Here is a 56,124-nt window from a genome sequence, read left to right as displayed (position 1 = left end):
CCTATCATGGAATCATAATTCGGCGGCACGAAATAACCAGCGTATGCATGCGAATCCACCCGTATGCCAGGGCCACCCGGTGTATGCCAGGAGGTGATGCGGCCTGGTGATGGTATGAACTTGAACGGGTCTTCGGCATTGATACGGCACTCAATGGCGTGGCCCTTGAGCATGATATCGGTTTGCTTGAAGCGCAGCTTTTCATTGAAAGCTATACGTATCTGTTCTTGCACAATATCGACACCGGTGATCATCTCGGTCACCGGATGCTCAACCTGTACGCGGGTATTCATTTCGATGAAATAGAATTCGCCGTTTTCGTACAGGAATTCAAAAGTACCTGCGCCACGATAATTAATCTTGCGGCATGCAGCGGCGCAACGGTCACCGATTTTTTCTATGATCTTGCGCGGGATGCCAGGTGCTGGCGCCTCTTCAATGACTTTTTGATGGCGGCGTTGCATGGAGCAATCGCGCTCGCCCAGCCAGATGGCACTACCATGCTGATCAGCCAGTATCTGGATTTCCACGTGACGCGGGTTTTCCAGAAACTTTTCCATATACACTTCAGGATTACCAAAGGCAGCACCAGCTTCTGACTTGGTCATGGTGACCGCGTTCAGCAGGGCGGCTTCAGTATGCACCACGCGCATGCCACGTCCACCACCGCCACCGGCAGCTTTGATGATGACAGGGTAACCAACCTTGCGGGCAGTTTGCACGATGACTTTAGGGTCGTCTGGCAATGCACCTTCAGAACCTGGCACACATGGCACCCCAGCCTTGATCATGGCATGCTTGGCCGATACCTTATCACCCATCAGACGGATGGATTCAGCACGCGGGCCGATGAAGACAAAACCGGATTGCTCTACACGTTCAGCAAAGTCGGCATTTTCAGACAAAAAGCCATAGCCTGGATGGATAGCCTGGGCATCAGTCACTTCAGCAGCGCTGATGATGGCTGGCATGCTCAGGTAACTTAAATTCGAGGGTGCCGGGCCTATGCAAACAGATTCGTCGGCCAGCTTCACATACTTTGCTTCGCGGTCGGCTTCAGAGTGCACGACCACGGTTTTGATACCCATTTCGCGGCAGGCGCGCTGTATACGTAGCGCGATTTCACCACGATTGGCGATAAGAATTTTTTCAAACATGATTTAACTTTGCGGTGGCAATGGTTGCAATTGCATGAGCAGAATACCCTGTTCAGCGCTGTTTGCCCTCAACACGGGCAGGCTTGAGCAGTCAGTTCGCGCACGCGCGCCTGGATCAGCCAATCACGAACAGCGGCTGGCCGTATTCTACAGGCTGACCATTTTCAACCAGAATCTGTTTGATCGTACCGCTGAAATCGCTTTCGATTTCATTCAGCAATTTCATTGCTTCAATAATGCAGAGGGTGTCGCCAGCATTGACGCTCTTGCCGATATCAGCAAAAGGAGCAGCGCCAGGGGAGGAGGAGCGGTAGAAAGTACCAACCATAGGGGATTTAACAATATGACCATCTGGCACGACCGGGGCGGCTGCCACAGGCGCGGCGGCTGGAGCTGCTGGCATCATTTGATGCTGGGGTTGCTGCATCATGACTACCTGGTTTTGCGGCATCGCAGAAGATTTGACGATACGGACTTTGCCTTCACCTTCAGTGACTTCCAGTTCAGCGATATCTGATTCTGCTACAAGGTCAATCAGGGTCTTGAGTTTTCTTAAATCCATGTGGAATCCCCTTGAAAAAAGTGGTTCTGAATTAATTGGGACGCGCAATACTGAGCAGGACAACAGCCCGGAAATCGCCGCCGAAGTTTGGATTATATACGAAATAAACTGAAATTATCAGCAAATTACGCGAAGATACGAGAATTTAAATATTTTTTAATGAAAAGTCAATCGCCAGGCGGTAACCGTCAGTGCCAAGGCCGCAAATAACCCCTCTGGCAATAGCAGACAAGTATGAATGATGTCTGAACGCTTCTCTTTGATGTACATTCGATATATGCACTTCAATAAACGGGATAGCAACCCCAGCCAGGGCATCCCGCAAGGCAACGCTGGTATGTGTCAGGCCACCAGGGTTGATGATAATAGCATCGACTTGCTCATTACGGGCGGCATGGATACGATCTATCAATGCGCCTTCATGATTACTTTGAAAAAATGACAAGTCTGCGCCCACTGCTCTGGCCTGTGCTTGTGCCGCTGATTCTATCTCGGCAAGTGTGGTAACACCATAGGTAGCGGGTTCACGCGTGCCTAATAAGTTCAGATTGGGGCCATTCAGCAGCAACAGTTTGCGCGCCATAGTCACATTCAATTTGACGAAGATGGCCGCATTTTGCCGCTAATCGACGCAGATTGGCAAGGAAAACCGAAGCGACTTCTATTTTTCCAAAGAAAATTTGGTGATATCGGCCCGTAATTCTTCCATCTTCAGGCGACCAAGGTAAGATTTCACCACCCTGCCCTCAGGGCTGATCAAAATAGTAAATGGCAAACCACCACCAGCATTCCCTAGCTTCCGCGATAATTCAGAGCCTTCCATGCCGGCAGCAAACAGCGGATAACTTATCTGGTATTTTTTTGCAAATTCAGCAATATTACTTGGACTATCAATGCCTGGCCCCAGAATTTGCACAGACTTGCCCTTGAACTCTTGTTGCAACGCAGACAATTCTGGCATTTCCTGCACGCAAGGTGCGCACCATGTTGCCCAAAAATTAACTACCAGAAACTTGCCCTGCCACTGCGCCAGCGTCTGGCTCTTGCCCTCGCTATCCTTGAACTGCTGAGCCATCAACTGGGCCACGGCCTGGTCTGCGGGTGGTTTGGGTGCCATCTGGCGGTTGCCTACGTAGACACCCAAACCGGCAAACGCCACGCCCAGGACCAGCGCCAGGGCAATAAACTTCTTGTTCATAGATATAGACTCACATATAAGCTGATCACGGCTCAAGGCGAGGATATTAGCCTAGCTGGAAGATTTATGCTGAAATGCTTGCTAACCTAGCGGGATTTCAGGCATGCCCTTGGTATTTTGGTATTATTCTCAGCTTTCACCTGTCGACAGACGCACTTACCAATGCTCTGACGGCCAGCAGTATGTGCCACAACCACCCTCTGGATAGTTTTAATGAATTCAATTTATCATGACGCCATTGCCTGCATCAAACTGCCTGCTAACGGTGACACCGGTGCAGCAAGCAATATTCCAGAGGATCAGGAGATTTATCAACATGCTTCCGGTGCCGGACTGGGACTGGACATCGTGTACGTTCATATAGAAGACGGGCAGCACATCCATCTGAAAAAGTATGATGTGCAGCATGCAGGCTATACAGCAAGAGATCTTTACCGGACTGGCTTGCAGAATTTATGGAAAAAGTCCGTTACCCATTTAAAGATGCACAAGAACGGCCCCATACGCAGCATCACTACGGATGGCCATTTTGAAGCCTGCCTACTACTGATCAGTGAATTATGGGACAAGCGACTCGCCTCGCTGGCCGAGAATGGCTTCATGGTCGCCATCCCCAACCGCAATACACTGGCATTTTGCGACAGCAAGTCTGAAGAAGGGATACAGGCGCTCAAAGACCTCATCAGGCACACCCATGAGAGCGCAGAGCATTTGCTGACTACCTCACTCTATCAGCGCCAGGGCGGCAAATGGACAGAGATCAAGACAGGCATCAATGTCACCAGAGCCGAAACCCTGGAACAAGCCCATGCCCGCTTGCATGAAGGCATGCTGGCCAATGCCGAAGTATTGCGCAATATCGCCAGAGATCATTTCCAGATAGAGATAGACTATGACATCGGCGGCGTGCGCTGGGTCAATCATTTTTTGGAAAACACGTACAAAAACGGTTCCACGCAAGACCACAAAAATATCATCCTCTTCGCCGGGGCCTTTGTTGGTCAGTGCATAGTCCGCAGCATAGGCGGCAATTGGGACTGGCATGGCGATGACTATGTCATCCGTACCGGAGATGACAAACTCTTCTCTCCCTGTAGCAAAGTAGCCAAACAACTGGCATGTGGTCAGGATGGCGAAGATTCAGTGCTGGGCTTGTATAAAGTCATCAAGGACATGTATCCGCCTGTCCTCAGCAAGGCCCAGCGACTGTTGCTGACACTTTACAAACGACATGCAGACTACGAGTTTCACATAGCAAGTGTATTAGACCAGCGATTGCAATGGCTGCGGGTCACTGACATGGATAGCAATCTGGTCCATGTCCAGCACCCAATAGAAGAAAATGGCGAGAACAACGGAAACAGTGCGAACAACGCAGCTACGCCAGCTAGCACCTGTTTTTATCTGCACCAGATGCGCAGTTACTATGTGCGCTCATCCAATGGCAGCTTCGTGCATGCAGAAGGTATCAGCGAATCACTTGCCAGCCTGCTGCCCGACGATGTCAGAAAACACATTGCAGCAGACAAAATCATCAGGACCATGTACCGCGACGCCGAGCTGCGACAAGAGCAATCTTTCGCGACTATCCGCTTGCAGAAATATCAGGGCGACAGTGACACTGACGATGTCTACGTGATTGGTCTGAAAAACATATCAAACGAAAAAATTAGAGTGCAGCAATTCGCCCACTTTCATTTTGAAGCAGACCAATGGCTGCTCGCGACTTCATTGCAGACTTATTATCCATCCTCTGAATTCGTCGACTGGTTTGAACTAAGCTCGGCATGGATAAAGCCAGGGCAGGAAGTGACGGCCATAGGCAGGCTGGGTCCACCACATACACTGTGGGCTTTCATGGGCGAAGCAGAAAATGGTGCATCTTTTACCACCAGCCTGGTCGTCCCTGCAGTAACTGTGCCTGCAGGCAAACGACAATCGGATGCAAAACGCCAGCGCTGCCAGTACTACACCCCTGGCAGGCCAGCAGATACAGAAATGAGCCGGATACTCGCCGAATTGCAACTCAACCTCAGTCGCAACCGAAGCGGCATGGATGCTGAAATACTCGACAGAATAGCCGCAGACAAACCCGACTGGATGGAACATGACGAACCCTTGCTGGAAACCATACTTGAGCAAAGACGTCTGATGAAGGAAGGTCACATCGTCTGGGCGGCACTGGTGCAGGCCAATAGCCTTTTGTTCAAGGAAGGGGAACACGATCATCCAGCCATGCTGGTGTATAGCGACGACACGCACTTTGACAGCCGCCCGCAGGAGTTGCGTGCGATCGCTGACCAGATCTATCAATTGAAAAGAACAGAGCCTGAAGATCATGAAGAAAGGCTGGTGGCAGCCCGTGTGACAAATGAAATGGACCGCAGCATGGGATGGCAGTTACCAGACCTGCTGACAGACAAAAACGTCAGGAGCGCCGCTTTCATGGTATTTCGCAAGCACATCCCGAATGGTATCTTGCAGGCAGCAGTATTCCCTGTCCTGGTCCATCCCGCCACCGCAGCCGTAATGATAGTCCCGGTTGCATTCTGGCCAGTATCACTGACCACCATGTGGCGGCAGGGCAAGCTGACATTTTAAACCCCTCTTTCAATCGCTAGACAGTATCCGCTTCATGGAAACGGATACTGTCTAGCTCTGTCTTCCCCCTTAAGCCTCGATATCCATGAGGAAAATGGCAGCGCTCCAATTGTTTGCGTCCAGGCCTTGCAGTGCTTTGCGTAACTGCCCCTCAAGCATAGCACTCGCCACCGGGTCAGCCGATGCACCCCGTAACTGTTGAACAGACATGCGCTCTGCCGGGCTCTCCTGCAAAACCTTGCTTGGCTCAGTAGATGACAGGAGCATTTCGAGCATTTCATGTTCAGCCATGATACCCAAAAAGAGCCTGGCTACATCCCTGCTACTCAACTTGTCCTTGCAGTCTTCCCAGATTGCCAGCTCCAGCCATTCAATGACGGCTTGCCCCAATTGCATGATCTTGAGCCCTGCAATACTGACCGGCCACAATTGCTCATCAAAGTACCTAAGCAATAATGTCAGGCCCAGAGGTGTCAGCCCTTGATAGTGCATGTCCTCGCGATAGACTCTGGCAGCATCAAAGGCATTCGCATAGTCAAAAAATTCCTGCATTGCTTGTTCATCTATCTCCAGCCGCGCTACGCGCGAATCAGGTTTGCAACTGATATCGAAGGAAATGTAACTATCGCCATCCACTGCATCAGGCGGACTACGCTTCGACAATTTTTTGGATATCGATCTTGTACGGAACACGTCGGGCGCAGAAATACTGGGCATCGCCATTGTAGCTACTGGTGCACATGGAGGACACGCGGCAGCTCCAGCAGCTACAGCAGCCATGCCGCCCCAGCCTGCAGGCAACATATGCGCCACTTCTATCAGGGCAGGCATATCAAGTGCTTTATCTTCTTCCGCCCTTTGTTCCACGATCAGGAAACTGGTTTCTTTAGAGATCAATTGGTATTGCACGGCCAGTTCCTGCACGATCGATTCTTGCCCCGCCACCCCTTGCATGCCAGATAAATAAGTCGCGGCAGCCAGACGTGACAGACTGGTTTCTGATTGCAACAACTGAGTCAACTCCAGATGGCCTATCTCGATTTCCTCTTGGCCCGGTAAGCGGGCAAACAGTTTCATTGAGCCAGAAGGTTTTTCGTGCAAGAGGTAAAACATGTTAAGGGTCTCGCCTTTGAAGACGCTTGCAGGCAATGCCGTTGACCACAAAGGCTGGCAGGAGAAGCCAGTATTGATGCGGATATCTTGCCAGACTGGCGAACGCAATTTCATGAACATGCGCAGGATGGCAGGCACCACGTCTTCACCCGGTGCCACATATTCACAAGAGCCACCACTGGCCCTGGCCAGGCGTTCCAGATGCACTTCCGCCGGGCTGGAACCTATGCCTACGATAAACACTCTTTGCCCGGCAGCGCGGGCGCTTCCTATCAAGCTATCGACACTGTCGATTTCGCCATCAGTAATCATCAGTACGTCACTGCGCCCACTGCAATGGATAGCAAAGGTAGATTCCAGCGCCAGCGCCATTTCTGTGCCGCCAAGACTGGCATCGAGTTCATCTACCCAGCGCAGAGCTGCAGTCTTGCTGGGCTTGGCAAATTTCCACATCGCCGGTGAGCGATGCTGGACTTCGCTGCCAAAACGCGACAAGGAAATATGGTCGCCTGCATTCAATTGCCCAACAATTTCTTTCAGTGCCGTGCGCGCTGCCCTGATGCTGTCACCATTCATGGAGCCAGAACAATCCACCAGCAGTTTCACCGCCACATCACTCATATTTTCAGTTGCAATTTGAGGGCAGAAACTGGCCAGCAAAGCGACATGTTCAGTTTGATGAAAATCACGGCCCAGTATGCTGAAAGCCTGCTGTTTGAACTGGTCGACACACAATACAAAATCACGATCCAGATTGCCCTTGCGCGACAAACTCACCATCACGCTGCCATCCCTGGGCATGACACTGATGGCATGACTGGGTGAGGCAATACGTGCGCCAGCTATCTCCCCTTCCAGGCGCAATGTGATATCGAAAGGATACTCAACCCGCACATCATGTTTTGGTGCTGTCAAGCGCTCGAACAGGTTTTGCTTCCTCCCCCTAACTGCTTCTGTCATTTCATAGCGTGGTGCGATCACGGTGGGCACACAAATGCGCAAGGCGTTCATGCCATCCATTTCGGAAAAACGCAGGCTTTGCGCATAACTCATCATCAACGTGCAAGCTTCGCCGGGGACCAGGTTACCTATGCTGAGGCTGTAACTGCGGTCGCCATTTTCTTGCAGCATGAAAGCCGTATTACCTTCAGAAATTGATTCTTCATAATCGATTTCTGCCTTTTTCCTGGGCACGACAACACCGGATAATTTCTTGCCATCCAGCTCGACTTCTATATCCAGCAAAACTGCATCGATGGGCAAAGGAAAGGTGTACAACACCTCAGCATGTTCTTTGTCCGAGGGATTGGTAAAGCTTTGTGTGAGCTGCATTTCCAGCAGCATGCCCTGAATGACACCCGTCGCATTTACTTTGGTCAATGCCATAGCCTGACCCAGGCTGGATTGTATTGTTGCTGTGTTTTGATTAAACATATTCATTCTCCGCCCTAAACCATCGCACTCATGTGTCCTGGCTGGTTTTCATCCGTTCTGCCAATTCAATTGCCTGTCTGACGAATTCCCTGAGCTGCTCCGGGGTCCAACCTGCCTTGCTGGCATCGATCACCAGCTCTACACCGTGCGCAACAGTCAAATGCGTGCAAACAGAAATCGACCCGATTTGCTGTTGTTTCATCTCCACCGGGGCAGGTGCGCCATGCAGCAATTCACGTATGCGCTCCAGTGATACCCCCGCAGAACTCCACTTCTTGATCAGCAACAATTGTTCGAGATGCTGCGCTCCATAACGCGCCGCCCGCGTCCCGCCCTCAGGTTTGCTGACCAGACCTATCTGCATGTAGTAACGCACCGTGCGTACGGACATCTCCGCCATCAAACAAAGTTCAGGAAGCAGATAGCTGCTGTCTATTTCATCAGAAGAAGTATTCATACAGTTATTTATAACAGTTATACTGTCATTATTCAAGTTTACTTTCTTGATGCGAGTACACACACTTACACTCACATCCCAGTGACAGCGTCACTAATGCATGCAATGCCAGCCGTGCAGTTGTTGGTTTCCACCTGATTTATGGACCTGCCTGTGCGCAAGCAGCTAGCCTTTGAATAACAACTATGCCAAACAGGAGGAAAAGGAAAACGTGGAACTAAAGAAGATGACTATCTCAATCTGTTTTTTTGCCATTCTATCTGTTCAGACGCATCACAATTAGTCATTGAGACCCACATTATTGCATTTGCCCATGAGTATCTGTCCTTATCGCTTTTCGGTGCAAACGAAGGAATTAACCTTGCTCATCAGAAATGCTGTTAAGCATGCTCTGAATTCAAGCAAGTACTGCATAGTGGCAGCGATTTACAGTGCAGCAAGCGTTATACATCAACAAATCTAAAATCAATCCTGAGTCAAACATGTCAGGCGTAGTGCTACAGAAACACCTGCCTTATCCTTGGTTGTTAAATGCGAACATATCCCGTATCGTTGCGGCATTACTTCACATCGCAAACAACCATGACGCTTTCACACCTTGCCACCATCCTCAGCTTTTTTCTGCTCTCCAGCACTGCTATCGCGGCGGATCTGGCTTTTAAAAAAATATCTGCCACTGAGTTCGAACTGACGCTCACCAGCGACATCAGCCTGACTGTGGATCAGGCACAAGTCATGATGTCAGATCCGGCGTCAACCCTGTGCGCAGGCAAGATACCGCAATATGGTAAGTATAAATTTTCGGGATCAGAAAACCTGACAGCGCAAAAATCTGCTGAAGAAACACCGGTTTTCCATATGATACAAATGTTGAACTGTGTAGCTGATTTGCCAACGCGTCCTAAAGGCGCCACTCCCACCGTCAGAAAAATAGACAGCGATCAAGAATTCAAACTCAAGATAGAAGGCAAGAAACTGACCACTGCCTATCTGTCTGCCAAAGAAAACGCTTACTACGAAACCGCCTATAACATGCTTAGTCCAAGCATGAAAGCCACCATTAATCCAGAAGAGTGGCAAGCCCTCGCTACCGCTTACCAGGCAAAAATCGGTAAGCTGGTGTCACGTGATCTGTGGCGCGTCACCGTTTATGACAACCCTGTCAATTCATCACAGCCTGGCACCTATATCGCCGTAGACTATGAAACAAAACACAGCATTGCCCCGGTTACCTGCGGCTATGTGGTCTGGTTTCTGGCACCCGACAGTAAAAATCACTTCAGTCTTATGCGTGAAGAATATGGCCATATTTCTGAAGACATCGTCAAATCAACGTCCGCCAGTGACATGGGAAAATTGCGCAAGCAGATGGGGTGTAAGAAATAGATACACGCCTGAAGATGTAGGTCGGATAAAGTATACCCGGATGAGAATAGTGAATGCCGCTTGTTTTCCCGGCCAACTCCCATGCTATCAAGCACTTACTGCGCTTCTACCTTTTTTATGCAAAATTCAGTTTAGTAATTATCACGCACCAGCCACGGTGACAACCTTGCTGCTATATTGCATTATTGATTAACAAGTAACGCACTCTGAGCTTAGGTGTTCAAGTGCTGGACATGCATGAACAAGAAATTACTGATACTCGATCTTGATGAAACCCTGATCTATGCGACTGAACAACAACTCGGCGATGAAGCTGATTTTCAGTTCTTTTCCTATCACGTCTATCTGCGTCCGCATGTGAGGGAATTCATCGCATTTTGCCTGGAACATTTTGAGTGCGCCGTCTGGACTTCGGCTTCGGAAGATTATGCCGCCATCATCGTCAGGCATTTGTTTGGCGAAGAACCGCCACTGAAATTTATCTGGGCCAGGCAGCGCTGTACGCGCGTGTTCAATCCTGAATATCAGGATTTTGAATGGGTCAAGAACCTGCAAAAAGTCAAACGCCGTGGTTACCGGCTTGAGCATATCATCATGCTGGATGACACCCCAAAAAAACTGCGCCGCAATTATGGCAACCTGGTTCGCATCAATATGTTTGAAGGCGATTTGCAAGACCGTGAACTCAAGCACGTCATGCTCTATCTGCAAGAACTGAAACTGGCAGACAATATCCGCAAGATTGAAAAGCGTAGCTGGCGGCTACGCTTTACTGGAGACCCGCAACAAGCCTGACCAATGCTGATGGCGCCGTGCACACCATAGGACATGATTCACTATCTATGTGCTTTCATCTCCTTTATTCAGATTCGTCAGACTCCCCAGCCTGGCAAGGTTCTCGCCATCCAGTCGATAATGTAATCTTTCAGCGACATGCGCCGCGCCCAGGCTTTCATAGAAATTCCGGGCCTTGTCGTTGTATGCCATGACATGCCAGTCCATGCGCGCGCAGCCATTGTTGAGTGCATACCTGGCAGCCCATTGCATGAGTGCTTCTCCCACGCCTGTGCGCCGGGCGTTTGAGTGCACATACAACTCTTTGATAAATAATTGTCCACTTTCTCCCGCCACAGGATTGACGAATGAATGGAAAATCGTGATCGCGATCAAACCTGTGACCATGCCATCATCACGCATGGCAACAACAATGCGCACGGCTGAATCAGCAGCGAGCAGTTGCGACATAAAATGGGCTTTGACGACTTCACGCGTAGCAGCATGCGCGCCGTTGTAATGCGTGCCTATGTCGTACAACAGATCTATCGTCGACTCGTATTGTGCTGCTTGCAGGAAGTTAATATGCATAATATTTTTCTGGTATTTTTTCAGTGATGGTGCGCATGGCGCACCCTACTGGCTGATGTAAGCACCACCTTCACGGCACGATCGTGGTAAACAAATACACTGCAAAAATCACGCAATGGATAGTGCCCTGCATGATGGTCGTGCGCCCTGTCCCCAGTGAGATGGTGGTAATCATCAGCGACAGTAACAGCAGGATCATGGACTTGGCATCCAGACCCAGTGTCAGTGACCAGCCTGTGCTCAGTGAAATCACGGCCACCACCGGTATCGTCAAGCCTATGCTGGCGAGGGCAGAACCCAGCGCCAGGTTGATACTGGTTTGCAGACGGTTGGCGCGGGCCGCGCGAAATGCCGCTACGCCTTCAGGCAACAACACCACGATGGCGATGATGATACCCACCAGGGCCTGGGGCGCACCAGCCGCAGCGACTGCATGCTCCAGCGTGGGGGCCAGGGACTTGGCCAGCAACACGACTACGCCCAGGCACAGCATCAGCAAACCGGCACTGGTCCAGGCCACGGCATTACTGGGCAGGACTGCATGTACCTCTTCATCAGCGACAGCTTCTTCAGGCAAAAAATAATCGCGGTGACGTACAGTTTGCACCAGTACAAAAGTACCATACAAGACCAGAGAGACAACAGCGATGAAAGCAAGTTGACTTGGGCTGTAGACCGGCCCGTGCACAGTCGAAGTGAAATTTGGCAGAACCAAAGTCAGTACGGCCAGTGCCGCCAGCGTTGCCAGTGAAGTGCTGGCACCTTGCAAGCTGAAACTTTGCTCCTTGTGGAGGCTGGCACCAGCCAGCAAACACAGGCCGATAATGCCATTGAGAATAATCATGATGGCAGCAAACACGGTATCACGCGCCAGGCCGGACGTGGCTTCACCACCTGCTAGCATCAGCGAGACGATCAGGGCAACTTCTATCAGCGTGACGGCCAGAGCCAGCAAGAGCGTGCCAAAGGGTTCGCCTATCTTGTGTGCAACCACCTCAGCATGATAGACAGCGGTCAGCACACCGCCAAACAAGGCAATGGTTAGCAGAACGACATAAAGCTGTGCAGTGATCAACAAGCCGCCACCCAGAACAATCCAGGTAGCAAAAGGCATGATGATGGACCAGCGCGGCAATGTGGCAGACTTAGTCATGCTTGCTCCTCGTTGTTTCTGTCGGAAAGGATGTTAATGTCATCATTGGCAGTTAGCATCGGTGCTACTGGCTTCAGCTACGCCATAACGACTTTGCACCATATACACACCCTGCGCTGTCGGGCGCAACAGCAGCAGATGGCTGAAACTGCTTTCACAAAAGTCTTTCATGGCGGGCGCACCCAGAGCGCTGGCAATGGCAGGCACAGTATTGCTGTGCCCTACTACCAGCACCACGCCAGTGCTGGCACGCACCGCAGCCACAACTTCATTGATATGCTCGGCACCGCGTTTTGCCCCCAGCACTTGCGGTGTGATGCCCCTGGCCTGCGCCAGCGGCAACGCGGTTTCACGCGTGCGTTTGAATTGGGTGGTGAAGATGTTGCTGACAGCACTGTGTTGCAAAGCTATTGCAAGGGCCTGCGCCCGCGCCTGGCCAAGTGCAGACAAGCTGGGGTCAGCCAGATTGTCCGCCGATTTTTCAGCATGGCGCACCAGGATAATCAAATCAGGCTCGGCTTGCACCGTGAAAGGTAACAACAAGGTGCAACACAAGGCAAACAAAACGGCGGTGGATTTTGGCATGGGTGGCTTCAGGCAAGGAAAATAGACAGTGACAATTCAGACCCGTGAATTTTACTACGTCAGCATGTTATGCTTGAGCTATCTGAAACAGGCAAGAATATTTTCATGAAATTACCTGGCAATAAAGCTCTTTTTGCGATCTCCCTACTTGCCGGTGCGCTGACGATTGTTGGCATGGCACTCTATTCGCGTCTGAACACGACTACCGCCGCTGCAGTAGCTCCTGCACCGACAACCCGCCATCTGCATGGGGATATCCGTGTCACGGAACAAATCACGCCGCAAAGTATTGCAGCATTCAAGCAGCAAGGCATACAGTCGATTATCGCCATGCGCCCGGACGGCGAAGTAGCCGGCCAGCCAAGTGCAGCCGCTATCGAAAAAGAGGCGCAGGCTGCCGGGCTGAAGTTTACTTACATCCCCATACCGCATGGCGACATCCCGGATACCAGCGTGACTGCCTTGCAGCAAGCCCTGGCAAAAAACCAGGGCCAGATATTACTCTATTGCCGCAGTGGCAGCCGCGCTGCCCGCACCTGGAGCCTGGTCGAAGCATCGCGTACTGGCGGCCTGGACGCCGCCACCATAATGGCCGCAGTCAAATCCGCCGGACTAAAGGCAGATGACCTCGAGGGCTTGATAAAAAAACGTATCGCTACCCGCGGTGATGGAGGTAAATCATGAGCGACAGCTCAACAATAACACTGGATATTAATCAGCAAACAGTAACACAGCCATCTCTCACATTATGGCAAATTTTGTACAAAGCCCTGCTTGTTTTCGCTGGCCTGCTATTGGGAGCTTTGGCAGGCGTTTTCATTTGTTTATCTGCGGGCTGGATTGAGTTGTGTTGAATCTCATGTTTACTAATTTGCGTCACATATCATCCCTGGCAATTGCCAGCGTATTCCTCTTTTCCAGCCCTGCCCATGCAGACGTACTGGATGAGGCCATACAGGCGGAAATGCAGCGTCAGCAAATACCTGGTCTTGGTCTGGCAGTGGTCAAAGATGGAAAAATCGTGCGTGAGCAAGGATATGGCTGGGCCAATCTGGAGCATCAGGTGGCGGTCAGCGAAAAGACCATCTTCCAGTCAGGCTCCGTCGGCAAACAATTTACTGCTGCACTGGTGCTCTTGCTGGAAAAGGATGGCAAGCTCAAACTCAATGATCCGGTATCCAAGTATTTAAAGAATACACCTGCCAGCTGGAAAAATATCCGCATCCATCATTTGCTGAACCATACCTCGGGCCTGCGCGATGCCGAAGAAAAAATCAATTACCGCAAAGATTACCGCGATCAGGATTTGATCAGGATTGCCGCCTCGGTGCCGCTTCTGTTTCAGCCAGGTGAGAAATGGTCATACAGTAATACCGGCTATCATTTACTGGGCTTTATCTGCAATCAGGTTGGCGGCAAGTTTTATGGTGAGCAGCTAAGGGAAAGAATTTTCCAGCCGCTGGGCATGAGCACACGCATCATCAGTGAACGTGATCTGATCATGCACAGGGCGGCTGGTTACGACGTGGTGGACGGGCAATACAAAAATCAGGACTGGGTATCCCCCAGCCTGAACGCCACGGCTGATGGCAGCTTGTATCTGACTGCACATGACCTGGCCTTGTGGGATATTGGCCTGCAAGGTGGGCAAATCCTCAGCACCAGCATGAAGCAAGCCAGTTGGACACCGGTCAAACTCAACAAGGGCGGCAGCTATCCATATGGCTACGGCTGGGGAATGTCCAAGTTGAAGCAGTACACCATACTTGATCACGATGGCGCATGGCAGGGTTTCACGACACAATTCAGCCGCTTCGTTGAACCAGGTTTGACGATCATCGTCCTGACAAACCGCTCAGGAGCAAGCCTGGGACGTTTCATTGATATCGTCGCTGCCAGTTATCTGCCAGACTTGCAACTGGAACAGGAACAGGAACAGGGCAAGCCGGACGGGAAGAAATAAGAATGTCCGGGCTACCCTGGCGCAATCGTTTAGTCAAATACGAAATGAAAATTATGAACAGAAACACGGCCATCAACAATAACTCAGAACACTAGCCCGCACTCCCCATGATCAAGCTTATGCGCATCACCAATCTGGTACTCATGCTACTTCTGGGTCTCTCGACGTCCTTTACTTTTTCAAAAACCCAGTACAGTAACAGCGCTGAAGCTGTCGGTGCACTTTTTGGCGTTTTCCTGATCCTGTCATTTTATTTTGTTCCATGGCTTGCCCTCTCCAGTCATAGCACTTTGCGCCGCCTGCGTTTTGCCAAGAGATATGGCTTCATCAGCCTGGTGATTGCCCTGCTCTTTGTCGTCGTTTTCGTAGCATCAGGACAGCAGCTTGATATCGTCATGGTTCTAGGACTTGGCCTTATCTATGGCTTACCCTTGATGTTGAATTTCTTTGCTTTTGATAAAAAAATTCAGGACATCAAGCTTAAGGTAGAGCAGGCAGCCGTCAATGCCGGTAGCATGGCAACAGCAAGCTCGCATGATGTCGACGTGACCAGCGTGGCACAGGATGTACGTCAAAAGACTAACTACATGCTGGCACACTGGCGCGGCAATATGTCACTGGCCCAGTCCTACTGGATCAATGGCGTACTCCTGGGTAATATCGTCTTGGGTATAGTCGCCATTGGCATCATCAGTGTACTGGAAAAGTCAGGCATCTCGCTACGTGCACTGGCTAGCGCCATTATTTTCTGTTTTTTTGTCGCCAGCCTGATCTGGCTGTGGTCTATGGTTGGCATCGCCCGTTCTGCCAGCAAGCATATAACCAGAGGCGGCTCTGGCTGGCTTGCCATACTGGCGCAACTATCGGTCGTGCTCGGCATGGTCGCCATGGCGACCACGGCCGTTGATTCTCATCTCCCCAAAATGCAGGAACTTTTCCTGATCGCCAGCGGCAATGACAGCATGCCCAAGGTCACCATCACAGGTTCAGCTCAAGGCGACATGCTGACACTAAGGGGAACGCTGGGTGAAGGTAGCAGTACCAGCTTTGCAGAATTCATCAAAGCCAGCCCGCAGGTCAAAACCATCATTTTGAATTCACCTGGTGGCCGCCTGCTGGAAGCACAGAAAATTGCCGACCTGCTCAAAGCGAGGGGGCTAAATACCTACGTTGAAGAGCAATGCGCAAGTGCCTGCACCTATATTTTCCTGGCAGGCCAGGATCGTGCTGCGACACCCAACGCCAGCATAGGCTTTCATCAACCCAGTTTCCCTGGTATCCATGGAAATGAAAAAGAGTTGGCGACCCAGGCCATGTTGAACAGATATCGACAAGCCAATCTTCCCGAAAAGTTCGTCCAGCGGATCGGCAGAACCAGTTCAGAAGACATGTGGTACCCAAGCCGGGAAGAATTGCTGGACGCCGGCGTCATCACCCGCACCTCACTTGGCGGCGAGGCCGGCTCTACACTCTTCTCTGACATGCACACCCGCGATGACCTCTTGCAAGCACTACGCGATAACAGAATGTGGCGTATCTACGAACAACGTCACCCTGGAAAAATGGAGGAACTCGGCAACCAGATATGGAAGATGAAACTGCAAGGGGCTGACCAGCAAGCTTTGCAAACTGCTTTACAGTTGCCACTCAAAAATGCATACATCAGCGCGCTGAAGTCAGCACCAGATGCCTATGTCGCCGAATATGGCATCCTGCTCCTTGATCAATTGAAGGCAGCCAGAGATGTCAGTCCAGACGCCTGTGCCAAATTCATCAAAGGCCAGCTCAACATTCACCGCACTCTGCCGAGAAGCATTATTATTCGCGACCGCGCCCTCATGGAAAAAGTCTTGAGCGCCACAGAAAATGGCACCAGCTATGCCATGAACTCACCAGAATTTGCCAAGGCCGCAAGCAAGCTGATGAACTTCATGAGCCCGCTGCACCAGCGAGTGACGCAAGATCTGTCAGCCTTCAACAAACAACCTGAATTGCAATGCGAAGCCTCGATCGCCCTGTACCAAAACATCCAGCGCTTGCGCGAGAAAGACCGGCATGTGGTGTTGAGCGGGCTGGTGAATGCGAAGTAGCCTGCGCTAATCTAGCCATTGTACAAATACAGCACCAGCGTCTTTTCCGGGCTGACCACGATCAGGCCTACCCGCCCATAGGCATAATAACTGCCTGGGCTGTTGATGATGGCATTCGCCTCAGCTGCCACTGAGGGCTTGATGGTGAGGCAAAATCCATAGGTGCAAATGTAATCATCAATATCCATGCGCCCGGATTCTTTATTCACTGTCCAGGATTCTGTAGGCGCAATGGGAGTGACAGCCCAGTTTTCATAGCTACCACGCCAGTCGCGGCTTTGCTGGTTCTGGTTCGCTGGCATGTCCTTGAAGAAGTCGATACCACGCTTCTTGATAAGCTGCGCAGTAGCGTCTGGCAAAGGATACAGCCTCATCCCCGACTCATTCCCGCCCGGCCCGAATCCCCAGGATTCTTCATTTTGGTAGGCAATCGAGGTAACCCCCAATGCATCCGGCACAGCCTCCAGCATGAACTGGCGCTCATATAGCTTGTAAGCCAGGTAGGGGCCTCCTGTTACCGTCAACGCTAATAATACAAATGTACGACGTGAGAGTTTTTTGTAGAGATAAACGATACCGGCGATGATGAGCAGCGGGATAATGAGGGTTAGTGCCAGGATGAGGTAATGCATGTAGTCCAGATGATAATTACTTCAAAATACAACAAGGCTTCCGTTTGGCATCAAGCCACAAGGCCAGTATCCACCCTCGTACAGAGTGAGCAAGTCACACCAGCGACCAGGTTTGTTGGCCATGCTTTCCATTGCTGCGATACGCGCACAATACAAGGCTGCATCCTTTGCGGCTTTTGTGAAATTGTGGGGACCGCAGGTGATGGCATCATCGGCAACAATACGCAAGGATTTTATGCAAAGCTGACTGATTTCTTTGAGGACGGGACGATAATCAATCTGATTTTCTTCGAGATAATTACGTAAGGCGCTTCCGTGTATTGGGTCACTATCAGTGATACTGCTTGGCAGCCAATCCATGTTGGCAGCGATGCATGCTTCACGTTCGCCTATGTCGGAATTGAAAATTTTTGTAAGCCACGCTTGCAAATTCGGGACTGCTAGCATGCCATCGCCCGGAAAACAATTTCCTATTTGCGAAAACCATTTTGCTTGGATAATGGATTGCTTGATTATTTCTACATTCATGCTTTTATTTTACTTGTGAAGTGTATTTTCCTTATTATTGGGTGATTCATTCATGATGCCAATTTGAAATGAAATCCACGACTCGGTGCGCTGCAGGTTCTCATCTAAAACTCAGATATGCTCAAATCGTATTCGAAAACGTGCGTAATCTGAGGCCCCGTGTTGGGTTGATGAAACGTAGCCTAGCAAAGCCCGACCCAATCTACAGTCTAGAGAATATCTTTCGGATGAACCGTATTATCAATGTCACTCCTCCAACAATAATCAATATACCGAAAAATACAAACCACAAAATTTCGGGAAACAAGAACATCAGAAAAGAACCTAGGCTCGTGGTCTGCCCACTTGAGCCAACATCGGTCCAAGCCCAATATACGAGCAAACCATAAGCCAAACAAGCAAGTGTCAATTTTACGATGGCGCCTACCGCGTTTTCCTCGTCGCTTTTCGCAGTATCCTTTTCATCTGGTGATTCGCTCATAATACTCATTTGAAATTAAATGCATGATTAAGCCAACTGGATGCCCTAGCATATAAACGTACATACCCATCTGAAGCACACATCTATTGCACTCCGCATTCCGTCACGTCTGTGATTTAAGGTACAGTGTTGGGCTGGTGAAGCGTAGGCTGGCGAGGCCCAGCCCAACGTACGAAAACAAGCAGCACTTCCCCCCCTCAATGCGCTTCTTCCCAATTCCCACCCACACCAACTTCAGCAAGTAAAGGCACATCCAGCTTCGCTACATTTGCCATCAGTTCAGGCAATTTTTGTTTGACCAGTTCCAGCTCGGCTTGCGGCACTTCGAGTACCAGTTCATCGTGTACCTGCATGATCATTCTGGATTGCAGTTTGTCTGTTTCCAGCCAGTTTTGCACTGCAATCATGGCGAGTTTGATGAGGTCGGCGGCGGTGCCTTGCATGGGGGCGTTGATCGCTGCGCGTTCTGCACCGGCGCGGCGGGGGCCGTTGGGGGAATTGATTTCGGCCAGCCACAGGCGGCGGCCGAAGACGGTTTCCACATAGCCGTGGGCCTTGGCCTTGGTGCGGGTGTCGGCCATGTATTGGGCGACGCCGGGGTAGCGCTGGAAGTACTTGTCGATGTAGCTTTGTGCGGCGCTGCGTTCAATGCCGAGGTTACTGGCCAAGCCAAATGCGCTCATGCCATAGATGAGGCCAAAGTTGATGACCTTGGCGTAGCGGCGTTGCTCACTCGTTACTTCTGTCAGTGGCACGGCAAAAATCTCTGAGGCGGTGGCGCGGTGGATATCTTCGCCATTGGCAAAGGCAGCCAGCAGGCTGGCATCACCAGAGATGTGAGCCATGATGCGCAATTCGATTTGCGAATAGTCGGCAGAGATGATGACATTGCCTGGCCCCGCCACAAAGGCCTCACGTATGCGGCGGCCTTCTGCGGTGCGTACGGGGATGTTTTGCAAATTGGGGTCATTCGATGACAGGCGGCCAGTGACGGCCACGGCTTGTGCATAATTGGTGTGGACGCGGCCTGTGCTGGCGTTGACCATCTTGGGCAATTTGTCGGTATAGGTGGACTTGAGTTTTGCCAGGCCACGGTATTCAAGCAAGACCTTGGGCAGAGGATAATCCTCGGCCAGTTTTTGCAAGACTTCTTCATCGGTCGATGGTGCGCCGGAAGGTGTTTTCTTGACGACAGGCAGGCCCAGCTTGCCAAAGAAAATCTCGCCCAGCTGTTTGGGTGAATTCAAATTGAAAGGCTGCTCTGCCAGCTCGTAAGCCTTTTGTTCCAGCTCCAGCAGGCGTATGCCGATTTCATGCGACTGCGTTTCCAGCAAGTCTTTGTTGATGTGCACACCATTGCGTTCTACCTTTTGCAGCACGACCGAGGTGGGTATTTCTATCTCACGATAGACGCGCAGCAGATTGGCATCCGGCTCTATCTCTGGCCACATGGCAAGATGCAGTTGCAGGGTGATGTCGGCGTCTTCAGCCGCGTAGGCGGTGGCACGTTCTATGTCTACCTGGTCAAAGCAGATCTGGCTTGCGCCCTTGCCGCAGACTTCTTCAAAGCTGATGGTTTTCTTGCCAAGGTGGCGCATGGCGAGGCTGTCCATGTCATGCGATTTGTGGGATTCAAAAACATAGGATTCAAGCAGGGTGTCATGCGCTATGCCGCGCAATTGCACGCCCTGGTTGGAGAAGATGTGGCTATCGTATTTCAGGTTTTGGCCGACCTTGGCTTTGCTATCGTCTTCCAGCCAGGGCCTGAGTTTGTCCAGAACCAGGGCCTTGGGCAATTGATCGGGCGCGCCTGGGTAGTTGTGGGCAACAGGTATGTAGGCTGCATGCCCTACTTCACAGCACAACGAGATGCCAACCAGTTGCGCCGTCATCGGTTCCAGCGAGGTGGTTTCTGTATCCACCGATGTCAGCGTCGCAGCGTTGATGCGGGCCAGCCATTCATCCAGTGCGGCTTCGGTCAATACCGTTTCATAATTCTGCTGGACTGGCGCGGCGGGCTTGTCAGCGTCTGCTGCATCATCATTGAACAACCCACCTTGTACAGAATTACCGCCACTGGTGGCCGCTTTGGCCGCGGGCAGCGGTGTCGCGCCTGCGGTAGCATCGCCAGTCAGTTCGCGCAACCAGGTCTTGAAGCCCCAGCGGCCAGCAAAGCCGACCAGTTCGGTCTTGTCTTCTTCTTTCGCGACCAGGCTGTCTTGTATGGACGTGTAGTGCCCGGTCAGGTCACAATCGGTTTTTACGGTGATCAATACGCGGCCTTGTGGCAGCCATTCCAGCGCACTGCGCAGGTTGTCGCCGACCACGCCCTTGATCTTGTCGGCATTGGCGATGACACCATCAAGGCTGTCATATTCTGTCAGCCATTTGACGGCAGTCTTGGGGCCGCATTTGGCGACGCCAGGCACGTTATCGACGGTATCGCCTATTAGTGTCAGGTAATCGATGATGCGGTTCGGTGGCACGCCAAATTTGGTCAGCACGCCGGGCTCGTCGAGCTTTTCATTGCTCATGGTATTGATCAGGGTGACATTGGCATTGACCAGTTGCGCCAGGTCCTTGTCGCCGGTAGAGACGATGGTGTTCATGCCCAGCTTGGTAGCTTCTACTGCCAGCGTGCCTATGACGTCATCAGCCTCTACCCCTTCCACCATCAGGATAGGCCAGCCCATGGCCTTGACGGCGATGTGTATGGGTTCTATCTGCAGCCGCAGGTCGTCGGGCATGGGCGCACGCTGGGCCTTGTATTCTGCATACAGGTCGTCGCGGAAGGTCTTTCCTTTGGCGTCAAACACACAGGCGATGTATGCTGCCGGGTAATCAGTACGCAAACGGCGTAACATATTGATCATGCCGTGTATGGCACCAGTCGGCTCCCCTTGTGCATTACGCAGGTCAGGCAGGGCATGGAAGGCGCGGTACAGATAGCTTGAGCCATCAACTAACAAGAGAGTATTTTGCATATGAACGGAAACAGAAAAGATGTAACGAGGTTGCGCCAGATTATCGATCAGGAAAAAGCAACTTCGCTGAAAGCGCGGGAATCATGGCATATGTTCACGATTATGGCAGAATTTATCGAGTCCACCGAGCGGCTTTCTTCGATCCGCCCCGCAGTGACGATTTTTGGGTCTGCGCGCACCAAGCCCGACCATCCGGATTATCTCAAATGTGTGGATTTGTCGCGCAGGCTGTCGGACGAAGGTTTTGCAGTGATTTCTGGTGGCGGGCCCGGCATCATGGAAGCTGCCAACAAGGGCGCTTTCGAGGGTGCATCGCCCTCAGTCGGCCTGAACATTGAATTGCCACATGAGCAACGCAGTAACCCCTGGCAAAACATCAGCCTGTCCTTCCGCCACTTTTTTGCTCGCAAGGTGGCGTTTGTCAAGTATGCCGATGCCTATGTGGTCTTTCCTGGCGGTTTTGGCACCATGGATGAAGTCAGCGAGGTATTGACACTGATACAGACCGGCAAGACACGCAACATCCCGGTGATTTTGGTCGGCACCAGTTTCTGGCAAGGTTTGCTGGACTGGATCAGGGTACAGATGGTGGGCAATGGCATGATCAACCCGGATGACCTCTACCTGGTACAGCTCATCGATGAACCAGCCAATATCGTCGATGCCATTTTTGCGTTTTATGAGGCCAGGGATATTAATCTGTCTGAGGAAGAACGGCAGAAGATGTTGTATTTGTAGCCAGGTTCCAGGCAGTCAAAAAGCACGGCTGAGCAAGTTAAACATCTATTTTTAAAGTACGCCGTGCACACGGCGTACCAGATACGGCAACGTGCATCAGACGCCTATTTTTTTCAGCACCGTCTGCAATTGAAACAAATCACTCACAGTAAACATGCCCACCGAAGGCAGCAAGCTGCCACGCTCTGGGGTAGTTGTGATGCCACTGGCAATCAGGTGGAATTGATTAGCAGGATCAGGCACATGACGCATGCCGAACACGGCATGCATGGAGATGCGGGTCTGCCCATCGTTAAAGGTTTCCCCCCAGGCTGCACGACCCTGTACATCAGCCATCACCGGCCTGCTGTCAAAGCGCCCGTCATATAATTCTATGATGGGATATTCGTTGAAGCCGCGAATTTCATGCACATAGGCGGCATAGAAATACTGTCCCAGTTGTAGAGCGAGCACATCCTGGGCACGCAGGAAAGTCAGGTTCTCGCGAGTAGACGGGCGTTTCTTTAAGGCCACTGGCGGGCTGGCCAACAAGTCTTTGATGGCATCATTATTCCTGAAGAAAGCATCGCTGAGGGCGACAGCAGCGTTCAAGTTATCTATCGCTTGCACGGCACTCGCTGTCAGCGCAGATTCAGCGATGCCATGCTTGTGCAATTGCAGCGCCATTGCCAGTGCTGTTTTATCCTTGTAGCCAGAACTGACTTCATCTTCTGGCCCTTGCAACACACAATTCCAGCGTGCCAGCAATTGGGGCAGCACATACCCGTCTACCGTCATTTTTTTGTCGTGCTTGGCATAACTCATGGCTTCTGAAACCAGGTTGGCGACATCGTCTTCGATGACTTGCACCAGTTGACGGGCGGCCAGTTTATCCAGGGCTTGCTGATGGCTGATAGTAGTCATGATGATGGTTTTTTATGAGGTGACACTCACGATAGCAGCATGTTAGTGAGCAGCAAACCAGACTTGCATTTGCTCACAATATTGAGGTCTTCGCAAAACAGCTTAATCTGGCAGATATGCGCCCTGGGTCTGGCCATGCCGGGTTTGGGCATCGTATTGCACGCCTTGCGTTTTCGCTTCTTCTGTCAAGGCCAAGCCATTTTCATTTAGTGCGGCTTTGAGTATTTCGCAGCTAGGCAATGCAGGGTGCGCAAGCAAATTGCTCTCTATTTTTTTGGCGGCTTCCTGCGCAATCTGCAAATGCCCCAGCTCATGTTTTTTCAATGCTTGCAGATAATTATTGAATTGTGCAATCACCTTGTCGTCCTTGCTGCTGAGTTCTGGCAGGGTGATGGTCGCTTTCAGCGTGACGTAGAGGGATTTGACTTTGCAAGTCCGGAGATCACTAGTCTTGTCATAGGTGTATCTCCACTGCATATCCCATCTGGTGTGGCTGTAGTATTTCATATGGCCGACACTCACAGGGGTAGCCGAGTTGATTGCCCTGGCCAGTGATGTACCAACTTCATGCCTGACGGGATATTTGATGTAATCCACCGTCTCCAGAATCTCGGCCCTAGTCAGAGGGCTGCCAAACATTAATGCCAGCAACAGGTATCTTTCAATGTACATGGCACTCTCCAGAATAATGATGCCTTTTCGACAAATACACCCAAAAGGCAGCGAAAGCCCTTTGGCGGTCATATCAGATTCTACGACCAAACAGGCGCACTGGCATATCATTAGCCCATTCACAAACTCCAGCCCATACCCAACCCACACAAGAGCAGGCCAGCACCGCAAACTTTTTGCATGCCGTCTTTCTGCAACCAGCTATGCCTGACTCTGCTATGAGCGAACTGTTTTCCAGCCCACCTGAGCGTGCTGCAAAAGAGGATAAAGTACAGCACATTGATGACTTCAAACAAGGCCCCCAATCTGATAAAGCCCTGCACTGCACTGCTTTGAGCCGGTGGAATATACAGAGGAAAGAAAGTGGAAAAGAACAGGATGGGCTTGGGGTTGCTGATAGTAATCAGCAAGCCACGCACAAAGCTGGCGCTGGCTGGCTTTGATTCTTGTTGCTTTGTCAGGTTGCGCTTGCACAGCAAGCCTATACCCAGATACAGCAGATAAGCAGCCCCCAGCATGCGCAAGCCTGGCAGCAACCAGGGCAGGCTTTGCATGAGCACGGCAAACTCTGCTGCGGACAAGGCAATCAGTACGATGTCGCCCATCACGATACCAGCCACCGCCACGGCAGCACGTTGTGTGGAAAACCTGGCCAGTTCTGCCACCAGCAAGGTGGCTGGGCCAGGCACGATGATGACGAAGCAGGATGCCAGGATAAAGCTCAAGAGATTGGCTAGATCAGGCATTTTGAACCTCTGGCTGAGTCGCTTGCAGATGGGCATGTAAATCCATGATCAGCTGATCCAGACTGGCATCCAGCGCAGGAAATACATGGCCCAGGCTGCGTGCGCGTGAGGTGTCCATGAGGTAATCATGGGCATAATCAAAGGGGCTGTGCTCTTGTCCATCATTGCTGGCAACCTGCAACAGGCCTGGCTTACCCAGCAAGCGGGCGATGCGCTGGTGCAGCTGCGGGGCGGACATGTCGCCGTGGCAAGCCAGGTTCACCGGCCCCAGGAAATCTGCCTCCCCAGCCCACAGCATGGCATCGACTATTGCATCCACATTCAAGAATGAAGAGCGGCCAGCCCCAGGTGAGTGCGTCAACACCTGCCCTTGCTGCACCCTGCTGACATAGCTGGCCAGCCTGCCTGTGAAATCATCTTGCGCAGCCAGCACATGAGCAATGCGCAGGGTGGCAACAGGCAGGCGGCCATCCTGCATGAGCACGGCTTCTGCCTGCAACTTGCCAGCCGCATAGCTGGCTTCGGCCAGGGCAGGGTCGCGCCAAGGGTAGTTATAATCCACACTGACCTGGCCCAGATCAATGTCGTCTTCACGCAAAGGTCGCACTATGTCTGCCATCAAATGGCGATAGGTTTCTATGGTGGATGACATGATATAGCGCCCCGTCTTACCAGCGAATACATCGAGGGCAATGGCGGCGTCCAGCGGGCAGTAGCACATCTGGTCATAGATAAGATCGTAGCGTTTGTGCTCAAAGCTGGCATGCATGGCAGCTTTGTCTCGCCTGTCTACACGCAGGCGTTGCACGGCATTGCCAAAGTCATCCGGTGTCTGGCCACGAGTAGCGATAGTGACGCGGTGACCTTGCGCCAACAGCCGCCTGACCAAGTGTTTTCCAAAAAAGCGCGTACCGCCTATAATCAAGATATTCTTATGCATTGTTGCACCTCATTTTTTATAATGAGGCAATCATGAACCACGTAAAGAGCCAGAGCAAACGACTAATACTATCGTCATGAACAAGTAAAACTATCTCAATAATGAAAGAGCCTTTACGAAATCTATCCTTGCTGGTGGACTTTGAATCTGCGGCGCGCTGGTGCAGCTTCAAGCTGGCGGCGCATGAATTACGCAAGACACCAGCGGCTGTCAGTCAGAATATCAAACAGTTGGAACAGCAACTGGGCTTTGCCCTGTTTGAACGTCATGCACGGCATTTGAGTATCACGGAAAAAGGTAGCGAGCTGGCCGCAACCGTCAGGCGGTTACTGGGGGAACTGCATATCAAGGTGGCGGCCCTGCGTGAAGACAGTGCCAATGACAGCCTGCGCATTTCCTGTACTCATTCCTTCGCCATGAAATGGCTGGTGCCGCGCCTGCATCGCTATACGCAATTGCACCCGGATATAGATATCCGCATAGACTCGAATGATACTGTGGTCAACCCTGCGCAGGGTCAGTGCGATATCGCTATCCGCCATCAACAGTTTGTAGAAGGCGATACCAGCAACTTGCTATGGCGCGAGCAATTGCTGCTGGCTTATAGCCCGGCCCTGCTGGATGAAAAGGATAAACGCAGTCCCCAGGCACCAAGGCTGCAACGACTGCTGCGTTATCCACTACTCTATGAGGGTACGCCAGAACACTGGATACGCCTGCTGCAAGACCATGGCATGCTGGGCCAGCCGCATGACTTTGCACAAAACTACAGCCATGCCGGTTTGCTGGTGCAAGCCGCCGTTGCTGCGCAGGGCGTTGCCCTGCTGCCCGCGGCCATCGCCTGCGAAGACTTGCAGCAAGGCCGCCTGCAAAGGCTGGCAGATGCGCAACTAAGTTCACGCTATTGCTATCGCATTGTGACTGCCAACGCCAGGTCAGAAAAGCTCAACAACTTCATAGACTGGCTGCACGCCGAGATGGCGGACATGCAAAATTACCTGCAAGCCGGTTAGGACGCGCCGTACGCCAGCACCGGCTCATCAGACATTTTATGCAGCCACGACCTGGGGTGATTTTTTCCAGAAGCCTTGCCTGAACTGACCACGCTTCCAGGCCAGGTGCAAGAATACAACACCCATCAGCGTGGCCAGCATTACTGCCAGCAGTGATGCCTCTGCACCAAAGGCACCGCCACTCAGCCATTCAGAACCCGTCATATGGGTTTGCATCCAGCCCTTGCTCTCCTGACCAGACACTGCCACGGAAAACACCGCTCCCTGGGTAAAGTTCCAAGAAAAATGCATAGCAATACACAGCGCTAGGCGGCGTGTCAGCATATAGGCAGCACCAAAGGCAATGCCCGCTTCCAGTGCAATGGCGATCGAACTGAACATGGTCGCACCAGGGTTGGAGGCATGGGCAAAACCAAAGGCCAGTGCCGATATCAGGAGCGCAAGCACACTGCCCAGCGATTCTTCCATCATGCGGAATATCATGGCGCGGAAAAATAATTCTTCCATCACTGCCACCACGATAAAGATGGGTAAATACTTGAGCATCAGCCTGGGGTCATTGTAACCATCAATATGAAACACCCCCAGCAAGGACAAGCTGCCCAGCACCAGCACAAACAGCATGGCCCCCAGCACCAGGCCAAGCAGCCATTCTTTCCAGGCTGAGAAGCCAGCCAGTTCAGTGACCTTGCGTTTTTCTATGACGCGCACATAAAAAGCATAGCTCAGCAAGCCTAGCGTCATGGCTGCCATATTGCGAAACACCATCCAGTCTGGCCCCGGCAAAAATTGCGACATTAATTTTCGTGAAACAAACTGCACGCTGCCGACGATGAATAACGCCAGTAAAAACCTGACGATAGTGTATTGCAAAAGTTTTTGATGCCAGACAGCTTTGCTGATGCCAGGCTTGATTTCCATTGTTGTCATATATCCCCTAGGTTGCCAGTTTTCAGTTGTAGAGTTTTTCTGCCACCCTCATCTGTCATGCATTGTGCGGGGTGACTGACAGGCACTATAAACAGGTGGTATTTTCATTGCATCCTCGATCTGACCAAGCGCCAAATGTGGGGACTAAACGGGAAAATACGCAGATAAATAGCTGGGGGCTGACTCCCGCCAAACCGAAGCAAGATCGAGATGCCAGTCTTGATGCATGCATATCTGTACAGGGTATATTTTTGCCAGCAATACAATCACTCAGCCTGTATCTCAGGGGCATCTTTATACAACTTGAGAAATTTAAACATCTTCGGCCACTCTTCCCTGGGCTTGAAAACGATGGCAACCTCACGGTTATCGAGCGCTGATTCGGTCAGCACGACATGGTCTTCCACCAGTTTGGCATTGGCAAATTCTTTGGCGTTGACACGGCATACGGCTTTAAAAAATCGCCCTGCAAGCCAAGCCTTGACTTCAGGCGTATCCTGAAATCGCAAATAGCCAGCCAGAGAGGCATGGGCTACTGCCACCATGGCAAAACCCAAGGGAAGGTCATCTCTGACAAGAATATACATTTTCATATTGATGATTACAAAGTCGATTCTGGCGCGCCATCCAGCTTGGCTTGCGTCGGGAAATCTGTCACCAGATACCTTTCAGGATAACCCTCTACCAGTTGCATGAGCTCACCCGCGATGCCTTGCAAATCTTGCCAGCTGAGGATTTTGCTATTGTAGTCACCTTCCTGGATGCCCGGCATGACCATGGCGACCAGGTCAGTCTTGGGCAGCAGGGATACCACGCCCTGGGTCCAGGTCGAGAGTGAAGTCAGTTTGTCGGTATCATTATTCTTGAGTACGGTATAGCTGGCAACAAAAATGTCTTCGCCATTTTTTTCATGCAAGGCCTCCAGCAATTCCTTTTGTGAACCATAGTCCTCTGCTCTTTGCGTGGTTTGCAGGTTCAGCAAACGCTCCAGTACATCGGCATTGGCCGGAGTATGGCTGGCGAGCGTGCCATCCCTGAACTTATACATACCTGCTGACACCACCCGGCCTTCTTGCTCCATGCAGTCTTGCGCATGTTCCAGCATTTTTAATTGCGCGCTGATGCTATTGGCAGTACACAGCAAGAGGCGGCCACGGGTGGGCACCATCATGACCGGGTCGCTGCCGCAACCGGCGCGATAGATCAGGTCAGACAGCAGGATGCGTGAAGAGTCATAGGCATCTTCCCACACACCGGCAATGACACCATCACCCAGGTCAGTGAAGTGATCACCGGTACGGTCGCGCAGGTTATACAGCGCGACTTTGAGCGCTTCTTCCAGGCTGATGTTCCAGGTCTCGTAATTGCTTTGATTGACCAGGGCCATGGAGTGCTCGGTGTCATAGGCCAGCATCAGCAGGGCATCTTCACCGAAGGGCAACGCAGCTTGCTGATACGACATGGGCTGGTCTTGCAACAGCGAAGTCAGGCGCAGGTACTCGCCCTGGCCACGGGGCTTGAGGCTAGGCATGAGGTGTTCTTTGGCGCTGGCGAAATCGTCAGGTATGCCATTGATCTGCAAACCCGCGGTATATTTCAACAGTACGGTGTCACGCTGGCTTCTGGCGGCAGCGCAATAATCGCGGTAAGCATTGTGCAGGTTGAGGACATGCGAGCCATTTTCACCCACCACCAGGCGGAACTCAGCCTCATCAAAATGCATGGTCTGGGCCAGCCCTTGCGTTCGTGCATACTTGATGACGATCTGGGCAAATTTGTGCGTCGATGGTTTGGACTTGAAAAAATCAAAAAAACCCATGTCTCTCCCTTGCTGCAAACTATCGTAAGATCAGAACAGCCCAGGCCCGTAGGCGCAGCGCTGTTTCCGTATGATAGCCGCAGTGGCGGGATTTGTGTTTGTTGTATTTGCTGTCCTTCTTAATCGCTTTTCTCCTCATCAGCAATAAAGCGAGGGCGGCAGCTATCAGCTTTCATTCGAGATCAGTCTTTGACTGATTTGCCTGGACAAGCTATTTCTGGCAGCTTTGTAGGTTTTCATTTCAGTTGTGACCACTCTTGCCACCGGTGAGTGTCCACTACTTCTCACAAGGGTGAAGGAGTCGACTAATTCACTCAGGCTGACTGCCTGATTCTTGAGGCTTTCTGCTGAGGCGGCAGCTTGTTCCACCAGGGCGGCATTCTGTTGTGTCATGTCATCCATTTGCGTAATCGCCTGATTTACCTGCTCTATGCCAGAACTTTGTTCCTGGCTTGCCATGGTAATGTCGCGCATGATTTCGGCTGCACGTTGTACGCCTGTAACAATTTCCTGCATGGTCTTCCCGGCCTCGGCGACGAGCTTGTCCCCGATATCCACCTGCTCGACAGAATCATGAATCAGCGTCTTTATCTCCTTGGCTGCACCGGCACTGCGCTGGGCCAGGTTGCGCACTTCACTTGCAACAACAGCGAAGCCCCGCCCCTGCTCACCAGCACGCGCAGCTTCTACTGCTGCATTAAGGGCGAGAATATTGGTCTGGAAGGCGATTCCGTCAATGACTCCTATGATGTCAGAGATCTTTGACGAGCTGTGCTTGATTGCCCCCATGGTCTCTACTACCTTGGCCACCGCGTGCCCGCCTTTTTCGGCCGTTTTCGCAGTTGTCACCACGATCTGGCTCGCCTCACGAGAGTTTTCTGCGTTTTGCTTAACAGTCGAGGTGAGTTCCTCCATTGACGATGCTGTTTCTTCCAGTGAGCTTGCTTGCGATTCAGTGCGACCTGACAAGTCAGCATTGCCTGCAGAAATTTCACTTGCACCATTATTGAGGTGCGTAGTGGTCTGACGTATTTGACCGACCAGCAACTTGACATTGGTTTGCAAAACCTTAAGCGCCTGCGCCAGATTGACGACTTCCTTGCTGCCTTGTGTTTTAATGGGATGCGAAAGATCACCCGAACTCATGACCTGTATGTCGTCACTCATGCGCTTTAGTGGCAACAGCAATTCTTGATACAAATGTGCGCTGAAAGCTGCAGACAGCACTGCCACCGAAATTGCCAGCACGTTGACCAGCTGCGCACTGCTTGTGTTCGCGGCATAAGTGATCGCCAGCATCAACAATAGTATCAAGCCAGCAAAGCTAATCAACTTGTTCGCCGCAGTCATTTTCGAATAGAAATTCAGCCATGAAAACGCGCTTCGCTTAACAGCAACACCTTCGCGGATGATCAATGACTTATCCCCATTCTTTAAGGCGCGGTAGGCAGCCTCTGCCGCCCTTACCTGTTCACGACCCGGTTTGACACGAATCGATGTATATCCAATCATTTGACCATTTTTAATAAGTGGCGCGGCATGCGCCTCTACCCAATAGTGGTCACCATTCTTGCATCGATTTTTGACAAGTCCAGTCCATGACTTTCCGCTCTTGATGGTTTGCCAGAAGTCGGCAAATGCTTCAACCGGCATATCTGGGTGGCGCACTATGTTCTGTGGAGCACCTAACAATTCTTCTTCGCTAAACCCGCTTATGCGCACAAAATCATCATTGATATAGGTGATATTACCTTGCAGGTCGGTCTTGGAAACAATGGTTTCCGTGTCCTGCATGATGTATTCTTTATTGGTAACTGGCATGTTGTTCCGCACGATAAAACTCCTTGATATGACCAACTCTACAATTAGTGATTTTGCATTTATTCACATTAAAAACTGCGGCCCTGCAAAACCGATAGTGCCTTGATTGAGTGCTTTTTCAATAACCGTTCTCAATTCTTGCTCATCGACTGGTTTTTGCAATACAGCTACCGCGCTAGACAGACAAGTTTTTTTGAAATCATCCATGAGCTCGTGCTTAGTGAGGACGATCACCGGTATTTTTTCCCCAAACTGCTCCAGTTTCGACATCACTGCAAAACCTGACATGTAAGGCATGTGCAAATCCAACAGGATGCATGTGGGCTGTTTTAAGCGCAGGCTTTGAATAAACAAGCTGCCCGAACTAAAACTCATTGCATCAAACCCCAACGAACGCAGTAAGCAAACCATTGCCTGCCGCGTTTGTGCGTCGTGATCGACGACTGCTATCCATGTAGATTTATTTCCCATAGGCACCATCTTAAAGCTCTGGCTTTGTGTGCGGTATTGGACCTTGGTCCAATATCGGGCCAGAATTTGTGAAGCTGTGTTAAACGGCGGCAAAAAAAAGGGACTGCAGATTTCTCTATGCAGTCCCATCAAATGCGATACAACTGACGCGTCTTGCTGCATCGCACCACTTGCTCTTCCATCTTACAGCCTGGATAACGCCCTTCTATTCAGAATTCTTCCCAGTTGCCTTCAGCCGCAGCAAGTCTTTGCATGGGAGCCGCTTTGGTCACCGCACTTTTGATACTACGCATGCTGGCAATTGACGGGGCCTTGATAGCACTGCTGCGCTTGTGAACGACGGGCGCTGTCACCGCCAGCTTCGTTGTATCAATCTTGAATTGCTGGACCAGGTTGGCAAGAGTAACGGCCTGCTCTTGCAATGAACCCGCTGCCGCTGCGGCCTGCTCCACCAGTGCTGCATTTTGCTGTGTCACTTCATCCATTTGTATGACGGCAGTATTGATTTGCTCTATGCCCGATGTCTGTTCTGCACTGGCTGCGGTTATCTCACCCATGATGTCAGTCACATTGCTAATACTGTTGACCACTTTGTTCATGGTGATACCAGCTTCATCAACCAGGCGACTACCCACTCCAACCTTTTCAACGGAATCGTCTATCAGTGTCTTGATTTCCTTGGCGGCAGATGCACTACGCTGTGCCAGGTTGCGTACTTCGCTGGCCACTACAGCAAAGCCACGGCCTTGTTCTCCAGCGCGTGCTGCTTCAACTGCTGCATTGAGCGCCAGTATATTGGTCTGGAAAGCTATTCCGTCAATGACGCTAATAATATCGACGATTTTTTTCGATGAAGTATTGATATCGCCCATCGTGCTGACAACCTGGGCAACTACCGCACCCCCCTGTAAGGCGACTTCACTGGCCGCGATGGCCAACTGGTTTGCCTGGCGGGCATTGTCAGCATTTTGTTTGACAGTAGAAGTCAATTCTTCCATGGATGAGGCTGTTTCCTCCAGTGCCCCCGCCTGTGACTCGGTGCGGGATGACAAGTCCATATTGCCAGTGGCGATTTCAGACGATGCCGTCGATATCGTTTCTGTCCCCTGACGCACCTGCCCAACGAGATGCGCCAGGCTGTCATTCATTTGTTTTAATGCTTGCATCAACTGACCTGCCTCATTTTGCGCATGCACCTCAATCTGGCTAGTGAGATCGCCCTCTGCCACGCTCTGCGCCACCTGTATCGCTTTTTTCAAGGGTGTAGTAATGGCGCGAGTGCTGCTCCAGGCAATTCCTACACCGACGACCATGGCTGCCACCGTCGCAATCATCATGAACATCAAGCTCGCCTGATAGGCATCCTTTGCTTCGACTTCATCCTGCTTGTTTTCTGCCTCTTCGTGCTGGATGAATTCATGCAAGGCGTCCTGCCACTTTGCGTTGACCGGGACAACTTCTTTCAGAAGAAAATCAATTGCTGCGTCTCTGTCGGTTTTCACCATCTCAAGAAATTTATCATTAAGTGGCCGCACTACCTGTTGGTTTTCTTTTATTTTTTGCATGAAGCCTTTACCCGCTTCGTCTTGCGGCATCTTTTCAAGTTCTGCAAATGCCTTGTTATACTGTGTACGTGCTTCGTCGATTTTCTTGTGTTGCTCGTTCGCGAGGCTCTCATCTTTCAACAAGGCTATCGTTGTCATCACCCTCGCAACGACATGTACAGAGCTGGCCATGCTATCCAGATGATGTATTTTAGCAACATTGACATCGACAACATGATGTAATGCTTCGTTGGATTTGTGCATGCCACGAATACCCAGCAGCGCGACGATCGCCAGTATGCCAAGCAACAGGCCAAAGCCTATGCCAAGTTGCTGGCCTATCTTCAGGTTGGATAATTTCATTTAACGCCTCCGGCTAAGTGTGTACTGCTAGATTGCAGTTTGGATTAAGTATTTGTTTGTCAAATTGTATTAAGGCTGTGGCTATTACAGAGAACAGTTCCTGGTCGTGTACGGGTTTTTGCAACACAGCTATGACGTGGGCGAGATCGCTATTTCTTTGCCTCTCTCCAACATCCTGCCCCGTCAGGATGATGACGGGCAGCTCAGGCTGCAATTGCGCCAGCTTTTCTATAACAGCAAAACCAGACATGTCAGGCATGTTCAGATCAAGTAATACACAAGCTGGACTACGCAAACGCAGGCTATCAAGAAAAGCTTTGCCTGATATGAAGGCGTGTGCTTCCAGTCCAGCCGAACGCAATAAGCGCAGCAGTGCGCGACGTATTGCTTCTTCGTCATCGACCACTGCTATCCATGTAGTTGTATTTCCCATGAGCATCATCTTAGTAGAGCAAAGACGATGACACTATTGGACCTTGGTCCAATATGAAGTGTGCAATTGTTAAACAGCGTTAGACAACCGGGAGTAGCTGATTGGAGGTTGCTGGCCTTAGCCCTTGAGTTTTTCCAGCATATGGATCAGCGCAGCCACGGACGTCACGTCCATCTTGCTCATCACTTTGCCGCGATGCACCTTGATGGTTTTTTCGACGGTGCCAAGTTCGGCGGCAACCTGTTTGTTGAGTTTGCCCTCAACCAGCAAGTACAACACTTCAAGTTCACGTGGCGTCAAGCTGTTAAGTCGGGCTTGTATTACTTGCTTCTCTGCGCTGGCAAGTCTCGCTAAGCGGTTGCGTTCAAAGGCGGTCTGTACCGCAGCCAACAGTTTGTCGGCATCCACGGGTTTGGTCAAAAAGTCTTGCGCGCCCAGCTTCATGGCAAGCACGCCTGTGTCGATACTGCCATGCCCCGTCAAAAAGATAATGGGCAGGTCGCTCCCCATTGCTGTGAGCTTGCCTTGCAATGCCATGCCGTCCATATCTGGCATGGCCAGGTCCAGCACCAGGCAGCCAGCTTTGCTGGCATTGCCGCTGTCCAGAAAAGCTTGTGCCGATTCGAACGTGACAGCACTTACACCAGCAGATTGCAAAAGGCGCGCCATTGCCTTGAGTACTGCGGGCTGGTCATCGACAAGGAACACGTTGGCAACTTCTGTCATGTTGCAGCCTCTTGTGCGGCAGGCAGATGAAAACGAAAACTGGCTCCTGAACCTGCATGACTATCATGGTTTTCGCACCAAAGCTGGCCACCACTCGCTTCAACAATGTTTTTGCAAATCGACAAGCCCAGCCCCATGCCATTTGCCTTGGTGGTGTAAAAAGCCTCAAATACCTTGTTGCCCAGGTGTTCAGGCACACCAGGTCCATGATCATTGACACTGACCTCCACCCTGTTTTCTGGTGTCAAGCGGGTGCTGATTTCTATGATGCGCTGGCTGGCATCCAGATCCGCAACAACCTCACTGGCATTCATGATCAGGTTGATCAATACTTGCTGCAATTGCACAGTGTCAGCACAGACGGGCGGTAAGTTGTCGTGCAGCTCAGTCAATAAGGTGATGCCCTGGTTGATCATATCGTTGCGCAGGATGTGCAGGGCTTCCAGCACCAGTTTATTGATATCAACGCTGTGCTGTTCATGACTGCGCTTGTCAAACAATCGGCGCAAGCGCCGGATAATTTCGCCAGCGCGCTTGTCTTCATCAACAATATCCTGCAGGATTTCGCCCAGCTCTTGCATATCCACATTGGGACTGGCCAAAAACCGCTGCGCTGCCTGGGCATTGCTGAGTATCGCGGTCAGTGGCTGGTTCAACTCATGGGCCAGGGCGCCTGACAATTCACCCATGGTCGCAACACGGGCCAGGTGCATGACTTCCATACGTTTTTGCCCCAGTTCCAGTTCAGCTTCCCTGCGGGCAGAAATATCCACTGTCACACCACGGGTCAGTAATGGTTTTTGCTGCTCGTCAAACTCCACCTGCCAGACTACCGCCAACCATCGCTCTGCCTCGCCAGGTGGTATGACCCTGAACTCGGCCTGATATCGCGGCGCTTGAGCTTCCCTGTAATCGCCAGTAGCAATTTCTATCTGGCGACGGTCTGCAGGATGGATGCGTTGAATCGCCATTTCCAGACTTAATGGCTCGTCCTGACTAAATCCAAATTGTCTGCGCCATTCAAGAGAAGCCCACAATTCACCCGTCCTGAGATCGCGTATCCAGGTGCCGATATTGGTAATATCGCTCGCCATGGTCAGACTTAACTGGATGGCGCGCACATCATTTTCCCGCACTTGCAAGCGCTCTGACAATTGTAATTCATGGGCACGTCGCTGGCGTTCGGTTTCGGTAATGTCACGGATGATGGCAATCGCGGTATCCTGACTGCAAGGCACGACCCTGACTTCAAACTGCATGTCTCCCCTGCCCGTCACTGGCAAATGATGGCTGAACTCTTGCAGCTTCCCGCTCTCCAGTGCCTGTTCTATCGCATTCATATACTGACTGGCGACGTGCGCTGGCAACACGTCAGCAACTTTCGACTGCAAGAGCTGCTCCCTGCTTTGTAGCATCATCCCAGGGTCAGGCGCATGCACATCAAGGTAACGGCCATCGCGGTGGATAGTGAAAATCAGGTCTGGGATGGCACGCACCAGCGCGCGGTTTTTGGCTTCACTATCGACCAGTGCATGTTGCGCCCGCTTTAACAAAGTGACATCGGTCACCAGAACAAAAAAGCCTTTTACAACATCGTCGACTTTATGCGCTATATACTGCGCCCAGGTATATCCACTCTCTCCGTTAGCTTTGATAAGGGTGCGTTCAAATTGCTGGTCAACCCCAGTCAAGACAGCCTTAATATAGGCGATATTCTTCAAGAACAACTCTTCGCCCAGTAAATCCTGCATGCGTATGCCCTGCATTTGTTCGGGCGTGCGGCCAAACCAGCTTAAGTATTGATGGTTGGCATAGGTACAGCGCAAGTCAGAATTCCAGTAAGCCACCAGGCCCGGTACATTCTCCGCGACCACGTTGGCAAAATACTCGCCCTCGGCCTGAGTCATCAGCTGCCCCTGCCGCCCAGTGATATCCTTCATTTGCATGCCAAGACAGGATTGTTGGCCATTTACTTGCAGTAAAACCATCTCCAGGCGCAAAATGATCAGTCTGCGATCTGCCCTTATCGCTCTTAGTTCGCAAGCAGATGGCCCTCCCAGTGCTTGTAATTCAGCGAACTGAGTATCAAGGATCGCATGATCCTCAAAGACAAATTTCTGCAATTGCATACCATTGAGATCTTCTGGTGTAGTACCCAGCAAATCCGCTGCTGCCTGGTTTGCATACATCACCATGCCATACACGCTGGTGATCATGCAGGGCGTTGGCAGATGCAGCAAGAAATGCTGGTAAAGATCTTGTCCGGTCGACTGAGACTGCAAGGCGAGTTTAAGGGCAAGATTTTCTTGTTCAAGTTGCTCAAGTCGCGCAAGCAAGCCTTGCACCACGGCATCGTCAACATGCGAATCTGAATTTGTATTTATTTGCATCAGCACCGGGTAGAGTGTGTCGTTCAGCTTTGCATCAAAGAAATTTGCGCGACTTGCCTTACATCAAACTGCAGTACAAACTTGTTGTCAGACAAGTATGCAGCAATAGTATGCTTACCCTACAGCTTTTGCAATATATGACAATTACCGACCTCGCCCACTGGTCTCTACAATAATCTCGTTATCGCACCTGTCCACCTGACGGTTAAAGCCTTCTGCATCACCTATCAGTTTAGCCAGGCCCTTTCCTGTCTCAAAACTGGTCGGCAGCTTCAGACGTATCTCTTGCAGGTATTTGCCATTGGCGCAACTGAGCATAAAGTTCTGAGCCAGCTTTTCACCTTCCTGCTTTTTGATCATTTCGAAGAACTCTTTCACAGAAAATGACTTGCCGGCATGCTCAAGAATAAATTTGCCAACCGCAGAATTATTCACCTCCTCCACAGCCGCAGCAGCGGTTTTGAAATAGCTATCTGCATCGCGCGCCTGGCAGGTTCCATGCTTGTTCCACTCGTACTCACCAAACTTGCTTTCAAACTGAAAATTTGGCATCCACTTGGCGATGCGCTTGACTGTGTCTGCAGTGAGCTTCATAGGTTCCTTCGAGCAGTTGCCGTAATTGATGCCACACTCCTTTTTATTCGGCCACAGACCATGCAGAGTCAGATTATTGATCTTCAGTTTTCCGCTATTGATGGCATCACATTCCGGCTTCTTGCCGCGATAGGCAAAGTGTTCGCAAAAGCCTGGTTGCCAGGTGATGGCCAGCACATAACTGTCTTCCTGGTTTGGCGTGCTGCACATGGTCTGCCGGTCTGCTTCCCTGGTTGCCTTGGCCCGACCGGCTGGCGCATTTTCTTGTGGCACCTGATCGAGCTGCGCCGTACCACAGTCACGCGCCACCCAGCGCAAACTGGGGTTGGCGCCGTCCACATCCACCCGCAACCAGCTAAAGTCACCCGGCTTGTTGATCTCTTTTACCGCATAGCTCTTGCCCACTGTCGTGCGTACTGTACCGGGATTAGTTTGCTTGTTGAACGAGGCATACAATTCACAAGACTGGTTGGCAATAAAACTGCCATTGACCGGCTCGCTCGCCAGAGCAGTGCATGCAAAAACGCTAGTGACAATCAACAGGCTAAGGTGCGGGTAAGAAAGTTTCATGAAGATCTGGTGCTTGTATGGGGTAATGGTGAATCAGGCATTATTTGCGGGGAATGCGGTTCGCGTCAAATCCACACCATTCAGATGCCTTCAGAAACAGCGCCGTAAAACCCGCCAGTGAGAACTTATACACTAGCGCGGGTGTGCGGCTGGCCGGTGTTCTACGCAACACGCTCACCGTCGTGGCGCTGCGCATGAGGTTGATGGCATCAGCCGAAGAAGCCTCATTCAATACTGCCCAGGGGCGATAGGTCTGCCCCTTTCTCGACTCTATCATGGTCCGTACATCGTCAAAGCTGGTTTGCTGCCCATCGTCAAACTGAAAAATAAATTCATCCGTGGTCGTCGTGACATACTTGCCACCCGAAGGATTGAATTCTTCAAAAAACACCGTGCTATACCCGCCAGGATAACTATCCACAAAAAATGCCTCCTTGATGCCATTGCCCCCTGCCATCAAGATGCAATGCTTGACGCCTTTGGCATCACGCTCACTGAACATATACCAATCCTTGTAACTGGCCGTTTGCTCAGCAGCAGCCAAGGCTGGCAAGGCAGCCAGGCCCAGACAATTAGCCAGCCAACAGTTCAGGATCAGGCGAAGATAGTTTTTTGTTTTCATACAGTTGGCTTTCAATGGCGTGGGATCAAGGAGAAGCGACAGTATACCGCCGCCCCCTCAAGGAAATGGAAAACCTGACTCAAGACTGCGTCGGACTCGTTTTAATTCGTCTATGTGTGCTTGACGGCGAAACTACAGGGCAGCAGAGATACCGGGGAATTTAACTTAAATACACCAATCAATTGGAGCGGGTGAAGGGAATCGAACCCTCGTATGAAGCTTGGGAAGCTGCCGTTCTACCATTAAACTACACCCGCGAGAGCCTTATTCTACGGGGGTTTTAGCAGAATTGGCAACCCCCGTTTTTCCCGCAATTATTACAACTTTCCCGCAATTATCGGGTTGGCACTACTATTTTACCTCTGCGCAGATAGTGCCTGCGAGTGGTTTTTACGTCGTCATGGCCGAGCAAATCAGCGGCCTTCTGTTCGCCCAACAAATCAGACGTATCGTCGGCAGCCTTTGCGCGCAGATCATAAAACCAAAAATTGATGATAGAGCTTTCAAGTTCTGGGTTTTCAGCGATGGCCAGGTCCCTTGCTTCATGAAAATGATTTCTCAGTACCGCTTGCGTCAGCCGTTTGCCTTGCGTATTAACGAGCAAAGCGCCACTGGCGATACTGTATTCATCCTTACGGCGATGTATCCTGTTAATCACCTCCTTTAGTTGCCCCTGAACAATAACTCGCAAGGGCTGTTTGGTCTTCGCTTGCTTGATGATCAGATGCCCAGAGACAATATCGTCCTCCGACATAGACAAGGCATCTGCGGGGCGCTGTCCAGTCAGATAGGCGAGTTCCATTGCGTCCTTTAATGGCTCGCTGGCATGCTTATAGACCAGGTTAAACAGGTCGTCAGAGATATACACCGTCCGCTTGTCTAATTTGTGCCCTCGGATGCCCTCACAGGGGTTTTGAGCGTCTGTATAGCCCCAGCCACGCGCATTGTTAAAGATGGTGGAGAAAAGCCGCTTACACCTGTTCGCAGTCGTTGGCGTGGATCTATGTTTATCAAGAAATTTGCGGATATGCACCGGCTTAATTTCATCAAGTGGCGCTGTGCCGAAATAGATCTCGACATGCTTTATATCGTACTTGAAAATTTTCTGGGTATTGTCTGCCTGTTTTGGCAGCTCTTCATTCCTGTAGCGATCAATTGCCGCTTGCATAGTCGGCCGCTCAATGTTTGCTTGAATACGAAGTTCACTATACTTTTTTAAGGCAAGGAAATAGTCCTTGCCGAGCGGGATTTCCTTCCGAGGCTTGCCGCCCATATCAAGCGTGTAATAGATATGCGGCCCCTTTACACGCCGCAACATACCGATTGGAAGATCAAAATTTTTTGTGCGAATTCTAGCCATAATTAGTCAGGTGGTTGCCAGGTTGGTTTTCTAATTTCTTCTTTTTTTCCATCTATGGCCGACATGGGAACTACTGGCCTGCCACACGCGTTGATGAAAAAACGAATTCCCATTTTTTGCAATGCCAGAATCTGTTGCGACTTCCACTTTTTCCCGGTCAATTCTGCGAGTTCTTTAGAAGGTAGAAATGTGCTCATGTACTATTCTACTTTCCTCATTTAGGTAAAAAACCGTTGTCAGCCAATGCGCGGGCAAGCTGATTGCCTGCACTTGCGGTAAGTTCCGCATCAGCGGCGCTTGGCAAGGTTAAGCAATAATTTGTCATACAATCAGAACGCACAAAAATAGCCAAGGCTCGCGCCTCGGCCTCGCTCAAATACGATATCAGTTTAATTATTTTCATATATCACCTGCGATTTCTGGGACCTTTAGGTCGGCTATTCTTGGTTTTATGGTTGAATTAAAAAATTCCTGAGCGCCTAGCAAGCAGGACAAGTGCCGTTGCAGCGCAGAGCGCCACGACGCCGTTTCCAACGCACCGGAGGCGTGCGGCTCTGCTATCGTCCATGTGATAGGCCAGCCCATTAACCAGGTCGCAAAAAGTGGATTCAAGTGCCGGCGCAAGTTCTGGTCTTTGTTCAAGGATTTCTCCCCATCTGGCGTCCGCTGGCCCTGGTGCGAATAATTCAAGGTAGCCCGGTACAGCGTCAGATGGCCTGCTTTCGCGCTGCCAGATTTTTCGGAATCCTGCGCCGTTGGTGTCGGCCACGTGTGAGTAACGAAGTTGGGTAATTGCTGCCCACGTCGCGTCCCAGCATTCCTCTTGCGTTGGCTTTCCGGGCTGTTTGCTGTCCTGTGATCTCTTCCTGTAGGCGTCGGCCAGGATGACGCCACCTGAATCAGTGCGGGGCTGTTTCTTGCTGCCTCTGCAGCGCACACACTGCGGTTCATCTCGCTTCCCTTGGGCGTCGGCCATTGACTCGTTTGCTGCCTGAGATTTGGACCGAATTTCCCGCTGCTGTAGGATGACCGATTGCAATCCGACGTTGCCCAATTTGCCGCCTGTGAATTCAGGTCGATTGTGTAGCCCACATTCAACTTGCGTTGATAGTTCCCGCTTGTTACCAGGTCCGGGTTCTTGCTGTCCCGTGCTTGCGGTGTCGGCCAGTTGTCGCCAGGCAAAACAGAACCATCTTGCCCGGCCATGGCTGGCGCCCACGTCTGACGCTGAAAGAGTGATCCATTCCGCATTCCACCCACGGTCGGCCAGTTCTCCCAGGACTCTGGCGGCCGCTCTTTCTTCAAGCTCTCCTTCTTCTTCGTCCATAACGGTGGCGGTGGCAGAAGCGATAGCTGCGACGTTCTCCAGAAAGAGGAACCACGCACCGCAAGCATCTGCAATTTTGGGGATTTCAAAAAACAGTCCGCTTCTGTCGCCGTCAAGACCTTCTCTTGCGCCGGCAATAGATAAGTCCTGGCACGGGAACCCGGCAAGGATGCCGTCCACTTTTCCAGCAAACTGGCTTGCATTGAAGGTGGTAATGTCGGACCAGACAGGTGCCTGGGCCAGCGATCCTTCTTGCATGCGCGCAACCAGGACGCTGGCCGCGTATGCTTCCCGCTCAACGTAGCAAACGGGGCGATGTTGCATGCCCATGTACGCAAGTCCTGCTCCGACTCCTTCGCCAAGCATGCCGACGCCTGCAAATAATTCGATGGTAGATAAAGCCATGTCATACGTTCCCCACGTTCTCGGCCACGATTGCGGCCACGGTTTCAACATCGATACCCAGCTTTTCTGCTACTTCTTGATATCGTGCGGTATTGGTTTTCTCAGGTGCGTATGTAATGGCATACGCCTGCAAAATCCGATGTTTAGCAACAATCATTTGTCACCTCTCACAGGGTTCACAGTCACGCCACATGCGCCAAAATAATCATAGGCAGCGTCAAACACTGCACCGGCCTCCTGGGCAATGGCGAAGTATTGAAACTCGCCCAGCTCTGTTTTTACTTTGACTCGAAAGCTCATATTCGGTCCTCTCAATGGTTATTTGTCGCGCTGGAAAATCCAGCATTTAACGGATGTTGATGGTGTAGCGATGGGTGATAGAGTGCTGCGCACAACACTGTTCACCGTCTTGTTTGCTTCGATAAACTTGCGTCGGGCGCTGGTCTTCAGCACCTTTTTTAGGTCGCGCAGCGGTGGTACTTGCTGACGCTTCTCTGTTGCCACCTGCAGAAAATGGTTTAGATTGACTGCAATCAAAGACGGGTCACGCGAATGATTCAAGATCGACATATCCCCGTTATCCAGATAATCAAACGCCTCCCAGAATTCCTGCACCAGCACATGGTCACTGTTGATAACCTGCTGACGTTCCTCTGCCATGGTCACGATCTGGGCTTTTAATGCGGCCTGCTGCGATTCAGGCAGCTTCACCACCAGTGCCAGGGCATCGGCCAGGGCCAGCATTTGCGCGTGGGTTTCCACCAGGCGCGGCATCTTGATATTCTTGTTTTGGCGTAGCTCTTTCAGGTACAAGGGCGTTTTTGTGCCCACCAGCTCCATGATGGTCTTCTCGCGCTTGGTGGCAGCCAGGATGAAGCCTGAAACCTGTTCTACAGACATATACTTCAGCTTGTCCGCAGCCTCTCCGGACGCGGCCGTCTGCGTCGAACGGTCAAAATACAAATGCACAATCCGCGACAAAATCGCCTCAGACGCATTTACAGGGTTGTTTTGAGAAATCACGATAGAACCCCGGAAAGGCGGCTCGTAAGTCTCGTTGCCACCAGTCGCCATCCCACGCGCCCGCATGCTGCGGCCGTTATAAGCCGTCTTCAGCTCGTCCCAATCAAATGACTTCACATGGCTTTTGTCTTCCCCCATGCGTTCGCGGTCAGATTCAATCAGCACCACCGGCAGACAAGACACTTGCCCAAAATTGCGCGCCCGTGCAGCCAGGCTAGACTTTGCCGGGTCAAAGCCCTCATAACCATTGCGGCCGAACAGCTTCCACAAGAATTCAATCAAGGTCGATTTACCGGCCCCGGCTTCGCCTACCACCTCAAGGAAAGGGTAAGACGATTGTTTAGACCTGATCTGCTCCGCAAACAGCGAGCCAAACCAGAAAGTCAGCGCCACCAGGCCTTTGGCACCAAAGGCCGTCCAGATCAGGTCTAGCCAGTCTGTACGGTAATCATGGCGGTCGCGGTTAATCGTCAGGTGTACAGATTTATTCAAAGACTTGATCGACAGTTTGCCGATATCAAAAAAATCCTCACCGTTCACCTCATTGATGACACCGTCTTTTATAGCCACATCACCCAGCACATAACAGCCATGCTCAAGGCTGTAGCCGATGTAATCTATGGTATCCACGCGCTTGATGTTATAAAGCTGGTCCGCAAGAATGCGGTCTAACTGCTGGCTGCTGCCGCTAAACATCGCACCGGCACCCATACCCAGCAAACGCTTTTTGAACTCCGCAGAGCTGGCAATCTGGGCCGCCGTGAAAGTGTTTTTCACCGGCTTGCCGTCATGCGGGAATGAAACCCGGAAGTAATACCAGCTCTCGTTAGTGATCAGGTTTTCCTGAAAATACAAAGCCTTCGGCAAGCAATTGGCAATTTCATAGACCGTGCTTGATGTAATCAAAGCCTGGTCGCGCAAGGCATACTCAGACAAGGTTTTTGAATCCTCGCTGTTGTCCTGCTGGTCCCTGGCCTTGTTGTAGCGTTCCAGATCCAGACGGAACCAAAACAGCCGGTTCCCAAAATCAAAATAAAACTCAGTCTGGCCACCGTCATGCTTGTAGCGCAGCAAAGCCTTTTCGGTCGGGGATTTCGCCAGCAGCAAATCACCGTGATAACGGTATTCCTCTATGTCTTCATCAGACAATGCATCCCGCTGGTGCGCATCATTCCAGTCCAGCTTATTTTTGCCGTGCTGCGGTATCTGCGCCGCCACACACTCCCAGCCTGCAGCCTTGGCTTTCTCTACATGCTTCTTGGTATAGCTGCGCCCGGCATGGTCACCATCCAGCGCCCATACCAGTCTGCAATCCATGTTCCCACGCGAGGCAGCCAGGTTGCGCAATGCCTCCTCTGGGTAGTTATTGCAACTACCCAGGGCAACTGCCGGGATATCATGGTGCATCAGCGCCAGCGCATCAAAAACGCCTTCTACCAGCCATATTTCCGCTTTATCCTGAATCACAACCGGGTCAGGCTTCCACCACAGGCCGTAATACTTGGAGCCATACTTAAAGTGCGCCTTCTTTTTGCCAAAACGGTAAGGCTGATCAATGATCCTTTCCCAATAGCCATTCCCAAAAGGAAAGCGCACCGTGGCACTGCCTATCTTCAGCTCCTGGTCAAAGTAATACTCCTGCGTATACATGCCCTGAACCTTCGCCAGCGCGAAGCCCCGGCCATGTTGCATATACGCATCTGCCGCCGCGTTTGGGTTCGGCTTTTCAGGTGTGGACTTGTAGCGTTCAGACCAGTTATCAAACAGATCCGGGTACAGCTCTTTGACATGCTTGGTTTCACCGCAATTATTCAGACGGCCGCAGCGAATCACCCACGGATGTTCCGCATTGGTGTACAGCTCTTTTTTCTGGCAGGCCGGGCAGATGCCGCCGCGCAGCATCCCGTTTTGCTCTGGCTTGAATTTGAATTCAGCCAGGCGCTGCAGGATTTCATGTTGAAGCGATGCATCCATTACGCGCCTGCCTTGCTGCTGGCCGCTGCTTCTATATCAATGATTGCGTGTTTGATACTGTGCTTGAGCATGCACAAGCCGCCCCAGATTTCTTCATATCCGGGCTTGCTTGAATCAAGTTCCTTTGACGCGGTGTCAAGGTAGTCTTTTAGCGCGTACAACTCGCTGGGATACAGCATCGTCATCATCTTGATGATGGGCTGGCGGTCACGCTCAGGCAGGTTTAAGGTGTTGGATGTAGTGTTCATTTCATTCAATCAAAGTCACCGCTTGCACGGCGTTTAAAGTCGTTTACTGGCCGCTTGCCTGGCTGCGCCTGGTCTTTTTGTTTTGCTGCAGGCCTGCCAAACAAATGCGCTGGAATTTGCCCGCACCAGCAGTGCGCAACCATTTCTAAGTAGTGACGAATAAATGGCGACATCTGTTCAAACGGCACTGAAACATGCAAAGCGGTGTGCACCTGGCGTAACTCGTCATCTGTAGGTTTGGGTATAGGCATGATTTTTAGTGACGCGTCACGTTAATTTGTGCTGTTCTTCAATCAGCAACTGGCGGCCTTCCTGCAGCAGCCGCACATTGCGGGAATACTCTTGCTCGGCTTCCACGTCTCCCAAACGCTCTGCAATGCCCTGCAGGCGTTCGTTTTCTGTGACACCCAGACTGATAGCGCCCATCAGGGCGACGTACACTTGATTAGGCAATCTCATTACGCTGCCCCCTTAGAAAGTTGAATTTCTGTTCCCGCTGGCGGTTGCGGTATTCCTTGGCACGTTGCGCAGCAGACTTGGCATGTGCCTTGCGTGGGCGGCCTCGACCAGGCTTGTTAAAAATGTCGCGGGTAAAATCATCACCAGGCTGTTTCATGTTCACCACTCCCCAGCCATACCGCCAAGGTCGTGAATCATTTCGCCGATAAGCGCCTGGCTATACAGGCGGCAAATCTGCGGGCCGTTGTTCAAGGCCTTCAGCTCCTTGCGTATGGCTCTGGCAAGGACAAAACGGGATGCAAATGTCAAACGCATGATCACCTCCAAAAGTAAAGGGCAAAAAAAGTCCCTCACGCCTGAAAACAGGCATGTTGGCTACTGCAATAGTTGTTAAATTGGTTCTGCTAGACCAGCGTCACCCGACGCATAAATTCAGCGATAGCTGATTCAAGGCTGCCTGTCGTGCATGCCTTGAAATTGGTATCCTGACCTTGTAGTCAGGCGTGGCAGACAGGGACAGCGTGCGCAACACCTCAAGGCCAGCCACAAACACATGGCCGCAATCCACGTTATTGCAGCGGTATGTGATTTCTTTAAACATGGGTGACATCGTGCGGCTTTTAATGGCGCGCACACCTTGCGTGCAATGAGGGCATGGCAAACCGATAACTCTCATTCCGTTGTCCTTTCTAAATCTTCAAATGAAACTAAACTCATTGCACGGCCACGTCCGGTCAAGCTCTGCATGCCCTGGCGTAAATGCCGTTTGGCCAAAAATTGGGCCGTTTCTTCAAGATCACTAAGTCCCCATTGGACGCGCACCATCTCAAGCATTTCTAATTCATCGTCCGTGAAATCGGCATTTAATGAGGGCATGTTCTTGTTTTCGTCAACTTAAGAGTGCTTAAGAGTGGCTAATCAGTGTCTGTCAAAGTTTTTACTTTGCCGATAACATTTGCTTGCAATTTTGGTTAAGCAAAGCAGCTTCGCGTAACACCAGCTCACGCAAAAAAACAGATGGCTGTTCGCCCTGATAAGCCGCCATGGCGTTGATCAGCTCGAACTCATAATCATCAAAACGAAGCATCAGCTTGTTGGCCTTGACGCGTTTTTTGTCTGCATACATGGTCGTATCCTGTCTGGGCTGGTTACTTGGACGTGAGCTGGCGTTCATATTCCTTCAAGCCGAGAAGGTATGTAACGCGAAGGAAAGAAGCAACGGAGCGTTGCTCGGCCAGGGCGTAAGCTGCAGCCTGGTCGTATTCCTCTTTAGAAAGACTGATAGGGGTGCGGATTGCCCCTTTTATTTGGGCGGCGCGACGGAATGATGTGTTAGTGTCAAGTGACATGATGTATCATTGTGTTACGTTAGTGGTAACGTGAATATAGTCCTCAAATGAGGACTTGTCAACTATTTTGAGATCTAAATGAGTGATTTAGGGAATAGGCTGCGAGACGAGCGCAAACGCCTGGGGCTGAACCAACTTGAGTTTGCGGTTTTGGGGGGCGTTAAAAAAAATGCCCAAATGAATTATGAAAGTGGCGAAAGAAGCCCAGATGCCGACTATTTATCCGCACTGCTAAAAGCAGATGTCGATGTTATGTATGTACTCACAGGGGCAAGAGCAGCCGCCGGATTACAAGGAAATGAAAATGATTTGCTGTCTGGTTTTAGAAAATTAGATCAGCGATTCCAAGATGTTGTCGTTACTTTGGTGAATGGATTGGGACATGAACCTGTCAATTCTGCACCAACAAATAACATTAAAGGTAATGTCGGACAAGTAATTCATGGCAATCAAAATAATGAATCGCCTTTGCGTTTTAGCTTCGGTAAGAAAGAGAAATAGCTACGATGAGAGCTATTCGATTTTTTTTACTTCCCTTCCTTCTGGTTGCTTGCACAGCGAGCGAAAAAGAACAGAATGTCATTAACAACGAAGGCATCTCCCCTGCAGCCAAGTCAGCGAATGTTTTACCCATCAAGCTAACTCACGGCTTTGTTACCAACATGCTTCAAGGTCAAAAAACGAAGGCAACAATCGTTGCTACCGTTGATGCCGGAAACAAAGATGATTGGACTACCACAGCAATAGTATTGGCAGAACAAGTAGCAAAGCTAGGCATCGACATGGTTGAGGTGACATTGGATCGCAATGACCTGGGCGAACTCGCCACCGAGAACAGATATAAACATTACGTGCGCGTTTCATACGCTCCTGACCTTAACCGCAGCACTGCATTTGAGCGAAATTGGGAAATAGCGGTCGCGGAGGATGTGGTATCAAAAAAAATGATTTTGGCGACAAATCAATATCACGATCTTTACGGCAAGTATGTACAGGCCGGAATGAATGGCGATAAAGCAGACAAAAAGGCCGGTGCAGCAGTAGCAAAGGATTTTGATCTCGCGCCCGATTGGCGATTGCCATTAGGTAATTTGGCAGATACCAAACTTAGCCGTGCTGATTTTTTTATTAAAAGTGAACCTCAAAATTTCTCTGCTATCGAAAAAATTATAGGCTGCTTGAAAAACAAAATGAATTTCACAATCAAGTCGTGTGAATAGCAATAGGAAATTAATGTAGGCGCAGTATGGCAAATAAAAACGATATCGAAGGTGATGTTGGGCAAATAGTGGCGGGTGATTCAGTTGTAGGACCAACACTCAATAACGTTATGCACTTGAACATAGGTGAGAAAGAAGAAAAATATCTCACCAAAATGCAACGAACAGAGATCAATAAAAAGGTAAAAGAATTAGAAGCGATTTCTGGTATCAACTGGCGCGTACTTTATCGTGAGTTGCTGAATAAATTTGGTGCTGAAGTGATGGATGTTTTCCCACGTAGCAAATTCAATGATGCCTGTGATCACATTGATGTGAGGCTTTCAGAGTATGTAGATGCTAATGTGAAAAAGGATAAAACAGAGACATCAGAACCAACGCCAGCGCCAATGCCAGCACGAGCACCATCACATGCACATGCAGCGCAGATTCAAGTAAAAGAAATTCCATGTAGAACCTGCCAAGAGAATACGCAGTCGCTGAAGAAAGTTCATTTTAAAATACTGGTCCTGTTTGTTTTGATGGTGCTGATGATCATTACTGAAGGCGCTTTCCTTATCTTTTTGTCACCTGACAAAGCAAGCCAAGAAAAACTAATCATGGATCGGCCTGCAGACGAAAACTGCCACTTTGATGGCAAGGTGCAGTCAATAGGAAGTACGGTAAGAATGGCTGACGGTATTGTCAGACGATGCATGGATGCGTCAGGTGATGCGCCGTCATACTGGGATTTGCCAATTAAATCAAAATACTGAATATTTGCTAAAATTTTTTCTCATATATTCTAAGTTTTAACGAGAAAAATGATTCTTAAAAATGAATTTTTATTCCTCGGTTTTAATCCCGTATAGGTACATACGACTATCTTTTTGTAACTGCAAACCTTTTGTTACACATTCGAATTCCACTAATGGCAAATCGAAACCACGAAAGAGTATTGAAGGATCGTATTTCAAAATATTTAGTGGATTTGCGGGAGTTTTATTTTGTTGCATTAAAACATAATGTTCATTTGCTTGTTTATCGCAAGTACTAATTATTTTGTTAAGTACTTCTTGCTTTAAATCTGCACTTGCATAGTGAATTGAAAATCCACGTGGTAGGAATATGTTTTGAAAAATTGGTATTTCTCGTGCTGATATTTTTTCATGAAGGCTAATTGCTGAATCATTAATAATTGCTCTATTTTTACTCGGGCGTCTATCCCAGTATCCATCTTGAACAATGCACTCATTGGCAATCAATAAAATACTAAGCAATTCAGCATTTCCTTGAACGTTATAGAATTCAAGTAAGCGAACTTTTCTTTCTTTGCAGCTAATTCGTATCGCTTCACCTTCTTGACGAAACTGTAAAATCATTGCGCAACATATACTTAACTTACCATTTGCTGTCTCCTTTGAATTTGTATCAATTACGATTACATCATCATATTGGGTAAGTTCATATAAGCCGTTTATAGATGAGTTGTTTAATTTTGTGGTGATTCTTGTTTGTATTTTCGGATCTTTATTTTCTCGATCATAACTTACTGAGCGTTCGATATTTTGTGGTAATACTTCGTTTCCATATCTATCAAAAAAATGTAAAACTCCATTTATGGTTCGAAAAGTTGAAGCTTTGTGATTATTCTCAAATTGAATCAAAAAATTAACATTTCGTGGATTTGGGGTATTCATTAACATTTGCTCCTTTTTAAATTACGGCGGCGCTGGCATTATTCGAATACTCACAAGATAGTGAAATCTACAGATTTATTTGAGCATGCCTTTAGCAGCACGCGTTATGCTGTTAGCGATGATTTGAATACGATCAGGTAATTCACCAACTTGATCTAAGCTAGCAAATTGCAACGGTGATTCTCTATCTATTGCTTGCACCATATTTGCCCCCAATAATTCGGAAATTTTTGCTTCTTCCACGTAATTTCCTCTTAGAAGTCGCCTGATACCTCCCGCAAGCAAATCTGCAATTTGTACGCCAGGGTCTTTTGCAGAATCTACATATTGAAAATTTTCCCAAATAATTTTTCTAAGATCTGGTCCTCCGATATTTTCAATGCCATAAATCTCTTTCAGATAATTTGGTTGCTTGCCTGGAGGGTACTCAAATCGTGAAAAATGCCTGTAATCGGCGCTTTCCAACACGAGTAATTTTTCCCTTAAAGATCGCGATTGGATTGCTGGCGCTAACATTCGTAGAAAAATATTTTCGTAAGAATTTGGCAGGTCTTTTTTTGTATTTTTTTGATCAACACGCCATCTAAAATTGCCTAAAGCAGGCGGATGCCTTTGCGCATAGTAAAGCGTTGCCTGTGTCAATATCCTATGGAATAGTGAAACTTGTAGCGATGTTTGCATGTACAACGGGATCGATAGCTGATTCACTTGCATTGAAAATTTTGTGAGACTATCGCGCCCTTCTTCATAATTCATTTTGTCTCGGTGTTCAATAATGTTTTTTGCTTGCAGATCACGATGGTGTTCAATAGCATGAGGACGATTCATTCCCACATCAGTTGCTATAGCAAATACTAATCCGTCTAATTTCTTTAGCTCTGTTAGAAACCATATATATTGTGCTTCACTAAGATCTTTACACTTAGTTTCAGATCCTGCACCTTTCCCCATTTTATGAATCTCGGAAATCAGACGACGAACACTTTGACGTCTATGTTCAGGCACTACATATGCTGCGACAACGCACCAAGAATTAGCTTGATTTGCAAGGGTAAAATTTCCTGATTCATCTACAAATATAAACATATTTATTTAAAATGCTCCGGAATTACTTGAGGTAAATTTCCCTAAAAGGCCGCTTCTGTAAAGTGGCCCCCCAGGTAATGCCAATAAGTTGTCACTGATTTTTCCATCTGCATGCGTCTTAATAAAAGATCTCTGAGCAGGATTGCCAGAGTTCACAACATCCACCCGAGCAACATTTCCGAATGAGTCCTTGACGTAGAAAAAAACTCCTTTACCTATCAAATCAATGACTTCCTGAACAGTCCACCAAGTTAGACCATCTGTCACTGATTCTATATGCTCAAAAGTTTGTGGAAGGCTGCCTAGCAAACCGCCAGTGGACATTCTTACGCCAGCCAATTGTATTGATAGCAACATGATTCGTTTCCCTTTCAAATGGAAAATAAGAAAACATGCCGATAGCGTGTAGAGGTGTTAAAGCTCAAGCACTTGGACAAAACCTTGCTCAATCTTAAGGTAGGGCTAAAGTTGCTGTTTTCACGTAAAAAATATACTACTAAATGTAGTGTCAAAACTAATTTACGCACTAATTGTAGGACTAACTCTTAGCGAATACAAATTATTCTTATTTTAAATAAAGTGAATTACATAGATGATTTTTGGCAATAATTTCTAGTCCGTAACTTGCAAGCTTTCACGATTCTCCTTGATCATATTTTCTTTGTTGTCGCTATTCCTATTTTCCATCTCCAATTGCGTAGTAAATCCCTGCGCCATGACGCTGTGTGTGGTTTTAAGGATGACCCAGTCAGTATCCCCGATAGGTGCCTTTAAGCTGGGGATGCGCACGCCCATCATGGGCGTAATGTCTGGCCTGCCCAGGGCCAGGGTAAATTGCAAGGTTGCCTTTCCGCGTTTTACCCGGTTCATTTCTGCTTTTGCTGCTTGCTCTGCCGCCTCTTGATTCGGGTAGGTGTGGCGCAGGCGTTTTGGGTTGTCGTCTTCGCCTATCAGTTCGCTTTTTTCCTTGGCGTCGTTGGGGTCATGCCATTGGGCGCGCACGCCGCTGTAGGCGTCACGGCTGGCGGTGTGGTAGCGGTGTTTGTCGCCGTCGCGGCGCTCCAGTGTGATGGTGGGCAGGCTTTCGCCTTTGCTGTTGCTGCCCTCATCGATGGGCAAGAACAGCAGGGCGTCTTTTTTGACGGTGGCCACCGCATCAAACCGCTTGCCCAGCCGGTTTAAAAAATTGATGTCTGACTCATTGGTCTGGTCTATGTGGTCGATGACTTTGCTTTGCAGGCTTTGGCTTACCTTGGGTGCCAGGCCGTTGTCTTTGGCAATTTGGCCCACGATATCGGCCACGGTCTTTTGGTCAAAGCTGCGGTCTTTGCGGGTGCGTACTGGCTTTGCCATCTCTGCACTGCGGGCGCGCAGGACCAGCATATCTGGCGCGCCTTCATGTTCTACTTCATCTACCACGAAAGTGCCTTTGTCCACCATTCCAGTATGCTGCCAGCCAAGCTGCAAGGTGATCTTGACGCCTTTGCGCGGTATTGCTACGCGGCCGTCGCTGTCGTCTATGGTGATATTGAGTTCGTCGACGGCGTTTTCTCTGGCCTCGGTCAGTGTCAGGCTCACCAGGCGCGGGTAGATTTTGCTGGTAATGTCCTGGCCGTCCAGTGTGATGGCAAAGGCTGGTTTGTTGTGGCTCATTCTAAATCTACCTCTTCCCATTCAATGACATCATCGTCCAGATCCGGGCCGCCCGTGTGCGGGTCCACCTGGTCGCCTAAATCTACTCGTTTCAAGCTGATAGAGAAATCTATTCTCTGCGGCATGCCATCATCCAGAAAGGTGTTTTTGCCCTTGGTCAAGTTGGTGATCAGAAATTGCCCGTATATGCGCCCGGTGCCTTCCACCAGCACATAGGCGTCCCCAGCGTCCCCAATTTCTTCCAGATCATCTAAAGACGCCGGGTCACCGGCAAAGGCCGGGGCCATCCAGCCGCTTAGGGTGATAGTGTTATCACCTGGGCCTAAAAACTGGTGCGCGTCGCGCTCGCCCACGCGGCTGGTGTTGGGGTGCTTCCATTCAATTTGTTGCTGGAACTCCTGATACGCGGCCGTGGACAGGCTGAATACAAACTGGCCTAAACTCATCATCATCTTGGGTTGTCCTCTCTATGATTCATCATAGTCATGCATGGCAGACCGGCGCTGCTGGCTTTGCTGGCGTTCACGCCTGTCCAGCTCGGCCGCCACGGCTTTGGCAATAGCTTGCGGGTCCATGCCTGCAGGTGGGTTAATCACAATCTGGATATTGCTGGGGGCGGGTGCCGGGTTATTGCCTACGCTGACCGCGCTGCTGCCTTGCGCCTGCACTGGTGGGCGGCGGTCAAACTTGATCGGCTCGGCCAGGCGTGGCGGTTCTTGCCTTTGCGCAGCAAACTGCACCAGGACTGCTTGCTGTGGGTTGAATGGCACTGGTGGCAGTTGTGCAAATGCCGGGTTAATTGCCGCGCTAAAGGCCATGCCAGCACCCATGGCCGTCATTTGCCTGGTAACGCCGTTAAGCTTGTCCAGCGGCAGCGCCTGGGCCTTTTCTATGCCGATAGACAAGCCTTGCATGGTGAATTGCCCCAGCTCTGCAAAGACCACGCTGGGCGAATGAATGCCTAGTTTTTCTTTAAACCAGCTCACAACATTGTCCGCCATGCTGCTGATGGTATCGCGCACAGTGCCAGCGGCGCTGGTAATGCCGTTCACCAGGCCTTGCATCATGTTGCTGCCAAACTCGCTAAACTTGGCGGGCAAGTCGATGGTGAAATAGCCGTACACTGCCGCCATCATGCTGCGGAATTTCTCTACCGGGTGCCAGCCTTGTATAAACGCGCTCAACGCCGCAATGCCGCTGTTAAAGCTGGTTTTGATCGATGCCCACAAACTGCTAAAGAAGGCACTCACCTGCGCCCAATTGCGGTAGATCAGGTAAGCCGCTGCAGCAATAGCCGTAATCGCCAGGCCAATAGGGTTCATGAGCAAGAAGCGGCCCGCAACCAGAAAGGCCCGGCCCAGCCACATCACCGCCGTGCCTACCAGGCGCAGGGCTGGCAGCAAGCCACGCAGCCAGACGCCTATCCGGGCAATAAAGGGGCCGATACGCGCAAATGCCGCACCCAGCCGGGCAAAGGTGCCAGCCAGCAAAGCGCCGCGTATCCCCAGCATGGCAAAGCCAAAGCGCAGCAAGGCCAGCGGGCCAATGATGGAGGCCAGCACGATGGTGATACCCCCCATCACCACCATGGTTGCCGCCAGCGCGGTAAAGCCCACCACCACGACCTTGGCAGTCGTGGAGTGTTCTTTCATAAAGGTGGTGACACTTTGCAGGGCGCTTGCCAGCTTTTGTAAGGCGGCCGCATAGATGGGCAAGACTTGTTCACCGATTTCTTTTTCTGTGTTGCGTATCCTGGCCAGGGTTTCCAGCTCTTTGCCTTTGGCGGTGGTCTTGGCAACTTTGTCCAGGGTGTCGATATTGGCCGCGCCTGCATTTAACTTGGCGTTCTTGTGGATTTGTGCGCGTTGTAAATACATTTGCGTGAACAGGTTAGACGCCGTCCGGTTCGTCATGATAGTGGCGATGGTGTCCTTGATTTGTTCCTGGTCTGTAATGCCCTTGGCCGCCAGTTTGGGCAGCAAGACCGTTTCCAGCCAGGCCATGGGGTCAGACTTCAGCAAGTCACCGCCTGCCAGTGCGCCCGGCTTGATTTGCTTGATCATGCCTATTTTGTTGTACTGCACCTTGCTGGTATCAAGCAAATCCAGCCTGCCCATTTCTTGCGCGGCGCGTACCGTGGTCCTGCCCTGGTATAGATTGGAATAGGCAGACATCAGGCCCGTACCCACGCGATGGCCGCCCATTTCTTGGATGAGTGGTTCCATTTTGTAGAAAAAGGCTTCATCTTTCATGGACTTGGCTGCTACGCCGCCCGTCTTGATAAAGTTCAGCCATTCATTGGGACCCACGCGGCCACCAGTGGCGGTGATGACCTTTTGCACCAGGTTGGCTTCATGGATAAACCGCTCTTTGCTGGCAAGGCCGCCGCGCAGCTCGATCACCTTCAACATGTTCATAAAGGTCTGCCCGCGTTCCGCCCCGGCTTCTTCGCCAAACATGGCAGCATTGGCAAACTTCATCTTGGCCAGGGTGGGTAAGACCATTTCGGCATGGTGCAGGTCTGCAAACACGGTCAGCGAATCGCGCATCAGTTCCATGCTTTCCAGGCTGCTGACGCCATAGGTTTTCATACCCTGGCTAAACTTGATGGCGTCGGCTGAGATTTTATCGCCCATGCCCAGCGCCACAATGCGGTTCATTTCCGTTTCAAAATGCTTGGATTCGTTCAAGGACTTGATCATGGGCATACCCATGACCGCACCTGTCATCGCCATATCAAAGCCCGTCATCTTGGCATTGCTGGCCGCATTGCGGGTACTGTCCATGCGCTGCCTGGCTGCGGCAACCTGTTGCTGCCGCCTTGCCAGGCCAGCTAACTGCTGTTGCTGGGCCGCTATCTGGGCATTGGTGGCCGCCATGTTATTGCGCAAAGTGCGTTCATGGGCGCTCAGTTGCTGGGTGCTGATGCCTGCCGCATGCAAGCTGCTGCGCAAGACTTGTAGCTGTTGGCTCTCGCGCTGTAACTGTTCCTTGATCAGCCTGGCTGCCCTGGTGGCGCGGTCAAACTCCCGCGTCATGGCGCGGGTGGGGTGTTGGGTGGCGCGCATTTGTTCAGCCAGGGCTTTGACCTTTTGCTGGGCGGCACCCAGCCGCCCGGATGTTTCGCGCAAACTGGCAGACATGCGCCTGAAGCCGGTAATGTTTTTCTGTTGCGCGTCCATTTCCTTGAGGCGGTCGCGCAAGGCTTTGAGGGCTTTGCCGCTGGCCGACGACTGGGCCATGATGCGCTTCAAGGGCGCGGTGACGCGCTCTATCATGTTAAAGATTACCTGCAGCTTCAGGTCACGTGCTGACATAATTACTCCGCTGAGTTTCTCACTCTGGCGCGTTCACGCC

General features: G+C 50.6%; 59 protein-coding genes and 1 tRNA gene (1 of these 60 only partly in view). 12 read left to right on the top strand and 48 right to left on the bottom strand.

Features of this window, described 5'->3' with window-relative positions:
* The 4 genes from accC to Q8K39_RS01555 form a co-directional block, all read right to left on the bottom strand.
* Positions 1-1,157, bottom strand: partial view of an acetyl-CoA carboxylase biotin carboxylase subunit gene (gene accC, locus Q8K39_RS01570; RefSeq protein ID WP_186956222.1) — the 5' portion only. Its footprint begins 211 nt before the window's first position; the window shows 1,157 of its 1,368 coding nt (coding positions 1-1,157); the start codon lies at positions 1,155-1,157; the stop codon falls past the left edge of the window.
* A 115-nt stretch (positions 1,158-1,272) separates the two neighbouring features.
* Entirely contained in the window at positions 1,273-1,719 is a 447-nt protein-coding gene (accB, locus tag Q8K39_RS01565) for an acetyl-CoA carboxylase biotin carboxyl carrier protein (protein WP_186956224.1), read from the bottom strand.
* Between the two features lie 145 nt (positions 1,720-1,864).
* Complete coding sequence (aroQ, locus tag Q8K39_RS01560) at positions 1,865-2,302, bottom strand: type II 3-dehydroquinate dehydratase (protein WP_186956226.1); 438 nt, start codon at positions 2,300-2,302, stop codon at positions 1,865-1,867.
* Positions 2,303-2,380: 78 nt separating this feature from the next.
* Complete coding sequence (locus Q8K39_RS01555; protein WP_186956228.1) at positions 2,381-2,917, bottom strand: TlpA disulfide reductase family protein; 537 nt, start codon at positions 2,915-2,917, stop codon at positions 2,381-2,383.
* 213 nt (positions 2,918-3,130) lie between these two features.
* Between Q8K39_RS01555 and Q8K39_RS01550 the strand changes: the two genes are divergently transcribed.
* A complete protein-coding gene (locus Q8K39_RS01550; RefSeq protein ID WP_305258028.1) occupies positions 3,131-5,518 on the top strand; it encodes a hypothetical protein in 2,388 nt (795 codons plus the stop codon).
* Positions 5,519-5,587: 69 nt separating this feature from the next.
* Here Q8K39_RS01550 and Q8K39_RS01545 read toward each other — a convergent pair whose 3' ends face one another.
* The gene (locus tag Q8K39_RS01545; protein ID WP_305258027.1) at positions 5,588-8,065 is read right to left on the bottom strand and encodes a VIT and VWA domain-containing protein; all 2,478 of its coding nucleotides are present in this window, start codon (positions 8,063-8,065) and stop codon (positions 5,588-5,590) included.
* 28 nt (positions 8,066-8,093) lie between these two features.
* Complete coding sequence (locus Q8K39_RS01540) at positions 8,094-8,522, bottom strand: MerR family transcriptional regulator (protein ID WP_305258026.1); 429 nt, start codon at positions 8,520-8,522, stop codon at positions 8,094-8,096.
* Between the two features lie 582 nt (positions 8,523-9,104).
* Here Q8K39_RS01540 and Q8K39_RS01535 point away from each other — a divergent pair.
* Together Q8K39_RS01535 and Q8K39_RS01530 are read left to right on the top strand one after the other, a co-directional pair.
* Positions 9,105-9,908: a DUF4019 domain-containing protein gene (locus Q8K39_RS01535; RefSeq protein ID WP_305258025.1), complete on the top strand. Its 804-nt coding sequence runs from the start codon at positions 9,105-9,107 to the stop codon at positions 9,906-9,908.
* A 237-nt stretch (positions 9,909-10,145) separates the two neighbouring features.
* Positions 10,146-10,703: an HAD family hydrolase gene (locus Q8K39_RS01530; RefSeq protein WP_305258024.1), complete on the top strand. Its 558-nt coding sequence runs from the start codon at positions 10,146-10,148 to the stop codon at positions 10,701-10,703.
* 45 nt (positions 10,704-10,748) lie between these two features.
* Here the strand turns inward: Q8K39_RS01530 and Q8K39_RS01525 are convergent, their stop codons facing one another.
* From Q8K39_RS01525 to Q8K39_RS01515, 3 genes are all read right to left on the bottom strand, one after another.
* Positions 10,749-11,273 (bottom strand): N-acetyltransferase, encoded by a 525-nt coding sequence (locus tag Q8K39_RS01525; protein WP_305258023.1) that lies wholly within the window; start codon positions 11,271-11,273, stop codon positions 10,749-10,751.
* Between the two features lie 70 nt (positions 11,274-11,343).
* Positions 11,344-12,426: a calcium:proton antiporter gene (locus Q8K39_RS01520; protein WP_305258022.1), complete on the bottom strand. Its 1,083-nt coding sequence runs from the start codon at positions 12,424-12,426 to the stop codon at positions 11,344-11,346.
* Positions 12,427-12,468: 42 nt separating this feature from the next.
* Positions 12,469-13,011, bottom strand: a complete 543-nt coding sequence (locus Q8K39_RS01515; protein WP_305258021.1) for a phosphoglycerate mutase family protein — start codon at positions 13,009-13,011, stop codon at positions 12,469-12,471.
* 105 nt (positions 13,012-13,116) lie between these two features.
* On the opposite strand from Q8K39_RS01515, the gene Q8K39_RS01510 reads away from it, so the two are divergent.
* The 4 genes from Q8K39_RS01510 to Q8K39_RS01495 all read left to right on the top strand — a co-directional run bounded on the left by Q8K39_RS01510 (position 13,117) and on the right by Q8K39_RS01495 (position 17,064).
* Positions 13,117-13,695 (top strand): TIGR01244 family sulfur transferase, encoded by a 579-nt coding sequence (locus tag Q8K39_RS01510; protein WP_186956245.1) that lies wholly within the window; start codon positions 13,117-13,119, stop codon positions 13,693-13,695.
* A complete protein-coding gene (locus tag Q8K39_RS01505) occupies positions 13,692-13,865 on the top strand; it encodes a hypothetical protein (protein WP_305258020.1) in 174 nt (57 codons plus the stop codon). The genes Q8K39_RS01510 and Q8K39_RS01505 overlap by 4 nt, the downstream gene beginning before the upstream one ends.
* A 5-nt stretch (positions 13,866-13,870) precedes the next feature.
* Positions 13,871-14,974, top strand: a complete 1,104-nt coding sequence (locus Q8K39_RS01500; protein ID WP_305258019.1) for a serine hydrolase — start codon at positions 13,871-13,873, stop codon at positions 14,972-14,974.
* A gap of 107 nt (positions 14,975-15,081) precedes the next feature.
* Positions 15,082-17,064 (top strand): ATP-dependent Clp protease proteolytic subunit, encoded by a 1,983-nt coding sequence (locus Q8K39_RS01495; protein ID WP_305258018.1) that lies wholly within the window; start codon positions 15,082-15,084, stop codon positions 17,062-17,064.
* 11 nt (positions 17,065-17,075) lie between these two features.
* On the opposite strand, the gene Q8K39_RS01490 is transcribed toward Q8K39_RS01495, so the two are convergent.
* The 3 genes from Q8K39_RS01490 to polA all read right to left on the bottom strand — a co-directional run bounded on the left by Q8K39_RS01490 (position 17,076) and on the right by polA (position 21,689).
* Positions 17,076-17,696: a hypothetical protein gene (locus Q8K39_RS01490; RefSeq protein WP_305258017.1), complete on the bottom strand. Its 621-nt coding sequence runs from the start codon at positions 17,694-17,696 to the stop codon at positions 17,076-17,078.
* A 21-nt stretch (positions 17,697-17,717) separates the two neighbouring features.
* Complete coding sequence (locus tag Q8K39_RS01485) at positions 17,718-18,224, bottom strand: hypothetical protein (protein ID WP_305258016.1); 507 nt, start codon at positions 18,222-18,224, stop codon at positions 17,718-17,720.
* Positions 18,225-18,902: 678 nt separating this feature from the next.
* Positions 18,903-21,689: a DNA polymerase I gene (gene polA / locus Q8K39_RS01480; RefSeq protein WP_305258015.1), complete on the bottom strand. Its 2,787-nt coding sequence runs from the start codon at positions 21,687-21,689 to the stop codon at positions 18,903-18,905.
* Between polA and Q8K39_RS01475 the strand changes: the two genes are divergently transcribed.
* Positions 21,690-22,427 carry a TIGR00730 family Rossman fold protein gene (locus tag Q8K39_RS01475; RefSeq protein WP_186956254.1) on the top strand — a complete coding sequence of 246 codons (738 nt, stop codon included), beginning with the start codon at positions 21,690-21,692 and terminating at the stop codon, positions 22,425-22,427.
* Positions 22,428-22,523: 96 nt separating this feature from the next.
* Here the strand turns inward: Q8K39_RS01475 and Q8K39_RS01470 are convergent, their stop codons facing one another.
* The 4 genes from Q8K39_RS01470 to Q8K39_RS01455 all read right to left on the bottom strand — a co-directional run bounded on the left by Q8K39_RS01470 (position 22,524) and on the right by Q8K39_RS01455 (position 25,688).
* A complete protein-coding gene (locus Q8K39_RS01470) occupies positions 22,524-23,330 on the bottom strand; it encodes a hypothetical protein (RefSeq protein ID WP_305258014.1) in 807 nt (268 codons plus the stop codon).
* A gap of 102 nt (positions 23,331-23,432) precedes the next feature.
* The gene (locus Q8K39_RS01465) at positions 23,433-24,002 is read right to left on the bottom strand and encodes a DUF922 domain-containing protein (protein WP_305258013.1); all 570 of its coding nucleotides are present in this window, start codon (positions 24,000-24,002) and stop codon (positions 23,433-23,435) included.
* A gap of 119 nt (positions 24,003-24,121) precedes the next feature.
* Positions 24,122-24,748: a LysE family translocator gene (locus Q8K39_RS01460; RefSeq protein ID WP_305258012.1), complete on the bottom strand. Its 627-nt coding sequence runs from the start codon at positions 24,746-24,748 to the stop codon at positions 24,122-24,124.
* Positions 24,741-25,688 carry an NAD-dependent epimerase/dehydratase family protein gene (locus Q8K39_RS01455; protein WP_305258011.1) on the bottom strand — a complete coding sequence of 316 codons (948 nt, stop codon included), beginning with the start codon at positions 25,686-25,688 and terminating at the stop codon, positions 24,741-24,743. Before Q8K39_RS01455 ends, Q8K39_RS01460 begins: the two co-directional genes overlap by 8 nt.
* A 101-nt stretch (positions 25,689-25,789) precedes the next feature.
* Between Q8K39_RS01455 and Q8K39_RS01450 the strand changes: the two genes are divergently transcribed.
* Positions 25,790-26,701, top strand: a complete 912-nt coding sequence (locus Q8K39_RS01450; protein ID WP_305258010.1) for a LysR substrate-binding domain-containing protein — start codon at positions 25,790-25,792, stop codon at positions 26,699-26,701.
* Between the two features lie 36 nt (positions 26,702-26,737).
* On the opposite strand, the gene Q8K39_RS01445 is transcribed toward Q8K39_RS01450, so the two are convergent.
* From Q8K39_RS01445 to Q8K39_RS01320, 26 genes are all read right to left on the bottom strand, one after another.
* A complete protein-coding gene (locus tag Q8K39_RS01445) occupies positions 26,738-27,631 on the bottom strand; it encodes a CPBP family intramembrane glutamic endopeptidase (protein ID WP_305258009.1) in 894 nt (297 codons plus the stop codon).
* A gap of 266 nt (positions 27,632-27,897) precedes the next feature.
* The gene (locus Q8K39_RS01440) at positions 27,898-28,224 is read right to left on the bottom strand and encodes a peptidyl-tRNA hydrolase (RefSeq protein ID WP_305258008.1); all 327 of its coding nucleotides are present in this window, start codon (positions 28,222-28,224) and stop codon (positions 27,898-27,900) included.
* An 8-nt stretch (positions 28,225-28,232) separates the two neighbouring features.
* Positions 28,233-29,450 (bottom strand): hypothetical protein, encoded by a 1,218-nt coding sequence (locus tag Q8K39_RS01435; RefSeq protein WP_305258007.1) that lies wholly within the window; start codon positions 29,448-29,450, stop codon positions 28,233-28,235.
* A gap of 165 nt (positions 29,451-29,615) precedes the next feature.
* The gene (locus Q8K39_RS01430; protein ID WP_305258006.1) at positions 29,616-31,271 is read right to left on the bottom strand and encodes a PAS domain-containing methyl-accepting chemotaxis protein; all 1,656 of its coding nucleotides are present in this window, start codon (positions 31,269-31,271) and stop codon (positions 29,616-29,618) included.
* A 63-nt stretch (positions 31,272-31,334) separates the two neighbouring features.
* On the bottom strand, positions 31,335-31,904 hold the full coding sequence (locus Q8K39_RS01425) for a response regulator (protein ID WP_305258005.1): 570 nt from the start codon (positions 31,902-31,904) through the stop codon (positions 31,335-31,337).
* Between the two features lie 47 nt (positions 31,905-31,951).
* Positions 31,952-33,649: a methyl-accepting chemotaxis protein gene (locus tag Q8K39_RS01420; protein ID WP_305258004.1), complete on the bottom strand. Its 1,698-nt coding sequence runs from the start codon at positions 33,647-33,649 to the stop codon at positions 31,952-31,954.
* Positions 33,650-33,662: 13 nt separating this feature from the next.
* Entirely contained in the window at positions 33,663-34,082 is a 420-nt protein-coding gene (locus Q8K39_RS01415; protein WP_305258003.1) for a response regulator transcription factor, read from the bottom strand.
* 117 nt (positions 34,083-34,199) lie between these two features.
* Positions 34,200-34,808 (bottom strand): response regulator transcription factor, encoded by a 609-nt coding sequence (locus Q8K39_RS01410; protein ID WP_305258002.1) that lies wholly within the window; start codon positions 34,806-34,808, stop codon positions 34,200-34,202.
* Entirely contained in the window at positions 34,805-37,198 is a 2,394-nt protein-coding gene (locus Q8K39_RS01405) for a PAS domain-containing protein (protein ID WP_305258001.1), read from the bottom strand. The genes Q8K39_RS01410 and Q8K39_RS01405 overlap by 4 nt, the downstream gene beginning before the upstream one ends.
* A 144-nt stretch (positions 37,199-37,342) precedes the next feature.
* The gene (locus Q8K39_RS01400) at positions 37,343-38,362 is read right to left on the bottom strand and encodes a ribonuclease I (RefSeq protein WP_186956271.1); all 1,020 of its coding nucleotides are present in this window, start codon (positions 38,360-38,362) and stop codon (positions 37,343-37,345) included.
* A 40-nt stretch (positions 38,363-38,402) separates the two neighbouring features.
* The gene (locus Q8K39_RS01395) at positions 38,403-38,984 is read right to left on the bottom strand and encodes a hypothetical protein (RefSeq protein WP_305258000.1); all 582 of its coding nucleotides are present in this window, start codon (positions 38,982-38,984) and stop codon (positions 38,403-38,405) included.
* Between the two features lie 183 nt (positions 38,985-39,167).
* Positions 39,168-39,241, bottom strand: a tRNA-Gly gene (locus Q8K39_RS01390).
* A gap of 77 nt (positions 39,242-39,318) precedes the next feature.
* Positions 39,319-40,344, bottom strand: coding sequence for a tyrosine-type recombinase/integrase (locus Q8K39_RS01385; protein WP_305257999.1), 1,026 nt, complete (start codon positions 40,342-40,344; stop codon positions 39,319-39,321).
* A gap of 2 nt (positions 40,345-40,346) precedes the next feature.
* Positions 40,347-40,541: a DUF4224 domain-containing protein gene (locus tag Q8K39_RS01380; RefSeq protein WP_305257998.1), complete on the bottom strand. Its 195-nt coding sequence runs from the start codon at positions 40,539-40,541 to the stop codon at positions 40,347-40,349.
* Positions 40,542-40,558: 17 nt separating this feature from the next.
* Positions 40,559-40,747, bottom strand: a complete 189-nt coding sequence (locus Q8K39_RS01375; protein ID WP_305257997.1) for a hypothetical protein — start codon at positions 40,745-40,747, stop codon at positions 40,559-40,561.
* 57 nt (positions 40,748-40,804) lie between these two features.
* Positions 40,805-42,076 carry a DNA cytosine methyltransferase gene (locus Q8K39_RS01370; protein WP_305257996.1) on the bottom strand — a complete coding sequence of 424 codons (1,272 nt, stop codon included), beginning with the start codon at positions 42,074-42,076 and terminating at the stop codon, positions 40,805-40,807.
* Between the two features lies 1 nt (position 42,077).
* On the bottom strand, positions 42,078-42,233 hold the full coding sequence (locus tag Q8K39_RS01365; protein WP_305257995.1) for a hypothetical protein: 156 nt from the start codon (positions 42,231-42,233) through the stop codon (positions 42,078-42,080).
* Positions 42,230-42,376: a hypothetical protein gene (locus Q8K39_RS01360; RefSeq protein ID WP_305257994.1), complete on the bottom strand. Its 147-nt coding sequence runs from the start codon at positions 42,374-42,376 to the stop codon at positions 42,230-42,232. The genes Q8K39_RS01365 and Q8K39_RS01360 overlap by 4 nt, the downstream gene beginning before the upstream one ends.
* 18 nt (positions 42,377-42,394) lie before the next feature.
* Positions 42,395-45,073: a toprim domain-containing protein gene (locus tag Q8K39_RS01355; RefSeq protein ID WP_305257993.1), complete on the bottom strand. Its 2,679-nt coding sequence runs from the start codon at positions 45,071-45,073 to the stop codon at positions 42,395-42,397.
* The gene (locus Q8K39_RS01350; protein ID WP_305257992.1) at positions 45,073-45,321 is read right to left on the bottom strand and encodes a hypothetical protein; all 249 of its coding nucleotides are present in this window, start codon (positions 45,319-45,321) and stop codon (positions 45,073-45,075) included. Before Q8K39_RS01350 ends, Q8K39_RS01355 begins: the two co-directional genes overlap by 1 nt.
* Before the next feature lie 267 nt (positions 45,322-45,588).
* Complete coding sequence (locus tag Q8K39_RS01345) at positions 45,589-45,780, bottom strand: hypothetical protein (protein WP_305257991.1); 192 nt, start codon at positions 45,778-45,780, stop codon at positions 45,589-45,591.
* Positions 45,767-45,937, bottom strand: a complete 171-nt coding sequence (locus Q8K39_RS01340) for a hypothetical protein (protein ID WP_305257990.1) — start codon at positions 45,935-45,937, stop codon at positions 45,767-45,769. Before Q8K39_RS01340 ends, Q8K39_RS01345 begins: the two co-directional genes overlap by 14 nt.
* Before the next feature lie 2 nt (positions 45,938-45,939).
* Positions 45,940-46,095, bottom strand: a complete 156-nt coding sequence (locus Q8K39_RS01335) for a hypothetical protein (RefSeq protein ID WP_186957116.1) — start codon at positions 46,093-46,095, stop codon at positions 45,940-45,942.
* A gap of 100 nt (positions 46,096-46,195) precedes the next feature.
* A complete protein-coding gene (locus Q8K39_RS01330) occupies positions 46,196-46,456 on the bottom strand; it encodes an ogr/Delta-like zinc finger family protein (protein ID WP_305257989.1) in 261 nt (86 codons plus the stop codon).
* A complete protein-coding gene (locus Q8K39_RS01325; protein ID WP_305257988.1) occupies positions 46,453-46,656 on the bottom strand; it encodes a hypothetical protein in 204 nt (67 codons plus the stop codon). The genes Q8K39_RS01330 and Q8K39_RS01325 overlap by 4 nt, the downstream gene beginning before the upstream one ends.
* Before the next feature lie 61 nt (positions 46,657-46,717).
* On the bottom strand, positions 46,718-46,954 hold the full coding sequence (locus Q8K39_RS01320) for a hypothetical protein (protein ID WP_370868537.1): 237 nt from the start codon (positions 46,952-46,954) through the stop codon (positions 46,718-46,720).
* A 253-nt stretch (positions 46,955-47,207) separates the two neighbouring features.
* Between Q8K39_RS01320 and Q8K39_RS01315 the strand changes: the two genes are divergently transcribed.
* The 3 genes from Q8K39_RS01315 to Q8K39_RS01305 are packed head-to-tail and all read left to right on the top strand — an operon-like array spanning position 47,208 to position 49,104.
* Positions 47,208-47,630: a helix-turn-helix domain-containing protein gene (locus tag Q8K39_RS01315; protein WP_305257987.1), complete on the top strand. Its 423-nt coding sequence runs from the start codon at positions 47,208-47,210 to the stop codon at positions 47,628-47,630.
* 5 nt (positions 47,631-47,635) lie between these two features.
* Positions 47,636-48,349 (top strand): hypothetical protein, encoded by a 714-nt coding sequence (locus Q8K39_RS01310; RefSeq protein WP_305257986.1) that lies wholly within the window; start codon positions 47,636-47,638, stop codon positions 48,347-48,349.
* A 26-nt stretch (positions 48,350-48,375) separates the two neighbouring features.
* Positions 48,376-49,104 (top strand): hypothetical protein, encoded by a 729-nt coding sequence (locus Q8K39_RS01305; RefSeq protein WP_305257985.1) that lies wholly within the window; start codon positions 48,376-48,378, stop codon positions 49,102-49,104.
* Between the two features lie 69 nt (positions 49,105-49,173).
* On the opposite strand, the gene Q8K39_RS01300 is transcribed toward Q8K39_RS01305, so the two are convergent.
* The 6 genes from Q8K39_RS01300 to Q8K39_RS01275 all read right to left on the bottom strand — a co-directional run bounded on the left by Q8K39_RS01300 (position 49,174) and on the right by Q8K39_RS01275 (position 56,084).
* Positions 49,174-50,028, bottom strand: a complete 855-nt coding sequence (locus Q8K39_RS01300) for a hypothetical protein (protein WP_305257984.1) — start codon at positions 50,026-50,028, stop codon at positions 49,174-49,176.
* A gap of 75 nt (positions 50,029-50,103) precedes the next feature.
* Positions 50,104-51,114 carry a DUF3800 domain-containing protein gene (locus Q8K39_RS01295; protein ID WP_305257983.1) on the bottom strand — a complete coding sequence of 337 codons (1,011 nt, stop codon included), beginning with the start codon at positions 51,112-51,114 and terminating at the stop codon, positions 50,104-50,106.
* A gap of 6 nt (positions 51,115-51,120) precedes the next feature.
* Positions 51,121-51,471 carry a DUF3892 domain-containing protein gene (locus Q8K39_RS01290; protein ID WP_305257982.1) on the bottom strand — a complete coding sequence of 117 codons (351 nt, stop codon included), beginning with the start codon at positions 51,469-51,471 and terminating at the stop codon, positions 51,121-51,123.
* Between the two features lie 255 nt (positions 51,472-51,726).
* Positions 51,727-52,767 carry a contractile injection system protein, VgrG/Pvc8 family gene (locus tag Q8K39_RS01285; protein WP_305257981.1) on the bottom strand — a complete coding sequence of 347 codons (1,041 nt, stop codon included), beginning with the start codon at positions 52,765-52,767 and terminating at the stop codon, positions 51,727-51,729.
* A complete protein-coding gene (locus Q8K39_RS01280) occupies positions 52,764-53,219 on the bottom strand; it encodes a phage tail protein (RefSeq protein WP_305257980.1) in 456 nt (151 codons plus the stop codon). Before Q8K39_RS01280 ends, Q8K39_RS01285 begins: the two co-directional genes overlap by 4 nt.
* A gap of 15 nt (positions 53,220-53,234) precedes the next feature.
* Entirely contained in the window at positions 53,235-56,084 is a 2,850-nt protein-coding gene (locus Q8K39_RS01275) for a phage tail protein (RefSeq protein WP_305257979.1), read from the bottom strand.
* Positions 56,085-56,124: the final 40 nt, after the last annotated feature.

Source organism: Undibacterium sp. (assembly GCF_030683615.1).
Lineage (GTDB): Bacteria > Pseudomonadota > Gammaproteobacteria > Burkholderiales > Burkholderiaceae_D > Undibacterium > Undibacterium umbellatum.
This window is presented reverse-complemented; position numbering and strand designations above follow the sequence as displayed.

Bases quoted from the DNA above. Each gene is read 5' to 3' on its own strand.
- accB (WP_186956224.1), bottom strand. From the start codon at position 1,719: ATGGATTTAAGAAAACTCAAGACCCTGATTGACCTTGTAGCAGAATCA.
- aroQ (WP_186956226.1), bottom strand. From the start codon at position 2,302: ATGGCGCGCAAACTGTTGCTGCTGAATGGCCCCAATCTGAACTTATTA.
- Q8K39_RS01555 (WP_186956228.1), bottom strand. From the start codon at position 2,917: ATGAACAAGAAGTTTATTGCCCTGGCGCTGGTCCTGGGCGTGGCGTTT.
- Q8K39_RS01550 (WP_305258028.1), top strand. From the start codon at position 3,131: ATGAATTCAATTTATCATGACGCCATTGCCTGCATCAAACTGCCTGCT.
- Q8K39_RS01545 (WP_305258027.1), bottom strand. From the start codon at position 8,065: ATGTTTAATCAAAACACAGCAACAATACAATCCAGCCTGGGTCAGGCT.
- Q8K39_RS01540 (WP_305258026.1), bottom strand. From the start codon at position 8,522: ATGAATACTTCTTCTGATGAAATAGACAGCAGCTATCTGCTTCCTGAA.
- Q8K39_RS01535 (WP_305258025.1), top strand. From the start codon at position 9,105: ATGACGCTTTCACACCTTGCCACCATCCTCAGCTTTTTTCTGCTCTCC.
- Q8K39_RS01530 (WP_305258024.1), top strand. From the start codon at position 10,146: ATGAACAAGAAATTACTGATACTCGATCTTGATGAAACCCTGATCTAT.
- Q8K39_RS01525 (WP_305258023.1), bottom strand. From the start codon at position 11,273: ATGCATATTAACTTCCTGCAAGCAGCACAATACGAGTCGACGATAGAT.
- Q8K39_RS01520 (WP_305258022.1), bottom strand. From the start codon at position 12,426: ATGACTAAGTCTGCCACATTGCCGCGCTGGTCCATCATCATGCCTTTT.
- Q8K39_RS01515 (WP_305258021.1), bottom strand. From the start codon at position 13,011: ATGCCAAAATCCACCGCCGTTTTGTTTGCCTTGTGTTGCACCTTGTTG.
- Q8K39_RS01510 (WP_186956245.1), top strand. From the start codon at position 13,117: ATGAAATTACCTGGCAATAAAGCTCTTTTTGCGATCTCCCTACTTGCC.
- Q8K39_RS01505 (WP_305258020.1), top strand. From the start codon at position 13,692: ATGAGCGACAGCTCAACAATAACACTGGATATTAATCAGCAAACAGTA.
- Q8K39_RS01500 (WP_305258019.1), top strand. From the start codon at position 13,871: ATGTTTACTAATTTGCGTCACATATCATCCCTGGCAATTGCCAGCGTA.
- Q8K39_RS01495 (WP_305258018.1), top strand. From the start codon at position 15,082: ATGATCAAGCTTATGCGCATCACCAATCTGGTACTCATGCTACTTCTG.
- Q8K39_RS01490 (WP_305258017.1), bottom strand. From the start codon at position 17,696: ATGCATTACCTCATCCTGGCACTAACCCTCATTATCCCGCTGCTCATC.
- Q8K39_RS01485 (WP_305258016.1), bottom strand. From the start codon at position 18,224: ATGAATGTAGAAATAATCAAGCAATCCATTATCCAAGCAAAATGGTTT.
- polA (WP_305258015.1), bottom strand. From the start codon at position 21,689: ATGCAAAATACTCTCTTGTTAGTTGATGGCTCAAGCTATCTGTACCGC.
- Q8K39_RS01475 (WP_186956254.1), top strand. From the start codon at position 21,690: ATGAACGGAAACAGAAAAGATGTAACGAGGTTGCGCCAGATTATCGAT.
- Q8K39_RS01470 (WP_305258014.1), bottom strand. From the start codon at position 23,330: ATGACTACTATCAGCCATCAGCAAGCCCTGGATAAACTGGCCGCCCGT.
- Q8K39_RS01465 (WP_305258013.1), bottom strand. From the start codon at position 24,002: ATGTACATTGAAAGATACCTGTTGCTGGCATTAATGTTTGGCAGCCCT.
- Q8K39_RS01460 (WP_305258012.1), bottom strand. From the start codon at position 24,748: ATGCCTGATCTAGCCAATCTCTTGAGCTTTATCCTGGCATCCTGCTTC.
- Q8K39_RS01455 (WP_305258011.1), bottom strand. From the start codon at position 25,688: ATGCATAAGAATATCTTGATTATAGGCGGTACGCGCTTTTTTGGAAAA.
- Q8K39_RS01450 (WP_305258010.1), top strand. From the start codon at position 25,790: ATGAAAGAGCCTTTACGAAATCTATCCTTGCTGGTGGACTTTGAATCT.
- Q8K39_RS01445 (WP_305258009.1), bottom strand. From the start codon at position 27,631: ATGACAACAATGGAAATCAAGCCTGGCATCAGCAAAGCTGTCTGGCAT.
- Q8K39_RS01440 (WP_305258008.1), bottom strand. From the start codon at position 28,224: ATGAAAATGTATATTCTTGTCAGAGATGACCTTCCCTTGGGTTTTGCC.
- Q8K39_RS01435 (WP_305258007.1), bottom strand. From the start codon at position 29,450: ATGGGTTTTTTTGATTTTTTCAAGTCCAAACCATCGACGCACAAATTT.
- Q8K39_RS01430 (WP_305258006.1), bottom strand. From the start codon at position 31,271: ATGCCAGTTACCAATAAAGAATACATCATGCAGGACACGGAAACCATT.
- Q8K39_RS01425 (WP_305258005.1), bottom strand. From the start codon at position 31,904: ATGCAGCAAGACGCGTCAGTTGTATCGCATTTGATGGGACTGCATAGA.
- Q8K39_RS01420 (WP_305258004.1), bottom strand. From the start codon at position 33,649: ATGAAATTATCCAACCTGAAGATAGGCCAGCAACTTGGCATAGGCTTT.
- Q8K39_RS01415 (WP_305258003.1), bottom strand. From the start codon at position 34,082: ATGGGAAATACAACTACATGGATAGCAGTGGTCGATGACGAAGAAGCA.
- Q8K39_RS01410 (WP_305258002.1), bottom strand. From the start codon at position 34,808: ATGACAGAAGTTGCCAACGTGTTCCTTGTCGATGACCAGCCCGCAGTA.
- Q8K39_RS01405 (WP_305258001.1), bottom strand. From the start codon at position 37,198: ATGCAAATAAATACAAATTCAGATTCGCATGTTGACGATGCCGTGGTG.
- Q8K39_RS01400 (WP_186956271.1), bottom strand. From the start codon at position 38,362: ATGAAACTTTCTTACCCGCACCTTAGCCTGTTGATTGTCACTAGCGTT.
- Q8K39_RS01395 (WP_305258000.1), bottom strand. From the start codon at position 38,984: ATGAAAACAAAAAACTATCTTCGCCTGATCCTGAACTGTTGGCTGGCT.
- Q8K39_RS01385 (WP_305257999.1), bottom strand. From the start codon at position 40,344: ATGGCTAGAATTCGCACAAAAAATTTTGATCTTCCAATCGGTATGTTG.
- Q8K39_RS01380 (WP_305257998.1), bottom strand. From the start codon at position 40,541: ATGAGCACATTTCTACCTTCTAAAGAACTCGCAGAATTGACCGGGAAA.
- Q8K39_RS01375 (WP_305257997.1), bottom strand. From the start codon at position 40,747: ATGAAAATAATTAAACTGATATCGTATTTGAGCGAGGCCGAGGCGCGA.
- Q8K39_RS01370 (WP_305257996.1), bottom strand. From the start codon at position 42,076: ATGGCTTTATCTACCATCGAATTATTTGCAGGCGTCGGCATGCTTGGC.
- Q8K39_RS01365 (WP_305257995.1), bottom strand. From the start codon at position 42,233: ATGATTGTTGCTAAACATCGGATTTTGCAGGCGTATGCCATTACATAC.
- Q8K39_RS01360 (WP_305257994.1), bottom strand. From the start codon at position 42,376: ATGAGCTTTCGAGTCAAAGTAAAAACAGAGCTGGGCGAGTTTCAATAC.
- Q8K39_RS01355 (WP_305257993.1), bottom strand. From the start codon at position 45,073: ATGGATGCATCGCTTCAACATGAAATCCTGCAGCGCCTGGCTGAATTC.
- Q8K39_RS01350 (WP_305257992.1), bottom strand. From the start codon at position 45,321: ATGAACACTACATCCAACACCTTAAACCTGCCTGAGCGTGACCGCCAG.
- Q8K39_RS01345 (WP_305257991.1), bottom strand. From the start codon at position 45,780: ATGAGATTGCCTAATCAAGTGTACGTCGCCCTGATGGGCGCTATCAGT.
- Q8K39_RS01340 (WP_305257990.1), bottom strand. From the start codon at position 45,937: ATGAAACAGCCTGGTGATGATTTTACCCGCGACATTTTTAACAAGCCT.
- Q8K39_RS01335 (WP_186957116.1), bottom strand. From the start codon at position 46,095: ATGCGTTTGACATTTGCATCCCGTTTTGTCCTTGCCAGAGCCATACGC.
- Q8K39_RS01330 (WP_305257989.1), bottom strand. From the start codon at position 46,456: ATGAGAGTTATCGGTTTGCCATGCCCTCATTGCACGCAAGGTGTGCGC.
- Q8K39_RS01325 (WP_305257988.1), bottom strand. From the start codon at position 46,656: ATGCCCTCATTAAATGCCGATTTCACGGACGATGAATTAGAAATGCTT.
- Q8K39_RS01320 (WP_370868537.1), bottom strand. From the start codon at position 46,954: ATGAACGCCAGCTCACGTCCAAGTAACCAGCCCAGACAGGATACGACC.
- Q8K39_RS01315 (WP_305257987.1), top strand. From the start codon at position 47,208: ATGAGTGATTTAGGGAATAGGCTGCGAGACGAGCGCAAACGCCTGGGG.
- Q8K39_RS01310 (WP_305257986.1), top strand. From the start codon at position 47,636: ATGAGAGCTATTCGATTTTTTTTACTTCCCTTCCTTCTGGTTGCTTGC.
- Q8K39_RS01305 (WP_305257985.1), top strand. From the start codon at position 48,376: ATGGCAAATAAAAACGATATCGAAGGTGATGTTGGGCAAATAGTGGCG.
- Q8K39_RS01300 (WP_305257984.1), bottom strand. From the start codon at position 50,028: ATGAATACCCCAAATCCACGAAATGTTAATTTTTTGATTCAATTTGAG.
- Q8K39_RS01295 (WP_305257983.1), bottom strand. From the start codon at position 51,114: ATGTTTATATTTGTAGATGAATCAGGAAATTTTACCCTTGCAAATCAA.
- Q8K39_RS01290 (WP_305257982.1), bottom strand. From the start codon at position 51,471: ATGTTGCTATCAATACAATTGGCTGGCGTAAGAATGTCCACTGGCGGT.
- Q8K39_RS01285 (WP_305257981.1), bottom strand. From the start codon at position 52,767: ATGAGCCACAACAAACCAGCCTTTGCCATCACACTGGACGGCCAGGAC.
- Q8K39_RS01280 (WP_305257980.1), bottom strand. From the start codon at position 53,219: ATGATGATGAGTTTAGGCCAGTTTGTATTCAGCCTGTCCACGGCCGCG.
- Q8K39_RS01275 (WP_305257979.1), bottom strand. From the start codon at position 56,084: ATGTCAGCACGTGACCTGAAGCTGCAGGTAATCTTTAACATGATAGAG.